The following is a 57,454-nucleotide window of genomic DNA, read 5'->3' as shown; positions in this document are numbered from 1 at the left end:
GGATGTTATTGTGACCAACCCTACGCACTATTCGGTTGCCTTGCAGTACGACGAAAACAAAATGAGCGCGCCAAAAGTTGTGGCTAAAGGGGCCGGACTGGTGGCATTGCGTATTCGAGAGATTGGCGCGGAGCACCGTGTCCCAACGTTAGAAGCTCCGCCGCTGGCGCGTGCGTTATATCGCCATGCTGAGATCGGTCAGCAAATACCTGGCCAATTGTATGCCGCCGTTGCCGAAGTGTTGGCATGGGTATGGCAGCTAAAACGCTGGCGTCTGGCTGGCGGCACGCCGCCACCACAACCTGGAAACCTTCCGGTGCCTGAAGCACTGGATTTTATGAACGAGAAGAATACTGATGGCTAATCTGGTCGCGATGCTGCGTCTGCCCGGCAACCTGAAATCCACGCAATGGCAAATTCTTGCCGGGCCGATCCTCATTCTGCTGATCCTGTCGATGATGGTGCTGCCGCTTCCGGCCTTCATCCTCGATTTACTGTTCACCTTTAACATTGCGCTGTCGATCATGGTGCTGTTGGTGGCGATGTTCACCCAGCGCACGCTTGAATTCGCCGCATTCCCAACGATTCTGCTGTTCACCACCTTGTTGCGCCTGGCACTGAACGTCGCGTCAACGCGTATCATATTGATGGAAGGACATACCGGCGCCGCGGCGGCAGGTAAAGTGGTGGAAGCCTTTGGTCACTTCCTGGTTGGCGGTAACTTTGCCATCGGTATCGTGGTCTTCGTCATTCTCGTCATCATCAACTTTATGGTTATCACCAAAGGTGCGGGACGTATCGCGGAAGTGGGTGCGCGCTTCGTGCTGGACGGGATGCCGGGTAAACAGATGGCGATTGACGCCGATCTGAATGCGGGATTGATTGGTGAAGATGAGGCCAAAAAACGCCGTTCTGAAGTGACACAGGAAGCCGATTTTTACGGCTCCATGGACGGTGCGAGTAAATTTGTTCGTGGGGATGCCATCGCCGGTATTCTGATCATGGTCATCAACGTGGTGGGCGGCTTGCTGGTTGGGGTGTTGCAGCACGGTATGAGTATGGGCAGCGCGGCAGAAAGCTATACCCTGCTGACCATTGGTGACGGGCTGGTAGCACAGATCCCTGCGCTGGTAATCTCAACGGCGGCGGGGGTTATCGTAACCCGCGTGAGTACCGATCAGGACGTGGGTGAACAGATGGTCACCCAGTTGTTCAGCAACCCAAGAGTCATGCTGCTTAGTGCGGCGGTCCTCGGTTTACTGGGGCTGGTACCGGGAATGCCAAACCTGGTATTTCTGATGTTTACCGCGGCATTGCTGGGGCTGGCCTGGTGGATGCGCGGACGCGAGCAAAAAGCACCTGAAGAAGCTCAGCCGGTGAAAATGCCGGAAAATAACTCGGTGGTAGAAGCTACGTGGAGTGATGTACAGCTGGAAGACACGCTGGGAATGGAGGTTGGGTATCGCCTGATTCCGATGGTGGATTTCCAACAGGACGGCGAATTGCTGGGGCGTATTCGCAGCATTCGTAAGAAATTTGCCCAGGATATGGGGTTTCTGCCGCCAGTGGTACACATTCGCGACAATATGGATCTGCAACCTGCCCGCTATCGTATTCTGATGAAAGGCGTCGAGATTGGGAGTGGTGATGCTTACCCTGGGCGCTGGCTGGCTATCAACCCGGGTACCGCGGCCGGATCGCTACCAGGGGAGAAAACGGTTGATCCTGCTTTTGGCCTGGATGCTATCTGGATTGAAAGCGCACTAAAAGAGCAGGCGCAAATTCAGGGCTTCACCGTTGTTGAAGCCAGTACGGTGGTTGCCACACATCTGAACCATCTGATTGGCCAGTTTGCCGCAGAGCTGTTTGGTCGCCAGGAGGCGCAACAGCTGTTGGATCGTGTTTCACAAGAGATGCCAAAACTGACAGAAGATCTGGTGCCGGGTGTGGTCACGCTGACCACACTGCACAAAGTGCTGCAGAACCTGCTGGATGAAAAAGTCCCTATTCGTGATATGCGCACCATTCTTGAAACGTTGGCGGAACATGCCCCGTTACAGAATGATCCGCATGAACTTACTGCAGTGGTGCGTGTGGCGCTTGGACGGGCGATTACTCAGCAGTGGTTCCCGGGTAACGAGGAAGTTCAGGTTATCGGACTCGACACGCCGCTTGAGCGCCTGTTGTTACAGGCGTTACAGGGCGGTGGGGGCCTTGAGCCTGGTCTGGCAGACCGGTTGCTGGCGCAGACGCAGGAAGCACTGTCGCGTCAGGAAATGTTGGGTGCGCCGCCCGTATTGCTGGTGAATCATGCGCTGCGACCTCTCCTGGCGCGTTTTTTACGCCGCAGTATTCCGCAGTTGGTGGTGTTGTCGAATATGGAGCTTTCCGATAACCGCCATATCCGTATGACTGCGACCATTGGAGGTAAATAATGCGTAAATTTCTTTGGCTGTTGCTTTTTCCACTGGCGGTACAGGCCGCCGGGGAAGGGACATGGCAGGCAAGCGGTATGGGGATTACCTTAAATTATCGTGGGGAGTCGGCTTCATCTTCGCCTTTGGTTCCCAGCCAGCCTGTTTCCGGCTTGATGACGCTGGTCGCCTGGCGCTATGAATTAAATGGGCCTACGCCTGCGGGGTTACGTGTGCGCTTATGCTCTCAATCCCGTTGTGTCGAACTGGATGGACAAAGCGGTACCACCAATGGCTTCAATAGTGTCCCTGCGATTGAACCCATGCATTTCGTTTGGGAAGTGCCTGGTGGCGGTCGCCTGATCCCTGCCTTGCAGGTTCAGAGCAATCAGGTGATTGTGAACTACCGTTAATTCCCTTCTTTACGTCGGCCAGCAGGCGAAACTGCTGGCTACCTCGCAGTTCTGTTCGACCACCCCAATTAAAAAGAAACGCTGTTTTATAAAATCAGTGACCTGTGTTATCGGACTCTTTGTGCTATTGCCATTTCGCAAAAACCCCTGGCAGAAACAAAAAGGTTTCCCCTGCGGTTAGCTTTTACTGTGACCCGGTAATGATGCCCCATGTTTACGCATCACTTTAGGGTAACAACACAGGGTTATCCGAATCGTAATAAACCTGCCGCGCCGAAACTGGAACAGGGCGCAGCATTGAATTCGACACTGACAGAGGTTAAGGAAATGATTGTTTACCCGGTTAAACACAGTCCATTGTTGCGTCAACCAGAACATTTTATTGCCAGGGATGAATTAAAAACGCTCATTAAAAAGGTGACGCATAACCTGGTCAATATTCATGATGAAACGGGCGAGTTCTTGCTGCGACTGGATGACGGACGTGTTATTGATACCAAAGGCTGGGCCGGATGGGAGTGGACTCACGGCGTCGGCCTGTATGGAATGTATCAGTATTATCAGCAAACCGGTGATGAGACGATGCGCGACATTATCGATAGCTGGTTTGCCGAACGCTTTGCCGAGGGGGCGACGACCAAAAACGTCAACACGATGGCCCCGTTTTTAACGCTGGCATATCGCTATGAAGAAACGCGTAATCCGGCGTATCTGCCCTGGCTTGATGCCTGGGCTGAGTGGGCCATGCATCAGATGCCCCGCACCGAGTTTGGCGGTATGCAGCACATCACGCTGGCAGAAGAAAATCATCAACAGATGTGGGATGACACGCTGATGATGACGGTGCTGCCTCTGGCGAAAATTGGCACGTTGCTCAATCGTCCTGAGTATATCGAAGAGGCCACGTATCAGTTTCTGCTGCATGTACAAAATCTGATGGATAAGGAAACGGGGCTGTGGTTCCACGGCTGGAGCTATGTGGGGCGGCATAACTTCGCGAACGCACGCTGGGCACGAGGTAATAGTTGGCTTACGATGGTTATCCCGGACTTCCTTGAACTTATCGATTTGCCGGCAAACAGCGCCGTGCATCGTTATCTGGTGCAGGTTCTCAATGCGCAAATTGCAGCCCTGGCGGAATGTCAGGATGAGAGCGGATTGTGGCACACCTTACTGGACGATCCTCAGTCATATCTGGAAGCCTCCGCAACGGCTGGATTCGCTTACGGTATTCTCAAAGCGGTGCGTAAACGCTATGTCGGTCAGGAATATGCGGGGGTGGCGGAGAAAGCTATCAGAGGTATTGTGCAACACATTTCCCCGGAAGGGGAGTTGCTACAAACCTCGTTTGGCACCGGCATGGGGCACAATCTCGATTTCTACCACAACATCCCACTCACCTCTATGCCTTACGGACAGGCCATGGCCATGCTGTGCCTCACCGAATACTTGCGTAAGTACTATTAATCGTGTTGTTCACTGATGCGGTGCTGACCGGGCCAGATTGTTCTGCGGCATCGGGTTGCCCGGTGTTGTCCTGCGGCGCAAACAGATGATCCATGATTTGGCGCATGACCGGCGCGGCGGTAACCCCGTCGCTGCCGCCGTTTTCCAGAATCAATGCGATGGCGACTTTTGGATTCTTGTACGGCGCAAATGCGGTATAGAACACGTGGTCGCGCAGTCGGATGGGGATCATCTTCGCATTGTAAGTCTGGTTTTCTTTCAGGCTAAAGACTTGTGATGTTCCGCTTTTGGCCGCGATGCCATAAGGTGCTGTATGGAAAAATTTATACCCGGTACCGTTAGGTGCATTCGCCATGCCGAACATGGCCTGGCGTACCAGGCTCCAGTACGGTGATGAGGCTGAGGCTATTTGCGCGGGTGCCTCCGGTGCCTGATAGGGTGTGATTGATTTGCCGCTTTCTTCATCCTGTAGCAGATGAGGGGCAATAACTTTCCCGTTGTTAATCAGTGCGACCATCGCTTTTACCATCTGAATTGGCGTGGCAATCCAGTAACCCTGGCCGATGCCGACCGAAATGGTGTCACCCTGGTACCAGGCTTTTTTATGCACCCGTTGTTTCCAGTCGCGGCTTGGCAGCAGACCGTTGTACTCTTCATCAAGATCGATACCGGTAGGTTTGCCGTAGCCAAACTGGCTAAGCATGCTGTTAATACGGTCGATCCCCATCATGTACGCCACCTGATAGAAGAACGTATCCGCGGATTCTTCAATCGCTTTGGTCACATCCAGCATGCCGTGTCCTGTTTTTTTCCAGTCGCGGTAATGCCGTTCGGTGCCGGGGAGTGTCCATGTCGGGGCACCAAAGAAGCTGGTTTGTGGTGTGATCACCCCGTTTAATAAGGCTGACATCGCCATGTACGGTTTTACCGTTGAGGCAGGAGGATATAACCCCTGGGTGACGCGGTTAATTAATGGCAGGTCTTTATCCTGCAACAGCGTGTTGTAATCCTGGTAGCTGATGCCTTTTACAAACGGGTTCGGATCGTAGCTGGGGTTTGAGACCATTGCCAGCACGGAGCCATCGTGGGGATCTTCCACCAGCACCGCGGCGCGTTGTCCCACCAGCAGGCTTTCAATGTATTCCTGTAAGTGTAAATCCAGCGTCAGATGGATATCTTTGCCGGCAACAGGGGGGACGTCTTTAATCAAACGTACAATACGCCCGTGATTATCAACTTCCACTTCCTGATAACCCGTTTTACCGTGCAGGTCATTCTCGTAGTAGTGCTCAATACCCTGTTTACCGATGTTGTGATCGGCGGCGTAGTTCTCTGCCAGCCCTTTTTTATCCAGTGCTTTCAGATCGCTATCGTTGATTTTTGATACGTAACCAAGTACATGTGCCAGCTCCGCCCCATAAGGATACTGGCGATCTTCGTAGCTATTGATGGTCACGCCGCTGAAATGGAACTGGTTCACAGAGAAACGGGCAATTTCTACATCGGTCAGCGCATTTTTAAGTACTACCGGGCGATAGCGGCTGCTGGCCTTCAGTTCATGGCGAAACTGGTCAATATCATCTGGCGTGAGGTCAACAATCGGCGTGAGTTGCTTCAGCAGGGCGTCCATATCGCTGATTTTATACGGCGTAACAGAAATGTCGTACCAGGTGACATTTTGTACCAGTGGAATGCCGTTGCGATCGTAAATGATACCGCGCGTTGGGGCGACGGGCAGCATTTTGATGTCGTTTGCATCCGATCGGGTGGTGTAATACTGGTGTTGACGGATTTGTAAGTTGTAGAGGTTATAAATCAGGATGCCAAAACAGATGACGACCAGGCCAAAGGCCACCATTACACGCCGCTGGAAAAGTTTTTCTTCCGCCTCAAAATCTCTGAATGTCATTGACCCGTACCCGATTAATTCGCCGCCTCATGATACGGAGGCGTAAACGGGATGACAGGCAAAAAATGTACCATCCCTCAACGGAAATGTGTCATTCCTTGTGAGTTGTTACAAATTGATGCTATCAGTAGGCCGGATAAGGCGTTTACGCCGCCATCCGGCAAGGTGCGTCTGACCGCCAGATGGTGCTTCGCTTATCAGGCCTGTGAGGTTAGGTAAGGCCATAATAAAAAGCCCGCGACAGGCGCGGGCTTAAGTATCAATCTGGACGATTACATACGTTCTACGGTTTCGATACCCAGCGTATCCAGACCCAGTTTCAGCGTTTTCGCCGTCAGTTGCGCCAGCTTCAGACGGCTGTTACGAATCTCTTCGTTTTCAGCGCTGAGGATCGGGCAGTGTTCGTAGAAGCCAGAGAACAGGCCGGCAACGTCGTACAGATAAGCGCACATCACGTGCGGCGTACCTTCACGTGCTACAACGGTCAGCGTTTCTTCGAACTGCAGCAGGCGGGCGGCCAGCTGAGCTTCGCGATCTTCGCTGATAATAACCTGTGCGCTGGCCAGCGCGTTTTCGTCGATATCCGCTTTACGGAACACGGACAGTACGCGGGTGTAGGCATACTGCATATACGGTGCCGTATTGCCTTCGAACGCCAGCATGTTGTCCCAGTCGAAGATATAGTCGGTGGTACGGTTTTTCGACAGATCCGCATATTTCACCGCACCGATACCAACGGCATTCGCCAGTTTTTCCAGCTCATCAGCAGGCATGTCCGGGTTCTTCTCGGCCACCAGACGACGCGCTCGTTCCAGTGCTTCATCCAGCAGGTCGGCCAGTTTTACGGTACCGCCAGCGCGAGTTTTGAACGGCTTACCGTCTTTACCCAGCATCATACCGAACATATGGTGTTCCAGCGGCACGGAGTCCGGCACATAACCGGCTTTACGCACGATAGTCCATGCCTGCATTAAATGCTGATGCTGACGGGAGTCGATGTAATAGAGGACGCGGTCGGCGTGCAGCGTTTCGTAACGATACTTCGCACAGGCTATATCGGTCGTGGTGTAGAGATAGCCGCCATCTTTCTTCTGAATGATGACGCCCATTGGTTCACCTTCCTTGTTTTTATACTCATCAAGGAATACAACGGTAGCGCCTTCGCTCTCAACAGCCAGACCTTTGGCTTTCAGATCAGCAACAATGCCCGGTAGCATCGGGTTGTACAGGCTTTCGCCCATCACGTCGTCACGGGTCAGCGTCACGTTCAGACGGTCATAGGTTAACTGGTTCTGCGACATCGTGATGTCGACGAGCTTGCGCCACATCTCGCGGAAATATTCGTCGCCGCCCTGCAGTTTCACCACATAGCTACGGGCGCGCTCGGCGAAGGCTTCATCTTCGTCGTAGTGTTTTTTCGCATCGCGGTAGAAACCTTCCAGGTCTGCCAGCGCCATTTCTCCGGCATTTTCCTGCTGCTGTTTTTCCAGCCATGCGATCAGCATACCGAACTGAGTACCCCAGTCGCCGACGTGGTTGGCGCGGATCACCTTATGGCCGAGAAACTCCAGCGTACGTACCGCGGCGTCACCGATGATGGTGGAACGCAGGTGACCCACGTGCATCTCTTTCGCCACGTTAGGTGCGGAGTAGTCAACAACAACCGTTTGTTTAGCCGGTTGAGTAACGCCCAGACGATCGGAGGTCAGCGCCTGCTGAACGTGCTGCGCGAGGAATGCCGGATCGAGAAAAATGTTGATAAAGCCTGGGCCTGCAATTTCAACTTTGCTGGCAATCCCGTTGAGATCCAGATGAGTCAGCACCTGCTCTGCCAGTTGTCGCGGCGCCATACCCAGTTTTTTAGCAACTGCCATCATGCCGTTGGCCTGATAGTCGCCGAACTGTACTTTTGCTGACTGACGAACCTGCGGTTCGCAATCTGCAGGTGCGCCTGCAGCAATCATGGCCTGACTAACTTTTTCTGAGAGAAGAGCCTGAATATTCACCGGAATACCTTACATTTATGAAGCGGGACAAAATTCACCGCGCCAGTTTAAGAATTTAGGGCGGGAGTATACTGCAAATGCCCGTTGCCGTCAGCATTGCGAGTACGGCGCACAGCCTAAAATACAGACACTGTTATTACGTATAATTATTCATACCCGTTCGAAAAAATCAGCAGTTGGATGGGACTACGCAACAGAGTAAATTAGCGGCTTTGAACATCGATATGAGCTTTCATTATGGCGAACTGGCAAACAGTTACAGAACTGCATGATATTTCCGCAGATTTACCACATTTCATTCAAGCGTTAACGGAACTTTCCACCCGTCTGGGTCTGGATATTTCATCGCTGGATGCCGATCATATCTCTTTGCGCTGCCATCAAAATACCACCGCAGAGCGCTGGCGTCGGGGATTTGAACAGTGTGGCGAGCTGCTATCGGAAAATATCATTAATGGCAGACCGATTTGCCTGTTCAAACTGGATGAGCCGGTTTGTGTCGCGCACTGGCAGTTTTCGGTAGTTGAGTTGCCATGGCCGGGTGAAAAGCGTTACCCGCACGAGGGGTGGGAGCATATCGAAATCGTTCTGCCCGGTGCGCCGGAAACACTGAACGCGCGTGCGCTGGCGCTGCTTTCTGATGAAGGATTGAGTCAGCCGGGGATTTTCGTAAAAACCAGCTCGCCGAAAGGAGAGCGTGAGCGTTTACCGAATCCGACACTGGCGGTCAGTGATGGCAACGTCACTCTCAAATTTCATCCGTGGTCAATTGAAGCGATTGTCGCAAGCGAGCAACAGGAGTGAGTGATGGCATTACTGGAAATCTGCTGTTACAGCATGGAGTGCGCACGCACCGCGCAGCGTCAGGGGGCTGATCGTATTGAATTGTGCTCGGCACCCAAAGAAGGGGGATTAACGCCGTCGCTGGGGGTTTTGCGCTCAGTACGCCAGCATGTCTCTATTCCGGTTAATCCCATTATCCGCCCGCGTGGGGGCGACTTTTGTTACACCGACGGTGAATTTGCCGCGATGCTTGATGATATCGCGATGGTCAGAGATTTAGGTTTTTCAGGACTGGTGACCGGGATTCTCGATGTGGACGGGAATGTCGATATGCCACGTATGGAGAAAATAATGGTTGCTGCGGGCCCACTAAATGTCACGTTTCATCGGGCCTTCGATATGTGCGCCAACCCATTAAATGTGCTGAATAAATTATCCGATTTGGGCGTCGCCAGAGTGCTGACTTCCGGGCAAAAATCAGATGCAGCGCAAGGTTTAACAAAAATAATGGAACTTATTGAGCAAGTGAATGCTCCAATCATTATGGCCGGAGCGGGGGTTCGCGCCGCGAATTTATCCCTGTTCCTCAACGCTGGAGTGCAGGAAGTCCACAGTTCTGCCGGAGTATGGCTGGCTTCACCCATGCGGTATCGCAATTCGGGGTTGTCGATGTCTTCGGATACGCAGGCGGATGAATATTCCCGCTATGCGGTAGACGGGGCGGCGGTTGCTGAAATGAAGGCAATCATTGCGCACCACCAGGCCAGCTGATTTTTACCGTTGCATCATGTCGCCCAATATGATGCTTGCTCGTACCAGGCCCCTGCAATTTCAACAGGGGCCTTTTTTTATCCTTCTCCTGCATATTTCGGTCTGCTACTGCGTTGGCTTTCCTCGCGCACCCCGGTCACGTAGTTATCTACGCTCCCGAGGATTTGCTGCGTCGCCGCCTTGTCGCAAACCGAACTATTTTGGAGAAAATGTGCCACCAGTCAAAAATGACTAGGGCTTACGCGCAATCAATACCGCGCGTAATGGAGCGGGGTAACCTTCTACCGTTTTGCTGTGGTCGTTCGGATCGAGGAAGTCGGCCAGCGACTCGGTTACCATCCATTCGGTGCGACGCTGCTCTTCTGTGGTAGTGACACAGACGTCGGCGATACGGACATCCACAAATCCACATTTTTCCAGCCAGTTTTTCAGCGCCAGCGCGGATGGAATAAAGTAGACGTTACGCATTTGCGCGTAGCGGTCGCCTGGTACCAGAACGGTATTTTCATCACCTTCGACCACCAGCGTTTCCAGCACCAGCTCTCCGTCTTTTACCAGTTGATCTTTCAACTGCCAGAGATGTTCCAGTGGAGAGCGGCGGTGGTAGAGCACACCCATAGAGAATACGGTATCAAACGCGTTCAGTGCCGGAAGCTGTTCGATACCCAGCGGCAGCAGGTGAGCACGCTGATCGTTACCCAGCAGTTTGCGCACGGCTTCAAACTGACACAGGAACAACTGCGTAGGATCGATACCGACGGCCAGGTGCGCGCCCGCGCCAATCATGCGCCACATGTGATAGCCACTACCGCAGCCCACGTCGAGAATGGTACGCCCGGTCAGATCGGATAAATGCGGCAGAACGCGATCCCACTTCCAGTCGGAACGCCATTCGGTATCGATATTGACGCCGTACAGCGAATATGGACCTTTGCGCCACGGCATGAGATGACGCATCAGCGTATCAATCCGTTTGATCTGCCCTTCGCTGAGCGGCTCCTCGCTTTCGGCAGTCACACTATGCAGTAAATCCAGACGATGCGGCGTCAGTTCCGGCAGAAACTCCACGGCATTCGACCACTGCTTAAACAACCCATGTTGATCGCGCTGCCAGGCGGCGATTTGCGCCGGGAGCGTTTCCAGCCAATGGGAAAGATGGTTTTTGGCAATCAGCTGATAAAAGTTACCAAAGTCTGTCATGCCGCAACCTCAGATTTCAACGCGACCAGTGACCCAAAGTTGAAGCACTGGAACCACAGTTCGCTGTGCTCAAAACCCGCCTGACGCAGACGTGCTTTGTGCGTTTCAACAGAGTCAGTTAGCATCACGTTTTCCAGCATGCTGCGCTTCTGGCTGATTTCCAGTTCGCTGTAGCCATTGGCGCGTTTGAAGTCGTGGTGCATGTTGAACAGCAGTTCGCCAACGTTGGCATCTTCGAAGCTGAACTTCTCGGACAGCACCAGCGCACCGCCGGGGTTCAACCCCTGATAAATCTTATCCAACAATGCCTGGCGCTCAGGTGGTTCAAGGAATTGCAGGGTAAAATTCAGCACCACCATCGAAGCGTTTTCGATAGTGATGTTGCGAATATCGCCTTCGACCACGTCAACAGGCGTGGGGGCTTTATAGGCATCGATATGACGACGGCAGCGTTCAACCATAGCCGGCGAGTTATCAACGGCGATAATTTTGCAATTCTCATGATGGATATTGCGACGCACCGAGAGCGTCGCTGCGCCCAAAGAGCAGCCCAGATCGTAGACCTGCGTGTTGGGTTGCACGAAACGTTCGGCCAGCATGCCAATCATGGAGATGATATTGGAATAGCCGGGAACGGAACGCTGGATCATATCCGGGAAGACTTCAGCTACCCGTTCATCAAAGGTCCAGTCACCCAGACTGGCGATAGGCGCAGAAAAAAGCGTGTCGCGGTGAGACATAACGTAAAAATCCGGGAAAAATAAAGTGGCGTATTGTGCGCTAATGCAGGGAGAAAACCAACTCCCAGGGCATATACCAAAGATTCGCCAGCACCATTAGCAACAGTGAACACCAGGTGGCGCTCATGCCGGAACGACGCCAGCGGAAAAGACGGTGATGGAATCCGTAATAATGCATCAGTCGTCCGGCTATCAACATCAGCCCGCAAATATGCACCATCCACGTTTCAGCGCCGTTCATTTCCATAAAAAGCAGCAGCACTAATGCAACGGGAATATATTCCACTGCATTACCGTGAATGCGGATAGCGCTTTGCAGCTCACTAAAACCGCCATCACCATAGGCAACGCGGTACTGCATGCGCAGGCGAACGACGTCAAAGGAGAACTTTATTAACAATAACGCACCCAGGACGGCATATAGCGCGCTTACCATACAAACTTCCTTTTAAAATGGCTGCTGGCATTGACTATGATAGGTGGCATTTTCAGAAAAGAGAAGATTGCTGTGGAATTGAGGGGGCTGATCCGATCTCTGGCAGGGCACTACGTAAATCCGTCCATAGCGTGTCTACCAGCTCTGGCGCCTGTGCGATATCCGGCGTGTGCAAAAACAGATATGGCGTGGTGGTCTGTTGCCAGAGTGACAACTTTGCCAGCCAGGCGGCAAAGAACTGCCGATTTTGTGTCATGTTATCGCTACCGATAAAACGGACCATCGGGTGGTTTGCCGTGACTACCGCATGGACCGGGACCTTCGGTTTCTTACGTTGAGCATCGCGTATCGCTTCCGTGTGTGGGATCGCGGCATGGACCGGACGACTGTCTAAAATGACCCGATTAACCCCGCGTTCATGCAGACCCCGATTGAGCTGAATCTCTGATTCACCCTTCGCAAAGAAATCCGGATGACGAACCTCGACACCGTAGGTAAACGCTTTAGGGAGGGCATCGAGGAATTGCCACAGGGCAGGGAGGTCACGTGGGCCGAACGTGGCAGGTAGCTGCAACCAGTATTGTCCGATACGGGCATCCAGTGGTGACATGCGCGTAAAAAATTCCCGTACCAGGTCATCGCAATTACGCAGTGCGGCCTGATGCGAAATGGTGGCCGGGAATTTGAAACAGAAGCGAAAATCGTCGCGGGTTTGTGCAAACCAGCGGTCAACAATCTCGGCTTTCGGCAAGGCGTACAGCGTGGTATTACCCTCCACACAGTTGAAGTGGCGGGCATACTCTTCAAGGCTGGTGATCCCCAGACGCAGCCATTTCGGGTGTGACCACTGGGGTAAGCCGATATAGATCATAACGCTTGCAGGATCTCGTCAACGCGACGTATACGGGCAATGCGTGGGAAAATATGCGTCATGCTGCCCTGATGCTGGTCGGCGCTGGCGGCACTGCAGGCGTCTTCGGCAACGATCAGGCTAAAACCCAGCTCCCAGGCGTTACGCGCGGTGGATTCGACACCGATATTGGTGGAGATCCCGCAAAGGACGATGGTGTCGATACCACGACGGCGCAGCTGTAGTTCCAGGTCAGTACCGTAGAATGCTCCCCACTGGCGCTTGGTAACCTCCAGGTCTGTTGCACATTTTCCCAGCGCTTGCGGGTATTCCCACCAGTTGTCGGGTAATGCTTTGGCTGGCGCGGGGGCATCAACCGGTTGTTTTAGCGCTTCGGCATAATCCGCAGACCAGCCGACGCGAACCATCACCACTGGTGAACCGTGAGTACGGAATTTTTCCGCCAATTGTGCCGTACGGGCGACCACGTCGTTTGCCGAATGAGGCCCACCTGCGAAAGGCAGGATACCTTCCTGTAGATCGATGACGACAAGCGCGGTTGTTTTTGCGTTCAGTTCCAGCATGGTGACTCCAGTAAAAAAGATTTCCGTTACACCTTAATCGCGAATCTGTGTGAAAGGGGCGACAATTTTTGTTATTTTTTGTGAGATTACGCAATACCCGCTTAGGAAACACGCGTACAGTCAGTACCGGACTGAGAGTCTACCCCAGTAGGCTCTTATCGTGCGGCAGAATTTCCAGTATAATAGCCGCCTTTTTTCATTCAGTAGTGACATTCAGCTAAAGCTGCGACTTCGTCATCTGCCGGGCAGGTGACAATCCGCCTGCGGCAAAGTTAAGGGATATCTCATGCGTACAGAATATTGCGGACAGCTACGTCTGTCCCACGAGGGGCAGCAGGTGACTCTGTGTGGTTGGGTCAACCGTCGTCGTGATCTTGGTAGCCTGATCTTTATCGATATGCGCGACCGCGAAGGTATCGTGCAGGTATTTTTCGATCCGGACCGTGCGGACGCGTTAAAGCTGGCCTCCGAACTGCGTAATGAGTTCTGCATTCAGGTAACGGGCACCGTGCGTGCGCGTGATGCGAAAAACGTCAACGCCGATATGGCGACGGGCGAAATTGAAGTGCTGGCATCCGATCTGGTCATTATCAACCGTTCAGATTCACTGCCGCTCGACTCTAACCATGTCAATACTGAAGAAGCTCGTCTGAAGTATCGCTACCTCGATCTGCGTCGTCCTGAAATGGCGCAGCGTCTGAAAACACGTGCCAAAATTACCAGCCTGGTGCGTCGTTTCATGGACGACCACGGCTTCCTCGACATCGAAACGCCGATGCTGACGAAAGCGACGCCAGAAGGTGCGCGTGACTACCTGGTACCGTCTCGCGTACATAAAGGTAAATTCTACGCGCTGCCTCAGTCTCCTCAGTTGTTCAAACAGCTGCTGATGATGTCTGGCTTCGACCGTTACTACCAGATCGTAAAATGCTTCCGTGACGAAGACTTACGTGCTGATCGCCAGCCTGAATTTACGCAGATCGATGTTGAGACCTCCTTCATGACCGCACCGCAGGTGCGTGAAGTGATGGAAGCGCTGGTGCGTAATCTGTGGCTGGAAGTAAAAGGTGTGGACTTGGGCGATTTCCCGATCATGACCTTTGCCGAAGCAGAGCGTCGTTACGGTTCCGATAAGCCGGATCTTCGTAACCCGATGGAGCTGGTAGACGTCGCTGATCTGCTGAAATCTGTTGAATTCGCCGTATTCTCTGGTCCGGCTAACGATCCGAAAGGGCGTGTAGCGGCTCTGCGCGTCCCTGGCGGCGCTGCACTTAGCCGTAAGCAGATCGACGATTACGGTAACTTCATTAAGATCTACGGCGCGAAAGGTTTGGCTTACATCAAAGTCACCGAGCGTGCGAAAGGCCTGGAAGGTATCACCAGCCCGGTTGCCAAGTTCCTGAATGCTGAAATCATTGAAGCCATTCTGGAACGTACTGGCGCACAAGACGGCGATATGATCTTCTTCGGTGCCGACAACAAGAAAGTGGTTGCCGATGCGATGGGCGCGCTGCGTCTGAAACTGGGTAAAGACCTGAGCATTACCGACGAAGCCAAATGGGCGCCGCTGTGGGTTATCGACTTCCCGATGTTTGAAGACGACGGTGAAGGCGGTCTGACCGCGATGCACCACCCGTTCACCTCGCCGAAAGACATGACGGCGGCTGAGCTGAAAGCTGCGCCGGAAGATGCGGTTGCCAATGCGTACGATATGGTTATCAACGGCTACGAAGTTGGCGGTGGTTCTGTACGTATCCATAACAGTGATATGCAGCAGACCGTGTTCGGTATTCTGGGTATCAACGAACAAGAGCAGCGCGAGAAATTCGGCTTCCTGCTGGATGCGCTAAAATACGGTACACCGCCGCACGCGGGCCTGGCGTTTGGTCTGGATCGTCTGACCATGCTGCTGACCGGTACGGATAACATCCGTGACGTTATTGCTTTCCCGAAAACGACGGCTGCCGCATGTCTGATGACCGAAGCGCCGAGCTTTGCCAATGAAGCTGCGCTGGCGGAACTGAGCATTCAGGTTGTTAAGAAGGCCGAGAATAACTGATATGGCATATAAGCAGCCTGTCTCGGTGTTAGTCGTGATTTATGCAAAGGACACCGGGAGAGTGCTGATGTTACAGCGACGCGACGATCCTGATTTTTGGCAGTCGGTCACCGGCAGCCTTGAAGAAGGTGAAACCGCGTCGCAAGCTGCCCTGCGCGAAGTAAAGGAAGAGGTCGCCATTGATGTTGCGCGTGAGCAACTGACCTTAATTGACTGCCAGCGCACGGTGGAGTTTGAGATTTTTAGTCATTTACGTCATCGCTATGCGCCAGGAATTATACGTAATACGGAGTCCTGGTTTTGCCTGGCACTGCCCACTGAACGAGAGATCGTGTTCACCGAACATTTGACCTACCGTTGGGTTAATGCGCACGAGGCTGCACAGTTAACCAAGTCGTGGAGTAACCGGCAGGCGATTGAAGAGTTTGTAATTAACGTCGCCTGAGAAGGCGCGCTTTTTGGAGAGATTATTTATGGCAGGTCATAGTAAATGGGCCAACACCAGACATCGTAAAGCAGCGCAGGATGCTAAGCGCGGTAAGATCTTCACCAAAATCATTCGTGAGCTGGTAACGGCGGCTAAATTGGGTGGTGGCGATCCGGATGCTAACCCGCGTCTGCGTGCAGCGGTTGATAAAGCGCTGGCAAACAACATGACACGTGACACTCTGAACCGTGCGATTGCGCGCGGTGTGGGTGGTGATGAAGATTCCAACATGGAAACCATCATCTATGAAGGTTACGGTCCTGGCGGTACAGCCGTGATGATTGAATGTCTGTCTGATAACCGTAACCGTACCGTTGCGGAAGTGCGCCACGCATTCACTAAAACGGGCGGCAACCTCGGTACCGACGGTTCCGTCGCATACCTGTTCAGCAAGAAAGGTGTTATCTCCTTTGAGCAAGGCGACGAAGACGCCATCATGGAAGCGGCACTGGAAGCCGGTGCTGAAGACGTTGTAACCTTCGACGACGGCGCGATTGACGTTTACACCGCGTGGGAAGAGATGGGGAAAGTTCGTGATGCGCTGGAAGCGGCAGGTCTGAAAGCGGACGCGGCTGAAGTTTCTATGATCCCATCCACCAAAGCGGATATGGATGCAGAAACAGCGCCGAAACTGATGCGTCTGATCGATATGCTGGAAGATTGCGATGACGTGCAGGAAGTTTACCACAACGGCGAAATCTCCGATGAGGTTGCAGCTACGTTAGAATGATGTGGTTAAGCCATAAAATAACAGGAGATGCGTGATGTCTATCATTCTCGGCATTGATCCGGGGTCGCGCATTACCGGTTATGGCGTAATCCGTCAGGTCGGCAGACAGTTGACCTACCTCGGCAGTGGTTGTATTCGCACCAAAGTTGACGATCTCCCGTCACGCCTGAAATTGATATACGCGGGGGTGACGGAAATCATCACCCAGTTCCAGCCGGATTATTTTGCCATCGAGCAGGTCTTTATGGCGAAAAATGCCGATTCGGCGCTGAAGCTGGGACAGGCGCGCGGCGTAGCGATTGTTGCTGCGACCAATCAGGATCTTCCGGTGTTTGAGTATGCTGCCCGACAGGTTAAACAGACCGTCGTCGGTATCGGCAGCGCGGAAAAAAGCCAGGTACAGCACATGGTGCGTACGCTGCTCAAACTCCCGGCTAACCCGCAGGCGGATGCTGCGGATGCGCTGGCGATTGCCATTACTCACTGCCATGTCAGCCAGAACGCCATGCAAATGAGTGAGTCGAGGTTGAATTTAGCACGCGGTAGGTTACGTTAGTGACAAATGAGGCTGGATATCTATCCAGCCTTTTTTTATGATAGCGCATTACCTTTTAGCCCTTAACGCAGGAGCGTCATGTGATAGGCAGACTCAGAGGCATCATTCTTGAAAAACAACCCCCACTGGTCCTTCTGGAAACGGGCGGGGTAGGCTATGAAGTGCATATGCCGATGACCTGTTTCTACGAGCTGCCGGAAGCCGGGCAGGAAGCGATCATTTTCACGCATTTTGTGGTGCGCGAAGACGCACAGCTGCTGTATGGCTTTAACAATAAGCAAGAACGCACGCTGTTTAAAGAGCTAATTAAAACCAACGGCGTGGGGCCGAAGCTGGCGCTGGCGATCCTCTCCGGCATGTCTGCGCAGCAGTTCGTGAATGCTGTTGAGCGCGAAGAGCTTGGTGCGTTAGTGAAATTACCGGGTATTGGTAAGAAAACTGCAGAACGCCTGATTGTTGAAATGAAAGACCGCTTTAAAGGTTTGCATGGCGATCTCTTTACACCAGCGGCAGATCTGGTCCTGACTTCTCCGGCAAGCCCGACAACGGACGACGCCGAGCAGGAAGCGGTTGCTGCGCTGGTGGCGTTGGGCTATAAACCACAGGAAGCCAGCCGCATGGTGAGCAAAATTGCCCGCCCTGATGCCAGCAGTGAAACCCTGATTCGTGAAGCGCTTCGCGCGGCATTGTGAGGTAAAGGATGATTGAAGCAGATCGCCTGATTTCGGCTGCCAGCACTACCCCTGAAGACCTGGTGGATCGTGCGATCCGCCCCAGGCTGCTGGAAGAGTATATTGGCCAGCCTCAGGTACGTTCGCAGATGGAAATTTTTATCCAGGCGGCGAAGCTGCGCGGTGATGCCCTCGATCACCTGCTGATTTTTGGTCCTCCGGGTCTGGGTAAAACCACGCTTGCCAATATTGTTGCCAATGAAATGGGCGTCAACCTGCGCACTACATCCGGCCCGGTACTGGAAAAAGCAGGCGATCTGGCGGCCATGCTCACCAATCTCGAACCCCATGATGTGCTGTTTATTGATGAAATCCATCGCTTGTCACCGGTAGTGGAAGAGGTGTTGTATCCGGCAATGGAAGACTATCAGCTGGATATCATGATTGGCGAAGGCCCGGCAGCACGTTCAATTAAAATCGATCTGCCGCCGTTTACCCTGATTGGCGCTACAACGCGTGCGGGTTCGTTAACCTCTCCACTGCGTGATCGCTTTGGCATTGTGCAGCGCCTGGAGTTCTATCAGGTGGCTGATCTTCAGCACATTGTTGGACGCAGTGCCCGCTTTATGGGGCTGGAGATGAGTGACGAAGGGGCGCTGGAAGTAGCGCGCCGGGCACGCGGTACGCCGCGTATTGCCAACCGTTTACTGCGTCGTGTGCGTGATTTCGCCGAAGTGAAGCATGACGGCACCATCTCGGCGGATATTGCCGCCCAGGCGCTGGATATGCTCAATGTGGATGCGGAAGGATTCGATTATATGGACCGTAAGCTGCTGCTGGCGGTGATCGATAAATTCTTTGGTGGTCCGGTCGGGTTGGATAACCTGGCGGCGGCAATCGGCGAAGAACGTGAAACTATTGAGGACGTGCTGGAACCGTATTTGATTCAGCAAGGTTTTCTACAACGTACCCCGCGTGGACGTATGGCAACCGTGCGGGCATGGAACCATTTTGGCATTACGCCGCCACAGATGCCTTAGTGCCTGATGTCGCTACGCTCATCAGGCCTGGGCGATTTTGTAGGCCCGGTAAGCGCAGCGCCACCGGGCAACGCATGCTCAGCTCGCTTGCTTCTTCATCATACTGAAGATAAACAGCAGCGCAGCGCAAAGCACCACGGATGGCCCTGCCGGTGTGTCATAGAACGCTGAGAAGGTCAGTCCGCCTGTAACCGCTATCATTCCCACACCAACGGCAACCCCTGCCATCTGTTCCGGCGTACGGGCAAAGCGACGGGCGGTCGCCGCAGGGATGATAAGCAGTGAGGTGATAATCAGTGCCCCGACGAATTTCATCGCCACACCAATAGTGAGTGCTGTGACCAGCATCAGCAATAGCTTGACACGTTGCAGCTTCACGCCATCAACAAAGGCCAGATCCGGGCTGATAGTCATCGACAGCAGATTACGCCACTGCCAGAACAGAATAGCCAGCACAACCACGACACCAATGGCAATAGCCACCAGATCTTCAGGCGTTACGGCGAGCAAATCACCAAACAGGTAAGCCATCAGATCCACACGAATATTCGACATCAGGCTGACAACCACCAGGCCTAATGACAGCGCGCTGTGCGCCATAATACCGAGCAGGGTATCAATCGCGAGATGCGGGCGTTTCTCCAGCCATACCAGGCCTGCGGCCAGCATCAGGGTGACGACGATAACAGCATAGAAGGGATTTACATCCAGCAGCAGACCAAACGCAACGCCCAGCAGTGATGCGTGCGCCAGCGTATCGCCAAAATAAGACATCCGACGCCAGACCACAAACGAGCCAAGCGGGCCAGCAGCGCAGGCCAGCATGATCCCGGCTAACCAGCCGGGTAATAATAATTCAATCATGAGTGACCATTTCCCCGGCGTAAAACAATGCGACCCTGTAAATCGTGGCGATGATTATGGTTGTGACGGTAAATTCCGAGTTGTTCAGCGCCGCGTTGCCCGAACATAGAGATGAATTCAGGGTGCATTGAAACCACCTCCGGCGTGCCGGAGCAGCAAATGTGATGGTTCAGACACAGGACTTCGTCGGTTTTTGCCATGACCAGATGCAGGTCATGGGAGACCATCAGCACGGCGCAATCCAGTTCACGTCGCAACTGATCGATAAGATCGTACAGTGCAACCTGACCATTCACATCCACTCCCTGAGTCGGTTCATCGAGCACCAGGAGCTGTGGTTTATTTAGCAACGCACGGGCCAGCAAGACACGCTGCGTTTCCCCGCCGGACAGTTTTTGCATCGGAGCATCCATCAGATGCCCGGCCTGAACACGCTTCAGCGCAGGGAGAATGTCGGCTTTCTTTGTGCCAGGACGTAAGCGCAAAAAGCGGCTCACCGTCAGCGGAAGTGTTGTATCGAGGTACAGTTTCTGCGGTACATAGCCAATCCGCAACTGCCCGTTGCGCTTGATAACCCCTTCATCAGCCGCTACCAGTCCCAATACAACGCGCACCAGCGTAGACTTTCCGGCCCCATTCGGGCCAAGAAGCGTTAAAATTTTGCCGGGTCGAAGTTCAAGCGATACGTCAGAAAGGACGCGGCGTTGACCATAAGAGACCGAGACATTTTCCAGTGAAACCAAAGTCGTCATATCAATTTTAGTCTTGCAGAAGTTATAGAATGTTATAATATCACATTTCTCACATTCGTTACGATGATTGGTCGCATTATGTTACATAAAAATACGCTTCTTTTCGCAGCATTATCCGCTGCTCTTTGGGGTAGTGCAACTCAGGCTGCAAATGCCGCTGTAGTGGCGTCACTTAAGCCGCTGGGCTTTATTGCCTCAGCGATTGCAGATGGGGTTACAGACACCCAGGTTCTGCTGCCTGACGGGGCTTCCGAACACGATTATTCGCTGCGCCCTTCAGATGTAAAACGCTTACAGAACGCGGACTTAGTCGTTTGGATCGGTCCGGAAATGGAGGCGTTTATGGAAAAGTCAGTCAAGAATATTCCTAACGCAAAACAGGTAACGATTGCGCAGCTCAATGACGTGAAACCGTTACTCATGAAAGGCGCTGACGATGATGATGACGATCATGGGCATAACGACGCTCACGGCGAAAAAAGTGACGAGCATCACCATCATGGTGATTACAACATGCATCTTTGGCTTTCCCCAGAGATAGCGCGGGCCTCAGCGGTTGCAATCCATGATAAATTAGTGGAACTTATGCCGCAAAGTCGAGCCAAACTTGACGCCAACCTGAAGGATTTTGAGGCACAATTAGCCGCAACCGATAAGCAGGTAGGTAACGAGCTCGCACCGCTCAAGGGTAAAGGGTATTTCGTTTTTCATGACGCCTATGGCTACTACGAAAAACACTACGGGCTAACACCGCTTGGTCACTTTACCGTGAACCCTGAGATTCAACCTGGTGCGCAGCGTTTACATGAAATAAGAACACAGTTGGTTGAGCAAAAAGCAACCTGCGTTTTTGCTGAGCCACAGTTCAGGCCAGCGGTCGTTGAAGCCGTAGCGAGAGGGACATCCGTTCGAATGGGAACGTTGGATCCCCTCGGAACGAATATCAAACTGGGTAAAACAAGCTATTCAGCGTTTCTGAACCAATTAGCCAACCAGTATGCGAGCTGCCTGAAAGGAGATTAATGAGGAAGTGAATACGTGCAACAGATAGCCCGCTCTGTCGCTCTGGCATTTAATAATTTGCCGCGACCCCATCGTGTTATGTTGGGGTCGCTTACTGTTCTGACATTGGCCGTCGCAGTCTGGCGGCCTTATGTATACCATCCCGACTCTGCACCCATCGTTAAAACCATTGAGCTGGAAAAAAGCGAGATCCGTTCACTGTTGCCAGAGGCCAGCGAACCTATCGATCAAGCCGCTCAGGAAGATGAAGCTATCCCTCAGGACGAACTCGATGACAAGACCTCTGGCGAGGCCGGGGTTCACGAGTATGTTGTCTCTACCGGCGATACGCTGAGCAGTATCCTGAACCAGTACGGCATTGATATGGGCGATATCAGCCAGCTTGCCGCATCTGATAAAGATCTACGTAATCTGAAAATTGGCCAGCAACTTTCCTGGACGCTGTCTTCGGAAGGTGATTTGCAGCGCCTGACCTGGGAAGTTTCCCGCCGTGAAACCCGTACTTATGATCGTACGGCAACGGGTTTCAAAATGAGCAGCGAAATGCAGCAGGGCGACTGGGTTAACAGCCGAATCAACGGTACGGTGGGCGGTAGTTTCGTCGCCAGTGCAAGAGATGCTGGCCTGACCAGCTCTGAAATCAGCGCGGTGATTAAAGCGATGCAATGGCAGATGGACTTTCGCAAGCTGAAGAAAGGCGATGAGTTCTCCGTTTTGATGTCTCGTGAGATGCTGGACGGTAAACGCGAACAAAGCCAACTGCTGGGCGTTCGTTTGCGCTCTGAAGGCAAAGATTATTACGCGATCCGTGCTGAAGACGGTAAATTCTATGACCGTAACGGGACCGGGCTTGCTAAAGGGTTTATGCGTTTCCCTACGGCGAAGCAGTTCCGTATTTCGTCAAACTTCAATCCACGTCGCCTGAATCCGGTAACCGGACGCGTTGCACCGCACAAAGGTGTCGACTTTGCGATGCCGCAAGGTACGCCGGTGCTGTCAGTCGGTGATGGTGAAGTGGTGGTCGCGAAACGGAGTGGCGCGGCCGGATACTATGTTGCTGTTCGTCACGGTCGCACTTACACCACCCGTTACATGCACCTGCGTAAGCTGCTGGTTAAACCGGGACAAAAAGTGAAACGTGGCGATCGTATTGCGCTGTCAGGTAACACCGGGCGTTCTACCGGCCCGCACCTGCACTACGAAGTATGGGTCAACCAGCAGGCTGTGAACCCGTTGACGGCAAAACTACCGCGTACGGAAGGGCTGAGCGGTTCGGATCGTACCGAGTACCTGGCACAGGTGAAAGAGGTTCTGCCTCAGCTACGCTTCGATTAATAAATACACTGACAGAGCCGGTACGCTATGCGTGCCGGCTTTTTTTATTTTGTACGGGACACGGTGCGCCGCTACACTATCAGCAGATTTACTTTTTCGCGGCCCCCGATACTGGAAGAGCATGGAAACGAAAAAAAAGAGTATTGAGTATATCCCTGAGTTTCAAAAATCATTCCGTCACCCGCGCTACTGGGGCGCCTGGCTTGGCGTGGCAGCGATTGCAGGGATTGCATTAACACCCGCGTCATTTCGCGATCCCGTTCTGGCGAAACTGGGACGGCTTGCCGGACGGCTGGGGAAAAGTTCGCGTCGCAGAGCGCTTATCAATTTATCCCTCTGTTTTCCTGAGCGCAGCGAAGCTGAACGTGAGGCCATCGTTGATGAGATGTTTGCGACTGCGCCTCAGGCGATGGTTATGATGGCAGAATTAGCCATGCGTGGCCCGGAGAAAATTCAGCACCGCGTTGACTGGCAGGGCCTGGAAATTATCGATGAGATGCGACGTAATGAGGAAAAGGTGATTTTTCTCGTCCCTCACGGCTGGGGTGTTGATATTCCGGCAATGCTGATGGCATCCCAAGGCCAGAAAATGGCAGCGATGTTCCATAACCAGGGCAATCCGGTATTTGACTATGTCTGGAACACGGTACGTCGACGTTTCGGCGGTCGTTTACATGCACGTAACGACGGTATTAAACCTTTTATTCAGTCGGTACGGCAGGGATACTGGGGATATTACTTACCGGATCAGGACCACGGCCCGGAGCACAGCGAGTTTGTTGATTTCTTCGCGACCTATAAGGCAACGTTACCGGCAATTGGCCGCCTGATGAAGGTTTGTCATGCGCGCGTAATACCGCTGTTCCCGGTGTACGATGGCAAAACGCATCGTCTGACGATTCAGGTACGCCCACCCATGGATGACATTCTGACGGCCGATGACCATACCATTGCCAGACGGATGAATGAAGAAGTGGAGATTTTTGTCACCCCGCATCTCGAACAATACACCTGGATTCTGAAACTGCTAAAGACCCGCAAACCCGGTGAAATTGAACCGTATAAACGCAAAGATCTTTATCCTAAGAAATAGAAAAAGCCTCTCGTTCGAGAGGCTTTTTTGTATCAGCTGACCCGTCCTGAATAGCGAGTAATATCAGGCAGTAAGCAGAGTCGTTATTCTACAGTCAGAATACGTGTGGTGTTGGTGGAACCGATGGTGCTCATGACATCACCCTGGGTCACAATCACCAGATCGCCTGACACCAGGTAACCTTTGTCGCGCAGCAGATTGACCGCTTCGTTGGCAGCCACGACACCGTCAGTTTCGCTGTCAAAGTGAACCGGCGTAACGCCACGATACAGAGAGGTCAGGTTCAGCGTACGCTCATGACGAGACATCGCGAAAATCGGCAGGCCAGAACTGATGCGGGATGTCATCAGCGCAGTACGACCGGACTCGGTCATGGCGATGATAGCGGTAACGCCTTTCAGATGGTTCGCGGCATACATCGCTGACATGGCGATAGCTTCTTCGACATTATCAAACTGTACGTCCAGACGGTGTTTAGAAACGTTGATGCTCGGGATTTTCTCTGCACCCAGACAGACGCGAGCCATCGCTGCGACGGTTTCCGCCGGGTACTGGCCTGCGGCAGTTTCGGCAGACAGCATGACGGCATCAGTCCCATCCAGCACGGCGTTAGCCACGTCCATGACTTCCGCACGGGTCGGCATTGGGTTAGTGATCATCGACTCCATCATCTGCGTTGCGGTAATTACCGCACGGTTCAGCTGACGTGCGCGACGGATCAACGCTTTCTGAATACCGACCAGCTCCGGGTCACCGATTTCCACGCCCAGGTCACCACGCGCAACCATTACCACGTCAGAGGCAAGGATGATGTCATCCATCGCATTCTGGTCGCAGACGGCTTCAGCACGCTCTACCTTGGCAACGATTTTCGCATCGCAGCCAGCGTCGCGCGCCAGGCGGCGGGCATAATTCAGATCTTCGCCGCAGCGAGGGAAGGAGACCGCCAGATAGTCAACGCTGATTTGCGCTGCAGTAATGATGTCTGCTTTGTCTTTTTCCGTCAGCGCTTCAGCAGAAAGGCCGCCGCCAAGTTTGTTGATGCCTTTGTTGTTGGAGAGCGGGCCACCGACAGTGACTTCGGTGAAGACTTTCATACCCTGAACTTCCAGCACTTTGAGCTGTACGCGACCATCATCCAGCAGCAGGATATCGCCCGGCACGACGTCAGCAGGCAGGCCTTTGTAATCGATGCCGACTTTTTCTTTGTCGCCTTCACCTTTACCGAGGTTGGCGTCTAACAGGAATTTGTCGCCAACATTGAGAAATACTTTGCCTTCTTTAAAGGTCGATACGCGGATTTTAGGTCCCTGCAGGTCACCCAAAATAGCTACATGACGTCCCAGTTTGGCGGCAATCTCACGGACTTTATCCGCCCGCATTTTGTGATCTTCTGGAGAGCCGTGCGAAAAGTTCATACGTACAACGTTCGCCCCAGCGGCGATAATTTTTTCAAGGTTGTTATCGCGGTCAGTTGCCGGGCCTAACGTGGTAACGATTTTGGTTCTGCGAAGCCTTCTGGACATGTAATACTCCGTTGACTGAAACAACTAGGTGTTGCGTGAACATTGATCCGGCCGTTCTCGAACATAAACGGTAAAATGAACGACCCGGATGATAAAAGGGTAGAACATTGTTATTGCTTTTAGCGGTCATCACTCTTGATGAGTAATTCTTTATCAAAACGCGATTCCTTGAGCGCTTCCTTGACACGCTTCAAGTTATCTCTAAATTTTGCCCCACGGCGCAAAGTAAATCCCGTAGCCAGCACATCTATCACGGTAAGTTGAGCAAGTCGAGAGACCATGGGCATATAAATGTCAGTATCTTCCGGTACATCGAGGGTAATTGCCAGCGTTGCTTCACGTGCCAGCGGAGTACCAGGAGATGTCAGGGCAATCACCATGGCATCGTTTTCTCTTGCCAGTTGTGCCAGTTCCACCAGACTTTTGGTTCTTCCGGTGTGTGAAATGAGCACAATGACATCATCATCACTACAATTCATACAGCTCATGCGTTGCAGAACGATGTCGTCGGAATAGATAACCGGAACGTTAAAACGGAAAAATTTATTCATGGCGTCATGCGCCACCGCGGCGGAGGAACCGAGCCCAAAAAAGGCAATTTTCTTCGCCTGAGTGAGTAAATCAACCGCACGATTTACCGCCACGTTATCCAGAGACTGACGAACATGGTCAAGGCTCGCCATTGCAGACTCGAAGATTTTCCCCGTGTAGGATTCAACGCTGTCATCCTCATCCACATTGCGATTAACATATGGGGTACCATTTGCCAGGCTTTGCGCCAGATGCAGTTTAAAATCAGGAAAGCCACGCGTATCCATGCTGCGGCAGAAACGGTTAACGGTCGGTTCGCTGACATTGGCTTCCAGCGCCAGCGCAGCAATGCTCGAATGGATCGCCTGATCTGGTGAGGTAAGAATAACGTCAGCAACCTTACGTTCTGACTTGCTCAAATGTTCCAGTTTTAACTGGATTTTTTCCAGCATATTCATGATGTAGGTAGACTCATGGGTCATGGGCAAAAGCGATTTCAGCAATATGGGGAAATCGGGGCATAATTTTGTTATACACGTCATACGTCGAGCCGCAGGGGGGCTACGTTAATTCACCTGAATCGCTTACTTGAGTAAGCCCATCGGGATGAAATGAGAGACATCCTTCGGTTGGAAAGATTCGTTCCTGGCGAATTTGTCACTCGCTTGCCGCTTTCCTGCAACGCGAATTATTTTGTGTGTAGATACTACCCCTGAGAGTGAAGGAACGGGGCAAAATGGAGAGAATAGTTGTTGTTTTTTTTCATTACATGATCGAAGTCCGGTTTTCATACTTCTTCATGGGTACGAAAAAAAGCGACTTTTTTATCCATTTTGAGCCTGACTGGCGTCTCTTTAGCCGCTGTTTTCGGTAACAGCACGGCTGGATAAGCGTTTACGGTTCACGGAATCACGTAAAAGCAGTACAGTGCATTGTAATAAAATTACAACCAGTGTCTGGCAAAAGCACCAGGCACTCAATTGAGGAGAATGACATGGCGGTAACGCAAACAGCCCAGGCATGTGACCTGGTCATTTTCGGCGCGAAGGGCGACCTGGCGCGACGGAAATTGCTGCCTTCCCTGTATCAACTGGAAAAGGCCGGTCAGATTAACCCGGATACCCGCATCATTGGGGTAGGGCGTGCTGATTGGGACAAAGCTGCCTATACCAAGGTTGTACGCGAAGCGCTCGAAACTTTCATGAAAGAAAAAATTGATGAGAGTTTATGGGAAACCCTCAGCGGCCGTCTGGATTTTTGTAACCTGGACGTCAATGACACCGCCGCATTTAGCCGTCTGGGCGAGATGCTGGATCAAAAATCACGTACCACGATTAACTATTTCGCTATGCCGCCAAGCACCTTTGGCGCGATCTGCAAAGGTTTGGGTGAAGCAAAACTTAACGCGAAGCCTGCGCGTGTCGTGATGGAAAAACCGCTGGGTACTTCGCTCGCGACATCCCGTGAAATCAACGACCAGGTGGGTGAATATTTCGAAGAATGCCAGGTTTACCGTATCGACCACTATCTTGGTAAAGAGACGGTTCTGAACCTGCTGGCGCTGCGTTTCGCTAACTCCCTGTTTGTAAATAACTGGGATAATCGCACTATCGACCACGTAGAAATTACGGTGGCGGAAGAAGTGGGTATTGAAGGGCGCTGGGGCTATTTTGACCAGGCAGGTCAAATGCGCGATATGATCCAGAACCACCTGCTGCAGATCCTATGCATGATCGCAATGTCCCCTCCGGCTGATCTGAGCGCCGACAGCATTCGCGATGAGAAAGTAAAGGTACTGAAATCTCTGCGTCGCATCGATCGCTCGAACGTGCGTGAAAAAACGGTGCGCGGTCAGTACACCACCGGTTTTGCCCAGGGTAAAAAGGTACCGGGTTACCTGGAAGAAGAGGGCGCGAATAAGAGCAGCAACACGGAAACGTTTGTGGCGATTCGCGTCGATATCGATAACTGGCGCTGGACGGGTGTACCGTTCTACCTGCGTACCGGTAAACGTTTACCAACCAAGTGCTCTGAAGTGGTGGTTTACTTCAAAACACCTGAGCTGAATCTGTTTAAAGAATCCTGGCAGGATCTGCCGCAGAACAAGTTGACTATTCGTTTGCAGCCTGATGAAGGGGTTGATATCCAGGTACTGAACAAAGTGCCGGGTCTGGACCACAAACATAATCTGCAAATCACTAAGCTGGATCTGAGCTACTCAGAAACCTTCAACCAAACGCACCTGGCCGACGCCTATGAGCGCCTGCTGTTGGAAACCATGCGCGGTATTCAGGCGCTGTTTGTGCGTCGCGATGAGGTCGAGGAAGCCTGGAAATGGGTGGATTCAATTACCGAAGCCTGGGCGATGGATAACGAGTCGCCGAAGCCTTATCAGGCAGGAACCTGGGGACCGGTTGCGTCTGTGGCCATGATCACCCGTGACGGTCGTTCCTGGAACGAATTCGAGTAAAAGATCATCTAGCCATTAGGTGTTATTTTACCGGTAACATGATCTAACACAGATTGTAGAATAATTTTTGCACTTTTAAACCTCGCGTGGATTCACCCGCGAGGTTTTTTTTATTACACTGCCTGAAACGATTTTGCCCCTGAGCTACGGCTAACAAGCGATTCAGCAATATTTAGTGATGCTGAGTAACACTGTTTACCCAACCGCTCTGACAGATAAATTTTAGGAGCCTCTATGAATCCGAATTTGTTACGCGTAACACAACGTATCGTCGAACGTTCCCGGGACACGCGTTCCGCCTACCTCGCTCGAATCGAACAGGCTAAAACGACTACCGTCCATCGTTCACAACTGGCGTGCGGTAATCTGGCGCATGGTTTTGCCGCCTGTCAGCCGGAGGATAAAGCCTCGCTAAAAAGCATGTTGCGTAACAATATCGCGATCATTACCTCCTATAACGACATGCTTTCCGCACACCAGCCGTATGAACACTATCCGGCCATTATTCGCAAAGCACTACATGAAGCCAATGCGGTGGGCCAGGTTGCTGGTGGCGTACCTGCGATGTGCGACGGAGTGACCCAGGGTCAGGACGGCATGGAGCTTTCTCTGCTCAGTCGTGAAGTCATTGCGATGTCGGCGGCCGTGGGGCTCTCACACAATATGTTCGATGGTGCGCTGTTCCTCGGCGTATGTGACAAGATTGTCCCGGGCCTGGTCATGGCGGCGCTTTCCTTCGGTCATCTGCCTTCAATCTTCATCCCTTCAGGCCCGATGGCGAGTGGTCTGGCGAACAAAGAGAAAGTGCGTATTCGTCAACTGTATGCCGAAGGCAAAGTGGATCGTATGGCACTGCTCGAATCCGAGGCTGCGTCTTATCATGCACCGGGTACTTGTACGTTCTACGGCACCGCTAACACCAACCAGATGGTCGTGGAGTTTATGGGCATGCAGTTGCCAGGCTCCTCTTTTGTGCACCCGGATGCACCACTGCGCGAAGCATTGACCGCCGCGGCGGCCCGTCAGGTAACACGTCTGACCGGTAACGGTAACGAGTGGATGCCGATCGGTAAAATGATCGATGAAAAAGTGGTAGTGAACGGTATTGTGGCACTACTGGCGACCGGCGGTTCAACCAACCATACGATGCACCTGGTAGCCATGGCGCGTGCAGCCGGTATTCTGATTAACTGGGATGACTTCTCCGACCTGTCAGATGTGGTCCCGCTGATGGCGCGTTTGTACCCGAATGGTCCGGCAGATATTAACCATTTCCAGGCAGCGGGCGGTGTGCCTGTATTAATGCGTGAACTGCTGAACGCGGGTCTGTTACATGAGGATGTGAATACCGTGGCCGGATTCGGTTTATCGCGTTATACCCTGGAGCCGTGGCTGAATAACGGTGAACTGGACTGGCGCGAAGGTGCGGAAAAATCGCTGGACAGCAATGTGATTGCCGCCTTTGACCAGCCATTCTCCCATCATGGCGGCACTAAAGTACTGAGTGGCAATCTGGGGCGTGCGGTGATGAAAACCTCAGCTGTTCCAGTTGAAAATCAGGTGATTGAAGCGCCTGCCGTGGTCTTCGAAAGTCAACATGATGTGTTACCGGCGTTTGATGCGGGTCTGCTTGACCGGGATTGTGTGGTTGTTGTGCGTCATCAGGGACCAAAAGCGAACGGAATGCCAGAATTACATAAACTCATGCCACCACTTGGTGTATTATTGGACCGTTGTTTCAAAATTGCGTTAGTTACTGATGGACGACTTTCAGGTGCTTCAGGTAAAGTGCCTTCAGCAATCCATGTAACCCCAGAAGCCTACGATGGCGGGCTGCTGGCAAAAGTGCGCGATGGCGACATCATTCGTGTGAATGGACAGACAGGTGAATTGACGCTGCTGGTTGATGAAGAGGAACTTGCCTCTCGTCAGCCTCACATTCCTGACCTTAGCGCTTCGCGCGTGGGTACCGGGCGTGAAATGTTCAGCGCGTTGCGTGAAAAGCTGTCCGGTGCGGAGCAGGGCGCAACCTGTATCACTTTTTAAGACTTAATTTGTAATCAGGCGAGAGAAAACTCTGATGAAAAACTGGAAGACAAGTGCAGAAGCAATCCTGACCACTGGCCCGGTTGTACCGGTTATTGTGGTTAACAAACTGGAACACGCTGTGCCGATGGCGAAAGCGTTAGTTGCAGGGGGCGTGCGCGTTCTGGAAGTGACATTACGTACCGCTTGTGCGATGGATGCTATTCGTGCAATCGCGAAAGAAGTACCGGATGCTATCGTCGGTGCGGGTACTGTGCTGAATCCACAGCAACTGGCTGAAGTTACTGCGGCTGGTGCTCAGTTTGCGATTAGCCCGGGTCTGACCGAGCCGCTGTTGAAAGCAGCAACCGAAGGGACGATTCCGCTGATCCCTGGCATCAGCACCGTTTCTGAACTGATGCTGGGTATGGACTACGGTTTGAAAGAGTTCAAATTCTTCCCGGCTGAAGCGAACGGCGGTACGAAAGCACTGCAGGCAATCGCGGGTCCGTTCTCTCAGGTTCGTTTCTGTCCGACTGGCGGCATCTCCCCGGCGAACTACCGTGATTACCTGGCCCTGAAAAGCGTGCTGTGTATTGGCGGTTCCTGGCTGGTTCCGGCGGATGCGCTGGAAGCGGGTGATTACGATCGTATCACCAAACTGGCTCGCGAAGCGGTTGAAGGGGCGAAGCAGTAAGCTATCAATGTGTAAACCGAAGGCCCGATAATAGGCGTTAGCGCCGATATCGGGCTTTGCCGGATGGGGGGTTACTGCCTCATCCGGTCTACGGGTCCGGTTTTAACCTGCCACTTTTACCTGTGCAGCCGCGTTTTTCGCACGATCAACCGCTTCTTCAACACTTTCTGCCGTTGCCAGCACGACACCTAAACGACGCGTACCGTCGATCTCGGGTTTACCAAACAGACGTATCTGCAAACCCGCGCCAACGGCAGCATCCACATTATCAAAGGTAACGTTTTGACTGTTTAGCTGCGGCAGGATCACCGCTGACGCTGACGGACCATACTGGCGGATTGCGCCAACGGGAAGACCAAGGAATGCACGCACGTGCAGGGCAAACTCAGACAGATCCTGAGAAGTCAGCGTCACCATACCCGTGTCGTGCGGGCGAGGGGAGACTTCGCTGAAAATGACGTCGTCACCGCAGACAAACAGCTCCACACCAAATAATCCGTGGCCGCCCAATGCCAGTACCACTTTCCGGGCAATCTCCTGCGCCCGGGCTAACGCCAGTTCGCTCATCTGCTGTGGCTGCCAGGATTCGCGATAGTCGCCGTCTTCCTGGCGATGACCTACCGGTGCGCAAAAATGTACGCCGTCAATGGCGCTGACGGTAAGCAGTGTGATTTCAAAATCGAAATTCACCACGCCTTCGACGATAACACGCCCGGCGCCCGCTCGCCCGCCCTGTTGGGCATAGTTCCAGGCTTCGGTTAGCTGTTCGGCGGAGCGGATAAAGCTCTGGCCTTTACCGGAAGAACTCATTACCGGTTTTACGATGCAGGGATAACCGATTTCGTCTACGGCCTCGCGAAAACGCATTTCACTGTCGGCGAAGCGAAAAGATGATGTCGGTAAAGATAACTCGTCGGCGGCGAGGCGACGGATGCCTTCCCGGTTCATGGTCAGTTGAGTCGCGCGTGCGCAAGGCACTACGTTCAGGCCTTCCTGCTCCAGTTTTACCAGCATATCTGTGGCGATGGCTTCAATTTCTGGCACGATAAAATGCGGTTTTTCATGCTCGACAACCTGGCGCAATGCATCGCCATCCAACATGTTGATGACGTAGGAGCGATGAGCAACGTGCATCGCTGGTGCGTCGGGGTAACGATCCACGGCAATGACTTCCACACCCAGGCGTTGGCATTCAATCGCCACTTCTTTACCCAGTTCACCTGAACCTAATAACATCACACGCGTTGCTGCAGGACGCAGCGCTGTGCCTAATAACGTCATAAATTAATCCCCTGTTTTAACTGGGCGCAGTATATACGAAAACGTTTGCGTCTGTCTTTATTACCAGGTTGATTTCAGGGATGAAAAAGAATATGCTGTATATAAATACAGGTAATTTAAGAGGCTGCAAAAATGGCGGTTGAAGTTAAATACGTAGTCATTCGGGAAGGTGAGGAAAAAATGTCGTTTACCAGCAAAAAGGAAGCCGATGCGTATGACAAGATGCTCGATACAGCCGATCTGCTCGACACATGGCTGGAACAATCACCGGTAACGCTGGAAGATGAGCAGCGTGAAGCGCTTTCTCTGTGGCTGGCTGAGCAAAAAGAGGTGCTGAGCGCCATCCTGAAAAACGGCAAGCTGCCTTCTCCACAGGTGGTCGACAACGACGCATCTGCTGAGGATGATACCCAGGCGGCCTGAAGCGACTTGCGCTCCTGATATTTTGTACCATGCTTTTCCCTGAATCATTGTGCAATCTCTGACAGCCTTCACACCGCGGGTCTGCGGCCTGAAGGACGAAAGGGAGATAAGGAGAAAAGAATGTATAAAAAAAGAGCGCTGTTGAGCCTGCTGTTGTTATCTGCCAGCGTATCAGTATTTGCGGCGAATACGGAAAGTAAGTCAGTTCAGTTTCCAAACTGTGAAGGTCTGGACGCTGATGGCATTGCAGCCAGCGTAAAACGTGATTACCTGCAGAATCGCATTGTGCGCTGGGCCGACGATCAAAAGAAACTCGGTCAGCTTGACCCGGTAGCGTGGGCCAATCCGCAGGATATTGTCGGTAAAGACGGGCAGTGGACAGTACCCCTGACTGTGCGCGGCAAAAGCAGCGACATTCACTATCAGGTAAAGCTTGATTGCAAAGCCGGCACAGCAGAGTACCAGGTGCGTCAGTAGCTGAATTTGCACATCTTTTGATGACCTGAACACTTCCTGACATCCCCTCGGGTACGCTTTGATGATTATTCGTCTGTACTTGAGGGGCAAAATGGCTAACTGGCTGAATCAACTACAATCTCTTCTTGGGCAAAAAGCATCATCTGCGTCATCTTCCGGTGAACAAGGACTCAGCAAACTGCTGGTGCCTGGCGCGCTAGGCGGTCTGGCAGGATTACTGGTTGCCAACAAATCCTCACGTAAATTACTCAGTAAATACGGCACCAGCGCGCTTTTGGTTGGCGGTGGGGCGGTTGCCGGTACGGTGTTATGGAACAAGTACAAAGATAAGGTCCGTGCGGCGCATCAGGGTGAACCACAATTTGGCGCGCAGAGTTCGCCGCTGGATGAGCGAACTGAGCGTCTGATCCTGGCGCTGGTCTTTGCGGCGAAAAGCGATGGGCATATCGATGCTAAAGAGCGTGCTGCCATTGAACATCAACTTCGTGAAGCGGGAGTTGAAGAGCAGGGGCGTGTTCTGATTGAGCGTGCGATTGAACAACCACTCGATCCTCAGCGTCTGGCTCAGGGGGTCCGTAATGAAGAAGAAGCACTGGAAATCTACTTCCTGAGCTGTGCGGCAATTGATATCGACCACTTTATGGAGCGCAGTTATCTGAATGCGTTGGGTGATGCGTTGAAGATCCCGCAGGATGTTCGCGAAGGGATTGAGCAGGATCTTAAGCAACAAAAACAGGCCCTGCCAGACTAAATAGTTACAGTGCCGGAGCATGTTTCGCTTGCATCATTGCTGACTTTTGCCACCCTTATAGAATGTTTAAGCAAAAGAACAATGACATGCTACCTAAAGCTCCTCGTATTCCCCACGCCATGACGCAGCATGGCGATACTCGTGTTGATAATTATTACTGGTTGCGAGATGACACCCGCTCGCAGCCAGAGGTGCTGAATTACCTGCAACAAGAAAATGCGTATGGCCGCCAGGTGATGGCTTCGCAGCAAGCTTTGCAGGATCGTGTTCTGAAAGAGATTATCGACCGTATTCCCCCTCAGGATGTGTCCGCACCGTATGTGAAAAATGGGTACCGCTATCGCCATCTCTATGAACCGGGGTGTGAATATGCCATTTATCAGCGCCAGTCTGCTCTCAGTGAAGAGTGGGATGAATGGGATACCTTGCTGGATGGAAACCAGCGCGCAGCCCATAGCGAATTCTATACGTTAGGTGGTCTGGCAATATCACCGGACAATACCATTATGGCGCTGGCGGAGGATTACCTTTCCCGTCGGCAATATGGTGTGCGCTTTCGCAACTTACAAACGGGCAACTGGTACCCGGAGGTACTTGAAAACGTCGAGCCGGAATTAGTCTGGGCCAACGACTCGCAGACTTTCTATTATGTCCGCAAGCATGAAACCACATTGCTGCCGTATCAGGTCTGGCGGCATACTGTCGGTTCACCATCCACTGATGATGAGCTGGTGTATGAAGAGGCTGATGATATGTTTTATGTCAGTCTGCATAAAACCACCTCACAGCACTATGTTGTTATTCATATTGCGAGTGCAACCACCAGTGAGATTTTGCTCATTGATGCAGAACTGGCTGATGCCGAGCCACTGGTCTTTTTGGCGCGTCGGAAAGACCATGAATACAGTCTCGATCACTATCAACACGCCTTTTATCTGCGTTCAAACCGTCAGGGTAAAAACTTCGGCCTGTACCGTACCCGTGTACGAGACGAACACGCCTGGGAGACGTTAATCCCAGCGCGTGACAGTGTCATGCTGGAGGGTTTTACGCTGTTCACCGACTGGCTGGTGGTGGAAGAACGACAACAGGGGTTAACCAGCCTGCGACAAATCAATCGCAAAACGCGTGAAGTAATCGGGATTGCCTTTGACGATCCCGCCTATGTGACGTGGCTGGCTTATAATCCTGAGCCGGAGACATCGCGCCTGCGCTATGGCTATTCCTCCATGACTACGCCGGACACGCTGTTCGAACTGGATATGGATACTGGCGTGCGCCGCGTACTTAAGCAGACTACCGTCCCCGGTTTCGACGCCGCAAATTACCGCAGTGAACACGTGTGGATAACCGCACGCGACGGGACAGAGGTGCCTGTCTCGCTGGTCTACCACAAGCAGCATTTCCGTAAAGGGAAAAATCCATTATTGGTGTATGGCTATGGTTCATATGGCGCAAGCATGGACGCTGATTTCAGCAGCAGCCGCTTAAGCTTATTGGATCGTGGCTTTGTGTACGCGATCGCCCACGTGCGTGGCGGTGGTGAATTGGGGCAGCAATGGTATGAAGAGGGTAAATTTCTGCGTAAGAAAAATACCTTCAATGACTATCTCGACGTCTGCGATGCACTGCTCAAACTCGGTTATGGCTCACCTTCATTGTGTTATGGGATGGGAGGAAGCGCCGGAGGGATGCTGATGGGTGTTGCCATCAACGAGCGTCCGACACTTTTTCACGGCGTTATTGCCCAGGTGCCGTTTGTCGATGTGGTGACCACCATGCTGGATGAGTCAATTCCGCTGACAACCGGTGAGTTTGAAGAGTGGGGCAATCCGCAGGACAAAGAGTATTACACCTACATGAAAAGCTACAGCCCATACGATAACGTCACCGCACAGGATTATCCGCATCTGTTGGTAACCACAGGGTTACACGATTCCCAGGTGCAATACTGGGAACCGGCGAAGTGGGTGGCGAAACTGCGTGAAATGAAAACAGACGATCATCTGCTGCTATTGTGTACGGATATGGACTCCGGACACGGCGGTAAATCCGGGCGCTATAAATCCTATGAAGGTGTGGCCCTCGAGTTCGCTTTTTTAATTGGTCTTGCGCAGGGAACACTGCCCGGTCAGGCGTTATCCAGATAGTGTTTCAGCGTCAGGCGCAATTCCGGGCTCATATTGTCAAGGTTATTAAATAGCCAGCGCAAATAGCCCGGATCGCGTTCAGCGACTTCAGATACCGGTTTCCCGCGGTATTTACCGAAGGTAAAGGTAGTTAGCAGCGCAGGACGGCCGGTGACATCGGCCATTTGCTCCGGGGTCCAGCCGGACGTCTGCATGATGTCTATCAGCAGTGCCGCCGTGATGTAGCAATCATAAAGCGCGCGGTGGTGGTGCAGACCAGACGGCGTCTGGACGCTCAGCTTGCGGGACTTATAGAGCGCCATATTGCTGTATTTGATCCCCGGCCACAGGCGGCGGGAAAGCTTCATGGTGCAAATCCATTCCCCCGGCATTTCGGGCAGCACACGCCGATCAAAACTGGCGTTATGCGCCACGTACCACTCGCTGCCGTAATAGTGCGGGATGACATCTTCAATCCACGGTTTATCCGCTACCATCGCTTCAGTGATGTGATGGATAGCCATGGCTTGTGGACTGATGGGACGGTCAGGACGCACCAGATGGCTCATGGGATTGACGATCGTTCCGTCAACGACATCGACCGATGCAATCTCAACAATGCCTCCCTGCAGACCACAGGTTTCTGTATCTATTATGCGCAACATGCCGGGCTCCGAGCCAAAAACGACTAGCGTAATGGAATGATATCACCTTGCCAACCCCGTGGCGTGCGTTGACCAGTTAACAGTAATGAACCGCTGTCGGCGCGGACAATTAACCGACCACGTTCATCCCACAATGCGCTGCTGCCACGGGCATTGGCCATCAGTACCGCAATGGCGAATTTATGCGAAAAACTTTGCAGACGCGAAGCGGAAGAGAGCAGTTCTGGTTCTTTGACGGACTGACAGGTTGTGAACAGCGAAAATGTCGGGTCGATATCAATACCTTCCGGCTGGCTGTCGACCACGCTGATGGCATTTCGTTGCCTGGCGATACAGGCGCCATGGCTTTGATGAAACATTAACGGCGAGGTCATCCAGGGAGAGAAAAGCGCTATTCCCTTCACAAAGCGATCGTGATGCTCTACCGACAACCCGGCAATGATGGTCATACGATACGTGACTGCGGCGTGGGCGAGGGGTTGCAGTAACTCTTCATCGGGCGGGGCCGGGAGGGCGTCGTCTTCGTCCACACAGCCCAACAGGGACAATGCTGGAAAAACCAACAATTCGCATTGGCATTTAGCCGCTGCCTGAATGAACTGCAAATGATGGGCGACGTGTTCGCTTAATGATCGTTGAAGTGGTTCGTACTGCGCTGCAGCAATTTTCCAGTGTGACATAATGATTTCCTTTTCATAGTGTCTACAACCATCCTTAAATAGTAGATTAAGAATGTGCTTATACTGTAGCAGGCATCATGTAAGGAACTGTAACTTAATATAAGGTTTATTTAACTTTAGGCTCGTAAGGTAAACGTGAGAGGGAAACGGAAGCTAAACGGTGTGCGATCAGGCGTTCACGGAACCAGTCGCGTAAATGTGCAGGCTGTTCACGCTCGACAACTTCAGCAACGACAGGCATGTTGTAGCGCTCTTTAAATGCGACGCCTGCCGCAGCCAGATCGACGTTAACCTTATCCATTTCTGCTTGCTCAAGTTTAGCCAGATTAATATTCATACGTTTTTCCTCATCTCTCCATTGGCGCGCAAAAGTTACTAAGAGTGCGCATTAATGGCAAGCCTGAAATGATGATTCTCGACTCGATCATTGTAGAAGGTTATTCTCTACAGATTAGACATAACAAAAAGGAATAGTTGATATGGCTTCATCTGCATCTTCACTTCGCTATGCTCTCATCGCTCTTGCCGGTATGCTGGCGACACCCGCTGCCCTGGCGCATGCGCATCTGACACAACAAAGCCCTGCGGCTAATGCGCAGGTCACAGCATCCCCCCAGGCATTGACGCTCAATTTTTCTGAAGGTGTCGAACCTGCATTCAGCGGGGCAACGCTGACAGGCCCGCAAAAAGAACAGATCAAAACGGGTAAGGCAACGCGTAATGAGCAGGATAAAACGCAACTGATTATTCCGCTCGTTCAGTCACTGAAAACAGGAAAATACACGGTCGATTGGCATGTTGTGTCAGTGGATGGGCACAAGACGAAAGGGCAATATAGCTTTAGCGTGAAATAACCGATGCTGGCGTTTACCTGGGTTGCACTGCGTTTTATCCATTTTACCACGCTGATGCTGGTGTTTGGCTGTGCGCTCTATGGCGCATGGCTGGCTCCTGTTTCGCTCCGTCATTTGATGATGCATCGTTTCTTGCATCTGCAACGCCACGCCGCGGCGTGGAGTTTTATCAGCGCGACGCTGATGCTGGCGGTTCAGGGGGGATTAATGGGCGCGGGTTGGCAGGATGTCCTCTCCATCACCGTTTGGAGAGCCGTCCTGCAAACACAATTCGGGGGCGTCTGGCTGTGGCAAATTATCCTTGCGCTGGTCACACTGGCGGTGACCATTATCGTACCGCGCAGTATGCCGCGACGACTGCTAATGCTGACGATTGCGCAGTTTATTCTGCTGGCGGGCGTTGGGCATGCGACACTGCACGATGGCGTAACCGGCACACTTCATCAGATTAACCATGCGCTGCATCTGATATGCGCAGCTGCCTGGTTTGGCGGCTTGTTGCCGGTGCTCTACTGTATGAAAATGGCGCAAGGACGCTGGCGCGATCAAGCCATCAGTACCATGATGCGCTTCTCCCGCTATGGACATCTTTTTGTGATTGGCGTGTTGCTTACCGGCATCATGAATGCGCTGTTTATTGTCGGTTTCGCTGTTCCCTGGCATGTGGCTTATGGGAAACTGCTGTTGTTAAAATGTGCCCTGGTCATGCTAATGGTGGCGATTGCGCTGGTGAATCGGTATGTTCTTGTTCCACGTATGCAGCAGGATAATCGCTGCATGACCCTCTATTTTATTTGGATGACGAAGCTGGAATGGGGTATAGGCGCTGTTGTGCTGGCAATTGTCAGCCTGTTTGCAACCCTCGAACCGTTCTGATGGACTGGCAAAACGTATGAAAAAAATCATTATCTCTTTATTGCTACTGGCAAGTTCAGGAGCGGCACTGGCTGCGCCGCAGGTTATTACCGTCAGTCGTTTTGAGGTTGGCAAAGATAAATGGGCGTTTAATCGTGAAGAGGTGATGTTGACCTGCCGTCCGGGCAACGCGCTGTATGTCATCAACCCCAGCACGCTGGTGCAATACCCGCTGAATGATGTTGCCAGACAGCAGGTTGAGAGCGGTAAAACCACGGCAAAACCGATCGACATTATCCAGATTGACGATCCGGCTAAATCTGGCGAAAAAATGAGCCTTGCTCCGTTTATCGAGCGTGCAGAAAAGCTCTGTTAATTGTCAGATGTAGTGCTCTGATTTCCAATAAAAAACCGCAAGGATCTCACAGGAGAACTTGCGGTTTTTACATTGTAGCGTGTGGCAATCCCCCTTTTTTTCAGACCACTTTAGTCGCGGACTGGAAAACCTGGCGCTGTCATCTATTCTTAAATGGCAGGGTAACTTAGCCTGCATTAATGCCAACTTTTAGCGCACGGCTCTCTCCCAAGAGCCATTTCCCTGGACCGAATACAGGAATCGTATTCGGTCTCTTTTTATATCTTTGTTTTCTTATGGTGTTTTTCGATGTGGCCACGAAACACCACGAAAATTGCTCGAAATTTCCATATCCTGTCCAAACCATAACATATTCTGCACCGTGTGCGTCCAGCTATTTTTGGTTATTGTTAAATTTTTATACCCCAGCAATCTCTGAGCAAAATCCTCTGCGTGTTCTCTCTTCTAACGCGAAGACGTGAGACCATGCTTTCCTGCTGACGGTCACCTGCAGCATGAAATAACAGTCCACTGTACCGTATTTATACGTTAAGTTTTCTCGCGGGATTGTCGATATTACTCTTTATTGGCTCTTCAAAAGGAATAAAAGATGAAATATTTCTATGCTTATCATGGACCCAAAAATACAAAAGATTTTGACTACAGTAATGGGTATGGGGTTGGGCAGGAATGGAAAACCCGTCAAGTGACCCCTGGTGACCGCCTTTTTGTGATTCAAAAACTCTCTGGAAAGCGAGACTTCCAGTTGTGTGGCGTGTTCGAAATTATTGATACTTTTGTGGACCCAAACAACGTTTATCCATATCGAGTTCAACTGAAAGACCTATCCACTCTTGATACTTTCCTTCCGTTGGATGAATTGCTCGTTGGTGAACAACTCCCTCCCAGCAAGCGAAAAGAGGAGTGGACTAATTTTAAACGACATTTTTGTCATCAGGGAGCTTCATTTGAAGCACCTTTGTGCGAAGAAATTGTGTCGGTTCTCAGTTTATTGATTGCAATACCTGATTATCAAATAGGAACGCCTGCTCGCAGGGAAGACGGTCTACGCATGGTTAAAATTCGCCGGGAGCAGGCAAAATTTCGTAAAGCGGTGATGTCGAATTGGGGCAATAAATGCGCAATTACCGGCAGTATTTTGGCAGTTGAAGCTTGCCACATAATTAGCCATGCCAATAAAGGCTTACCGAGTGTAGAAAATGGCATCGCGCTTGCTGCTGATTTTCATAAGTTATTTGATAGTGACCATCTGAGCTTTCGGGATAATAGAGTTATTCTTTCAGAATCTGCCCGTCTCGAACCACGATATAAAGATTTTCATGGTACTGAATTGAGGAAGCCACTGAAACCCGTTGATCTATCAGTGAAATAACGGATGAACCAGGCAGAATAATAGTAACATTATTAAAAAGTGAAGAAGCCCTATCGCAAAGGCGACTTGTGGGCAGCATCAACAGCATAGTTATTCTGGGCGGCATGACATCGACGGCAGAGAGTTTGTCGTGATGTCAAATCGCACCCTGCGCAAATCATCGCGTGTCGTATGCGGTTTTCTCCTCGTCTCATACCACTATTGCTAAAGTTATAGGCAGGGAATATCCGAGTGCAGAAGGTCATATGGGGCAGCCTGATAACGTCTACCAGAGGGTAGAAGGAACAAACTGGCGTCACATCTGGGTCGTGGGGGATCTTCACGGCTGTTTTTCTATGCTGATGGATAAACTGCGCCAGTGTCGGTTTGATCCGTGGCGCGATCTGCTGGTTTCTGTCGGTGATGTTACCGATCGTGGGCCTGATAGTCTGCGCTGTCTACAGTTGCTGCGCCGGAACTGGATTGTGGCGGTCAGGGGGAATCACGAGCAGATGGCGCTGGATGCGCTGGTGACGGGGGATCTGCAGTTGTGGTTTATGAATGGGGGTTCGTGGTTTGCACAGGCAGTACAACCCGCGGCAAGATTTGCTCTTGAAGCCTGTCAGCAATTACCGTGGATTCTGGAACTGCATTGTCAGAATGGCATACACGTGATTGCTCACGCCGATTACCCGGATGATGATTATCTGTGGCGAAAAGAGGTCGATTTGCAACGGGTGTTGTGGGATCGTGCGCGATTAATGAACAAAGGCAGTGGAATTCATGGCGCAGATCACTTTTGGTTTGGCCATACGCCCCTGCGCCATCGGCTTGATCGCGATAATCTGCACTATATTGATACCGGTGCGGTATTTGGCGGTGAGCTAACGTTGGTGCAATTACAATAATTAGAAATCACTATATTCCTGAGCAGGACGCCAGAAGCTGTCGATATAGTCTTCAGCCGGCAAGCATCCGCCGTTGCGAATGCGCTGATCGTCCATCGAAATTAGGCACTGCTGTTCCGTATTGTAGACATCAACCACGATATCTTCACAACCGCCATCCAGGTAGCAAACAAAAAGAATCAGCGTGAACATTCCATCCTCAAATTGTGTTGCCGTATCAATAGTGTAGAAGAAATTGCAGTTAATGGGGCGGGGAGAAAGACGTTAACGCGTCACAGTGTGCTCACGAGTGAAGGGCTGAGGCGTTTCAGTGGGCAGTTCAAAAGATTGCAACCAGTGGGTAAATTTTCTTACGGCCTCATCTTGTCTGTCGTTCCACAGCAGAGAATAGGTTCCGCTATCGATAGTCAAATCGCCAAATGGCGCAACCAGCCTTCCTGTTTTCAGGTGTTTTTCACAGAATAAATAGGGCATCACGGCCAAGCCTAAACCATCTTCAGCCGCCTGCATTGCCGCAAACGTATGATCCAGCGTGATAATCTGGTTACTTTCATGATGATCATTTGGGAAATGGCTATGCCAGCGTTTCCAGAGATCGTTACGCGCACGAATTTGAATTTTTATATGATCGTCCAGTTGATCTGGCGAGATCAGCGGTCGGCTGTGCAGGTACTGCTGGCTGCAAACCAGCAGGCTTGATTCGTGAAGAAATGGCACAGGTTTAAGTCCGGAAAAATGCGCCGGATCCCGGCGAATAGCGATATCAAAGGGAGAGGCAAAGCTAACGGGACCGATGCTGGTGGTGACATCGACGGTGAGTTCAGGGTGGATTTCATTCAGCTCAGCCAGTCTTGGCATTAGCCAGTGCATGGCGAATGTGGGTAAGCACTGGATGGTTAATCTTCCCGAAAAAACGTTAGCGTTGACCTCTTTTTCTGCCTGGGCAAGTTCATCGAGTAACCGTGTTGCGACGCGGGAAAAGGTCTCTCCGGCACTCGTCAACCTGACAGATTTGTGTGCACGATAAAACAGTTGTACGCCCAGTTGTTCTTCCAGTGTGCGGATGTGTCGGCTGACTGCTCCTGTGGTGATAAACAGTTCATCAGCAGCCGCACTGAAGCTGCTTCTGCGTGCAGCAGCTTCGAATGCCGGCAAATGGGGGAGCGAGAGTAATCGTGTCATTGGTTGAGTCTAACTCAACCAATGGACGCAATAAAGATCGTTTGTCAGCGTCTTCCCCTTGCTCATAACATGGCCCGCAACGTTCTGATTCACTATTGATATCCACTTTTCTGCAGGCAATTTTAGTGAAAGCATTCAATTTGTTTTGCCTTGGCCGGGCGGGGACATGCCTGGGGACAATGGCTTTTGCTGGTGCACTTCCGGTAATACGCGATGAGTGGCATATCGACGCCGCCGCTGCGGGAACAGTACAGACGGTATTTAGTATTGCAAACGCCTGTGCCTTATTTGCTGCCTCCTGGCTGTGTGACTATCTGGGGGCGCGCAAGGTGTATCTCATTTTCTCGTGGTTAGGTGTGTGCGCTTTATTGCTTTTTGCCTGTGTTGCCCGCTCTTACTCTTCCGCTCTGGTCATGATGGCCTTTGTTGGATTGACCCAGGGTGGGGCCTACACGCCAGCGATGATGTTGGCGATGGGTATGAACAGCGTGTCCAAACGTGGACTTGCCGTTGGGATGATCCTGGCCGCAGGTTCGTTTGGCTACCTGCTGTCAGTATTTATCTCCGCTTGGGGAGCATTGCGCTGGGGAGCGTCCTTTGCGTTCTATTTATGTGCCGCAGGCGCATTGGTTGGCGCGGTATCCGGTTCAGTGGCGCTATCCAGCTATCAGGAAGACAAGCACAGGATGCAGAACCCGGGAGGATCGGCAAAGAGCCATGCTCTGTCGGTCGGCGCAATACTGCTGATGGTGGGTTATATTGCGCATTGCTGGGAGTTACTGGGGAGCTGGGCATGGACCCCCAGCCTGGTGGCGAATGCGCTGCAAGTCTGGCAGATGGAGCCGATGACTACCGGGTTGATCGTCGCCTGTGCTGTACATTTATCGGGGATGTTCTCGACGCTGATTGTAGGGGCAATCTCCGATTATTTTAATCGCGCATCGGTGTTGATTTTTATGGGCGCTGCCGGCGCGTTGAGTTCACTCCTGATGGGATTATCGGTTTCCTGGGGGGCGGGGTGGACGTTGCTGTTTGCGTTTATGGGGAGTTTTTTCATTCTTGGCGATTCAGGCGTTTTATCTGCCGCGATTGCCGATAATGTGCCTCAGGCAAAGCTGGGAAGTGTGATGGGATTGCGGTCGCTGCTTGGATTTGGCGTAGGGTCTCTTGCGCCGTTATCATTTGGTGTGGTGATGGATTCAACGCAAAGTTGGGAACTCGCTTATAGTGTGCTGGCTGCGGGGGGAACCATCGCTTTCTTCTGTGCCTGCGTACTTAGAGTCAATTGTTTTAACGCTAATAAATAACCCGTCTGGCGACGGGTTCTTTTTGAATCAGGCAAAACGCATGACCCAGGCATCTGACTTACGGTCGTAGTGCTCGCGGAATAGAACGGAATGTTCTCCATTGAGAAGGGCCGGGACGCTGGTATCGGCATCCCAGGCGTCCAGTTGCATGCATAAATCCGGATCGGATTTACAAGGAATGGTTAACGTTCGGTCCCCCGGCGATTCGCCATGTAACTCGGCGTCGTCGATTTCAAAAGCGCCAATGCGCACACTGGTTTTCATCATCGTGCTCTCCGTTGATTTGCGGGTTGTGGTACGACCAGTTAAGCCGTCCATTTTTCAGCGTAGTCAACGTGAGCAAAAGCGCCAGTAAAAACGTGCGTTATCCTGTAAAGAGTTTACCATCCCGGACAAGATCGCGTGGATAACTGTTCTTCAACCGTGATCCAATGCGTTTTGCCAGTCCAAGCGGCTGACGCTGGAACGTGACCAGTACATCGTCGGCTGTTGGTGAGGTTTGTGGGTAGACATCTCTGCCGCGATACCACTCTTCCGCTTCTTCAGGCGTCAGTTCAAACGCATTGTGATGTCCTGGGTTAGCAAGGGCGATAACCGCCTCATGCTGCCAGCGGTAACCCTTATTGTGGGTTTCAGCGAGTTTAATCCCGAGGCGGGAAAAACGAACTTTACCAATCAGCGGTTCAATATCTGTCGGGAATAACCAAATTTCTTTATCACGCTGCCAAAGGCGCAGATTGTCTTGCCACTGCAATCCACTGGCGGTAGCGGCCTGGGTGATTTGTGCGGCTTCCCGGCTTTTCAGCGGGCTGAAGGGGAAATTTCCCACCTTATATTTCGGCGCGGGCAGTGCAGGGATAGGGGCAGTTTTTCGCAAACGTGCGACAAAGAATCCTTCACAGTCATAAATTTGCGGGAAGACGTGCAGGAACCCCTCTGGTGTCAGGGCGCGTCCGGCCTCCGGAAATAAATCACCCAGTGGCAGAAATTCGACGGCGTCTGGGTAAGTCTCTATCAGCCACTGCATGATGGATTCATTTTCATCACGGTTAAGTGTGCAGGTGGAATAGACCAATGTGCCGCCGGGACGCAGGGCGTGGAAGGCGCTGTCGAGCAGTTCGCGCTGGGTGGCGGCAATGTCCAGATTACTTTCTGGCGACCAGTTTTTCAGCGCATCGGGATCTTTACGCACGACGCCTTCACCGGAACATGGTGCGTCCAGCAAAATGGCATCAAAGGCTTCTGGCAACGCGGCGCCAAACACGCGGCCATCAAAATGAGTGAGTGCGACGTTCGCAATCCCGCAACGACTGATATTGGCATGCAGAACTTTGACGCGGCTGGCAGAAAATTCATTCGCCAGAATTGCACCCTGATTATTCATTTTGGCAGCAATTTGCGTGGTTTTAGAGCCTGGCGCGGCGGCAACATCCATCACCCGCTCCGGGATATTGCCATCGGCAAATAACGCAGCAACAGGCAACATCGAACTGGCTTCCTGAATATAAAACAGTCCGCTTAAATGCTCAGCAGTACTGCCGAGAGGTACAGACTCTTCATCGTTGCGCTCAATCCAAAAGCCTTCAGCACACCAGGGAACCGGAGTGAGTGACCAGCCATAAGGCGCGGTTAAGTCGATAAAATCAGCAACGGAGATTTTCAGCGTATTGATGCGGATACTGCGGCGTAATGGACGCTGGCAGGCTGCGAGAAAATCGTCAAAAGAGAGCGTGGAAGGCATTGCTTCACGCATTTGTGTCAGAAAGGCGTCAGGAAAATAAGCCACTTGGTACCACCGGCAAAAAAACAAGTGCGCAGTGTAGCATATACCCTCAATAATTCGAGTTACAGGGCAACAACGCACCTACGTGAAGTATGACGAGGCTAACCGCTCCAGCGCGAGTACGCCGGAGCGGGGGAAAGATTAGCGTGGCAGGGCGGTTCCCCATTGACGCCATTCTTTCGGTTCACTCTCCAGCAGCAGGAAGTGTTTACCCGCCTGCGCTTTCGGTGCCAGTGGCGTACCAGGTGGGGTGGCAAACGCGATACCACCGCGAATGAACTGATTGAAGGTCCCGGTTTTCACCACGCCGCCGGTGAGGCCGAAGTCGAGATTGTAGCCAGATGCCAGCCAGAACACAGAGTTGTTACGCACCAGGTGCTGGTAGCGCTGACTGATGCGCATGGCCACCATCACGCGATCGGACAGTGAACCCAGCGTCAGACCCGTGACGGTACCCACCTCAATACCTCTGAACAGAACCGGAGTACCGATATTCAGCGAACCAGCTTCTGGCGCTTCTACCACGATACTCAAACCATCAAGGTAACGTGAATCAGTAATCGTCGCTTCCTGCAGTTCAAAATCACGGCGCGGATTACCGCGTCCTGGTTCGACGTTAATATAGGGCTGTAAGATGGTATCCAGATGCTCTACACCTGCCGCTGAAATTTGCGGGGTAATGACCGAGAAACGTGTACCGCTACGCGCAAACGTCTGGACATACTCCGGATACAACACCGCTTTGGCCTGAACTTCGTTACGGCTGGTGAGCAGTTCAAGGGTCTGGATCTGACCTATATCGATGCCAAGGTAGCGAATGGGCATGCCCGCGGCGAGTTTCCCGGCATCAAAGGCGTGCAGCGTAATCTGTCCACCTACCGCGCGTGCAGCGGTTTCTGAGGCGTACAAGATCCGCTTGTCCCCTTTGCGCTGGCTGGCGCTGGCACCGCTCAGGTTATCGAAGCTAATCGCCCCTTTTAGCGCCCGCGACAGGGGAGAGGCCTGTACGGTCAGGCCGCTGCCGTTAAGCTGAACTTTTGCGCCACCTTCAGCCCAGAACACGCTGTTGCTGGTTAGCAGATTGCGGTATTCCGGTTTGATATGCAGATCGATATCAAACGCATCGGCACGAGGGCGTACGCTAATGACTTCACCGACGTCGAATTTACGGTACAGCACCACCGACCCGGCCTGCACATCGGGTAGCGTCTCGGCACTCAGGCTGACGGTGGTGGTGGGCAGATCGCTCAGGCTGTTCTCAATGGCTTTTTCGAGGTTTGCATACAGCGGATAGCTTTTTTTCATTTCACCTTTGGTACCCGGCAAAATGCGAATACCGCCGCTTATCCATTCGCTGGCGCTGGCGCCAAGGAACTCAACGCCATCAATGCCCACTTTGACATCCACTCGACTATTAACCACGAATTTGCTGTCACCTTGCACCAGTGCACGATGCTGCGGTTCGATAGCCACGATAAATGAAACGCCATCGCTTGATAGCTTCCGCTCGATAACCTGACCGACCTGCACGCCATGAAGGATCAGCGGCTGGCCGGCATCGATACCGTAACTTTCCGGAGCGGTCAGCGTAAGCGTCATAACGCTGGGATCATGAAGCAGGGACTGTTCACCGGGGATCACCACAAACTGGCTACGTGGTTCGCCTTCGCCGGGCACCAGTTCAAACGTTTTTCCTGTTAACAGCGAGCTCAGGCTCATATCGTTTAATGATAATTTGGGGCTTTGTAACTCAATGCGCGTGCCGTCGCGCAGTAGCGTGACAACGCTGGGGTCGACGGTCATTTCACCGGTGACTTTACCGCCTGGATTCAAATCCAGCCTGGTCAGTTGACCAACCTCCAGGCCCTGATACATCAGCGGGGTTGAACCAGCCTTCAGGCCATCGCCGCTGGGCAGCTCCAGTTTGACGATCACGCCACGTTGGCTGTGGGCGAGATCCTGATATAACCCAAACGTGTCATCGGCGGCGGCAGGTTGTGAATCCTCTGGGGAGTCAAAGGCGATGGCGCCATTGACCAGCGCGGCCAGACTTTCCAGTTTTACCTTTGCGCCGCTCAGGCTGACATCCGCATTCACCCCGGACACATTCCAGAAACGACTGCCTTTTTTCACCAGATTGGTAAAGCGACGCTCAATCAGGACATCGATGGTTACCCCCTGATGATTGGGGTTGATGGTATAGTCATAGACCCGGCCTACCGGGATCTTGCGGAAATAAACCAGTGAACCGCTGTTGAGAGAACCGAGGTCGGATGCTTGAAGATGCAACATCAAATCGCCATTATTCAGCCGATATTTTGGCTGCGTGTCGAGCGCGACGAAATGATCTTCCGGCTCGCCGGTGCCCGGCATCATGCCGATATAGTTCCCGCCAACCAGCGCATCGAGGCCAGAAACCCCCGCCAGTGATGCCTTCGGCGTCACCAGCCAGAATTGCGTGTCTTTGCGCAGGGCATCTTTCATGGTGGACTTGATGCTGACGCGAACTTCAATTTTGCGCAGATCTTTACTCAGGCTGATATCCTGCACGGTGCCAACTTCGACACCCTGATAGCGCACGGGAGTGCGGCCTGGGACAATACCGTCCGCGGACATAAAGTCGATGGTCACGGTATTGCCACGATCTTCATAGCTGCCCCAGATGAGCCATCCTGCAATCATTAGCGCGATGAACGGCAGCAGCCAGAACGGAGAGATACGGCGTTTTGTTTTAATTTGCGCTTCAATCTGCGAAGCGGGCGTTTCCTGACTCATGTGCATCCCAAAGTAAGCGGCTGTCCAGCCATTCCACTGCAAGAATAGTCAATATTACCGCTGCACCGAAATAAAACGCAGCCGGTCCCATAGTAAAAGCAAGTATCTGATCGCGATTTATCAGCGACATGGTTAAGGCGATAACAAACAGGTCCAGCATCGACCAGCGACCAATCCAGGTCACCATACGGAGTAGCAGGATGCGGGTGCGTAACCCTTGTTCACATTTAAACTGGATGCTGAACAACAACGTAAACATCACAATCACTTTAGTGAATGGCACCAGGATACTGGCGATAAAAACAATGGCCGCTACGCCAACGTTGCTGTTCGCCAGGGACATGATGCCGGTCAGAATTGTGTCTTCCTGACGGGCACCGTTAACGTAAATTACCGAGATAGGCAGCAGATTAGCAGGCAGCAACAGGACAATCGAGGCCAGCAGAGCTGCCCAGCACTTTTGGATGCTCTGATTTCTGCGCCAGCGTAATGGAATATGGCAACGGGGACAGCGGCCTCGGGCATCAGGATAACCTGTAAAGTGACAGCCGAGGCAAACACGAAGCTGTCCGTCGGGGCGACGTGCGGGCCTTTGTGGGTAAAAGCGTTCCCACAATTGCTCAACATTGAGGTGCGACAGCGTCAAAATGCTCAGGATCACCAGTGCGATAAAGGCATAGAGTCCCACTCCAGGCAGCAGAAAAGCGTAGTCCTGCACTTTGATCGAGGCGACGCCGATACCAACAAGATAGATATCAAGCATGACCCACTCTTTAAGCCTTTCCAGCATCAATAATACCGGGCGCAGGTTCATACCGAGAATATTGCCAAACCACAGATAAGCGATTGATGACACGAGTATCACGGGAGCGCCAATGACGCAAAACATCACAAAGGATGCTGTCAGCGGATCGCCTTGCCGGGTCATCTGCCAGATGCCCTGTACTACATTCGCGTCAATGCGTATGCCTAATAAATAGATGTGCAGCAGCGGCTCTCCCCACGCAAAGGGCATCAGTAACAGCATGGTGAAAGCCATTGCCGCCAGTCGCGTTAACGACCAGTCACGGCCGTCACGAATTTTGGCCTGACAGCGTGGGCAGAATGCACTTTGGTGCGAACGCATTTTCGGCAAGCTAAACAGCAGGTCACATTCAGGGCATCGTTGGTAATGCGCACGGGGTAGCGCTTCACCAATGGACCTGATCGCTATTTTTTTAGTCGGCGTGATGCGTGGATGAGTAAGGGCCATGTATCGCGAATCAAAGTGTTGAAGTAATGTTATCTTAACCCATGATGGGAATGATCTTGAGCATTTACGCATTTAATGTTTATTTTAGTAGGCTGCAGTTTTAAGTAAGACAACTAAGTGATTACATAATGAACAAAATAGAGCTATACACGGATCTGAACCGTGATTTTCAGGCATTAATGGCAGGTGAAACCAGTTTTCTGGCAACGTTGGCGAATACCAGCGCGTTATTGTACGAACGTCTTGCAGAAGTGAACTGGGCGGGTTTTTACCTGCTTGAGAACACTACGCTGGTGCTCGGTCCCTTCCAGGGGAAAATTGCCTGCGTTCGCATCCCGGTAGGGCGCGGCGTGTGCGGTACTGCAGTGGCGCAGAACCAGGTTCAGCGTATAGAAGACGTGCATGCCTTTGATGGCCATATCGCTTGCGATGCCGCCAGCAATGCGGAAATCGTTCTGCCGATTACGGTTGAGAATCGAATTATCGGCGTGCTGGACATTGATAGCACGGCGTTTGGACGCTTTACTGAAGAAGATGAACAGGGTCTGCGGACGCTTGTGGCACAGCTTGAAACCGTGCTTGCAACGACGGATTACAAAAAATTCTTTGCGACCGTCGCAGGATAATCAACGGATAACGTAGCAATTACTGATGACGTCATTATAATGACGCCTGTTCATGCCTGCGCTTGTTGGCTACGTCCGTTGTAATCAGGAAATTTCATGGAAAATCAACCTAAGTTGAATAGCAGTAAAGAAGTCATCGCGTTTCTGGCCGAACGCTTCCCGCAGTGTTTTAGTGCGGAAGGCGAAGCGCGCCCGCTGAAAATTGGCATTTTTCAGGATTTGGTAGAGCGTGTTGAGGGCGAAATGAACCTCAGTAAAACACAGCTCCGTTCGGCCTTACGTCTCTATACTTCAAGCTGGCGTTATCTGTACGGCGTTAAGCTGGGCGCAACGCGTGTCGACCTCGACGGCAACCCATGTGGTGAGCTGGATGAGCAACACGTTGAACATGCGCGTAAACAGCTTGAAGAAGCTAAAGCCCGCGTTCAGGCGCAACGTGCAGAGCAACAGGCGAAAAAACGCGAAGCGGCGGCGGCGGCTGGTGAAAAAGAAGACGCACCGCGTCGTGAGCGCAAGCCGCGTCCTGCACCGCGTCGTAAAGAAAGTGCTGAGCGTAAACCTCGCGCTGAAAAACCAGTGGCAAAAGCACCGCGTGCTCCTCGTGAAGAACAGCATACCCCAGTATCTGATATTTCAGTGCTGACGGTAGGGCAGTCTCTGAAGGTGAAAGCAGGTAATAATGCGATGGATGCCACCGTATTAGAAATCACCAAAGATGGTGTCCGTGTACAGCTGAATTCGGGTATGTCTTTGATTGTACGCGCAGAACACCTGGTGTTCTGAAACGGAGGCCAGGCCTGGCATGAACACTTTTTTTAGGCTTACTGCGTTAGCTGGTCTGCTTGCATTTGCAGGCCAGGCACTCGCTGTGGAAGACATCACGCGTGCCGATCAAATCCCCGTTTTAAAGGAAGAAACCCAGCATGCGACGGTGAGTGAACGTGTGACATCACGCTTTACGCGTTCACATTATCGCCAGTTCGATCTGGATCAGGCGTTTTCGGCAAAAATTTTTGACCGCTATCTGAATCTGCTCGACTACAGCCATAACGTGCTGTTGGCGAGCGATATCGAGCAGTTTGCCAAAAAGAAAACCGTCCTCGGTGATGAACTGCGTTCGGGCAAGCTCGATGTCTTTTACGATCTCTATAATCTGGCGCAAAAGCGCCGGTTTGAACGCTACCAGTACGCATTAAGCGTACTGGCACGTCCAATGGATTTCACCGGTAACGACAACTTTAACCTCGATCGGAGTAAAGCGCCGTGGCCGAAAAGCGAAGCAGAGCTGAATGCGCTGTGGGACGGCAAGGTTAAATTTGACGAACTCAGCCTGAAGTTGGCTGGTAAAACCGACGCTGAAATCCGTGAAACGCTGACACGTCGTTACAAATTCGCCATCCGCCGTCTGGCGCAGACAAACAGTGAAGATGTGTTCTCACTGGCGATGACCGCGTTTGCACGTGAAATCGATCCACATACTAACTATCTGTCTCCACGTAATACTGAGCAGTTCAATACTGAAATGAGCCTGTCTCTGGAAGGTATTGGCGCGGTTCTGCAAATGGATGATGACTACACCGTCATTAATTCCATGGTTGCAGGTGGCCCGGCAGCGAAGAGCAAAGCGATAAGCGTAGGCGATCGTATTGTTGGCGTCGGTCAGACCGGTAAAGGCATGGTCGATGTGATTGGCTGGCGTCTGGATGATGTTGTCGCGCTGATCAAAGGACCAAAAGGCAGCAAAGTTCGCCTTGAGATCCTGCCTGCGGGTAAGGGCACCAAGACACGTACCGTTACGCTGACGCGTGAGCGTATTCGTCTGGAAGACCGTGCCGTTAAAATGTCGGTGAAAACCGTTGGCAAAGAAAAAGTCGGCGTACTGGATATTCCTGGTTTCTATGTTGGCCTGACGGATGACGTCAAAGTTCAGCTGCAGAAACTGGAAAAACAGAATGTCAGCAGTGTGATTATCGACCTGCGTACCAACGGTGGTGGCGCACTGACCGAAGCGGTCTCGCTTTCCGGTCTGTTTATCCCTTCTGGTCCGGTGGTTCAGGTTCGTGACAACAACGGCAAGGTGCGCGAAGACAGCGATACCGATGGCGTTGTTTACTACAAAGGCCCGCTGGTGGTGCTGGTTGACCGTTTCAGTGCCTCGGCATCAGAGATTTTTGCCGCGGCGATGCAGGATTACGGTCGTGCACTGATTGTCGGTGAACCGACGTTTGGTAAGGGCACCGTACAACAGTATCGCTCCCTGAACCGTATTTACGATCAGATGCTGCGCCCGGAATGGCCGGCACTGGGTTCTGTTCAGTACACCATTCAGAAGTTCTACCGCGTTAATGGTGGCAGTACGCAGCGTAAGGGCGTAACGCCGGACATCATCATGCCGACAGGTAATGAAGAAACCGAAACCGGTGAGAAGTTCGAAGATAACGCGCTGCCGTGGGACAGCATTGATGCTGCAACCTACACCAGGTCCGATAACCTGGCGCCGTTTGGGCCGGAATTGCTGAAAGAGCACAATGCACGTATTGCCAACGATCCTGAGTTCCAGTACATCATGAAGGACATTGCGCGTTTCAACGCAATGAAGGATAAACGCAACATCGCTTCTCTCAATTACGCCCAGCGTGAGAAAGAGAATAACGAAGATGACGCAATGCGTCTGGCGCGTATCAACGATCGGTTTAAGCGAGAAGGTAAACTGCCGCTGAAGAAACTGGACGATCTGCCGAAGGATTATCAGGAACCCGATCCGTACCTGGATGAAACGGTGAAAATCGCGCTCGACCTGGCGCATCTTGAAAAAGAAAAGCCAGCGGAACAGCCCGCGACCAGTCAATAACGTCAAACAGGCACAAGAAATTGTGCCTGTTTTTTTAACAAACGCATGAAGACGTCAGTCTGATACGATAAAATGTAAAGTTGTGTCTTTCTGGTGACTTAGCACCTATGGATGCTTGAAAATAGCCGTAAGACCCATACGATATGGGTAATCGCATAGTGCGTTTTGTTAAATTGAGGTTAAAAGAAAATTATGATGCGAATCGCGCTCTTCCTGCTGACGAACCTGGCTGTGATGGTCGTTTTCGGGCTGGTATTGAGCCTGACAGGGATTCAGTCAAGCAGCGTTCAAGGCTTGTTGATCATGGCACTGCTGCTTGGTTTTGGTGGTTCCTTCATTTCGCTGCTGATGTCCAAATGGATGGCATTAAAGTCCGTTGGCGGAGAAGTTATTGAGCAGCCGCGTAATGAGAGAGAACGCTGGCTGATGAATACGGTAGCGACTCAGGCCCGTCAGGCCGGTATCGCTATGCCGCAGGTTGCCATCTACCATGCGCCAGATATTAACGCGTTTGCTACCGGAGCACGCCGGGATGCTTCGCTGGTGGCTGTGAGTACTGGCCTGCTGCAAAACATGAGCCCGGATGAAGCTGAAGCTGTTATTGCGCATGAAATTAGCCACATTGCCAATGGCGATATGGTGACCATGACGCTGATTCAGGGGGTAGTGAACACCTTTGTTATCTTCATTTCGCGTATTCTTGCGCAAATTGCCGCTGGTTTTATGGGCGGGAACCGCGATGAAGGAGAGGAAAGTAACGGTAACCCATTAATCTATTTTGCGGTGGCGACGGTGCTGGAGCTGGTATTTGGTATTCTGGCGAGCATTATTACCATGTGGTTCTCACGTCATCGTGAATTCCATGCGGATGCCGGTTCTGCAAAACTGGTGGGGCGTGAGAAAATGATTGCCGCATTGCAGCGTCTGAAAACCAGCTATGAGCCGCAGGAGGCGACCAGCATGATGGCGTTCTGCATCAACGGTAAATCCAAATCATTGAGTGAGCTGTTTATGACTCACCCGCCGTTGGATAAGCGTATTGAAGCGCTGCGCAGCGGTGAATACCTGAAGTAAGCTGCCTGAACTGATAAAGAGCCGCGATGCGGCTCTTTAGATTGTTGTTACGGTGTGGCGACCGTGAAGTCACTGAACCTCTTTACTTACTGGTCGGTGCTAAAACTGTCCATTAAAGCTTGGCCCAACGTCCCCTGTAGTCTGCTTTCAGATCTTTAATATTGAGTATTGCAGAAGAATGTTTTTTAGTTACCTAACATTTTATATTCTATAAATGCCTCTTTTACTGATTCAGGATCGTTCGGATATTGAAGTCTAAATCCGTCGATCATTAACTTATCCTGGGAGTTAATCAGCTCTGTTTGTTGAGTAGCTATAATATTTCTGCTATTCATCAATGAATCGGTTAATTTTTTCTGAAGTTTTTTTGAGAAATCTATATCTATAGTATTAAATTCGGTTCTAGCCCTAGACAGATTTAGCCGTTCCTCGATGACCCTATCCCCTAAAACTTCTAGATTTGTCTGTTCATCGTTTAACCACCCCGTTATAGCTATTCGTTTAGCATCAGTATCATAGTTAGCAGAGCTAGCAAAAAAATCATCGCATTCTGAAATAAATTGGTGAGACGCATCAGCATCTACCAATAAAGTAATCAGCGACTCACGGATGTTATTGAATTGAGAATTTAGATTAGCAAACGCTTTGCCATCGTGATGGGCGTTGCGAACAGCGCTAAGGACAGAACTAAAACCATTGTGTCCTTTGGCTTTTTGTACGTCGAATCTATTTTCAAAACCAATTTTCATGTTGTGCAAACCGACTTTCATATTCATATATCTCCGGTTATGGAATAAGTAAGACAACTCTTCATCACTATGATGGCATCATGGTTGGTGGATTTCTTTCAAAAAGTGCTTCGATTTCTTTATTTGCCAATCTGAGTACCAATCTTCTAAATATTTATTTCAACAATGAATGCGGTGATAATTATAGGATGACAATCATCTGCTATTTTGTATGGACCTGGATTTATTATGGACAATGAAAATGATGTGTTGATGGAGGATCTTCTCAGCAAGATCTCTGAAGAAGATCGTGAACAGTTTTTTTAAATTGAGGTTAAAAGAAAATTATGATGCGAATCGCGCACTTCCTGCTGACGAACCTGGCTGTGATGGTCGTTTTCGGGCTGGTATTGAGCCTGACAGGGATTCAGTCAAGCAGCGTTCAAGGCTTGTTGATCATGGCAATGTTGTTTGGTTTTGGTGGTTCCTTCATTTCGCTGCTGATGTCCAAATGGATGGCATTAAAGTCCGTTGGTGGAGAAGTTATTGAGCAGCCGCGTAATAAGCTGGTTGGTCGTGAGAAGATGATTGCCGCATTGCAGCGTCTGAAAACCAGTTATGAGCCGCAGGAAGCGACCAGCATGATGGCGTTCTGCATCAACGGTAAATCCAAATCGTTGAGTGAGCTGTTTATGACTCACCCACCGTTGGATAAACGTATTGAAGCGCTGCGCAGTGGTGAATACCTGAAGTAAGTTGCCTGGATTGTTAAAGAGCCGCGATGCGGCTCTTTAGATTGTTGTTACGGTGTGGCGACCGTGAAGTCACTGAACCGCTTTACTCACTGGTTGGTGCGAAACTGTCCATTAAAGCTTCGCCTAATGCACCCTGTATTACAACCATTGGATTCACCGGCTTTATAGTATTCTTATCTACTAGTGTTTTCTCAGGGTGAGTGGTTCTGTAAAGCATTAAACTCTCCCCTGAGTTTTGCTGAAGCATACTACCAAACTGGAAGCCGAATGTGCTGAATGAGCTAACTTCATTCTTTATAATTTCTGTTGCTTTGAATAAAGCACATAGTTTTCCAATAACTAATGATTGGCTTTTATTAAGAGTACTTTTCCATTGTTCAATAGATGGTTTAAGTTTATCAACCAGTTCTTTCCTATTAATCTGATCTACATCAGTCACATCAGATGTTACTACCGAGTCCACTATCCCTATCATATCTTGAGCAGATATTTTGGGGCCGATAGATTTCAAATAATTTAACGCGCCGATGCCGAATTCGTTAAACTGGTCATCGCTGAGAGCATTATTAGAGTTGATAAGACGTTCAATATCCCCGAGAGCATCATCAGTCTTGATGACACTCCCAATATCCTTTGCAAGGTAAAAATTAGAATTGCGAAGGAACTCTCTGCGGATTTGTGGAGAGTTTTCCATGTGAACATTCATTTTACCGAATAGATTATTTGTATTCTGTTCACTATTAGCTCCATCTATAAAAGATTTAGTGAAATTTATAACTGATTCGTTGCGACCGATTTCCCCCTTTTTGAGTCCAATGGATTCTTCAAAGTATTGCTGTATTTGGCTAGATGCTTTTGTTTGAGGGTGATGCTGCCAACTTACTGATTTAGTGTATGATGGTGTTTTTGAGGTGCTCCAGTGGCTTCTGTTTCTATCAG

Annotated in this window: 56 protein-coding genes (1 of these 56 cut by a window edge); 33 read left to right on the top strand and 23 right to left on the bottom strand. The window is 51.6% G+C overall.

All coding sequences use genetic code 11. From position 1 onward, the window contains the following. The 4 genes from flhB to RYZ59_RS19795 all read left to right on the top strand — a co-directional run. Window positions 1-364, top strand: the 3' portion of a protein-coding gene (gene flhB, locus RYZ59_RS19810) for a flagellar biosynthesis protein FlhB (protein ID WP_271441778.1). The gene continues 788 nt to the left of window position 1, outside the view; 364 of the gene's 1,152 nt are visible here — the last part of the coding sequence; the start codon falls outside the window, past its left edge; the stop codon is at window positions 362-364. Beyond that, window positions 357-2,435: a flagellar biosynthesis protein FlhA gene (gene flhA, locus RYZ59_RS19805; protein ID WP_202038384.1), complete on the top strand. Its 2,079-nt coding sequence runs from the start codon at window positions 357-359 to the stop codon at window positions 2,433-2,435. The genes flhB and flhA overlap by 8 nt, the downstream gene beginning before the upstream one ends. Then, window positions 2,435-2,827, top strand: coding sequence for a flagellar protein FlhE (flhe, locus tag RYZ59_RS19800; RefSeq protein WP_137381557.1), 393 nt, complete (start codon window positions 2,435-2,437; stop codon window positions 2,825-2,827). Before flhA ends, flhe begins: the two co-directional genes overlap by 1 nt. A gap of 327 nt (window positions 2,828-3,154) precedes the next feature. Further along, the gene (locus RYZ59_RS19795; protein WP_202039690.1) at window positions 3,155-4,294 is read left to right on the top strand and encodes a glycoside hydrolase family 105 protein; all 1,140 of its coding nucleotides are present in this window, start codon (window positions 3,155-3,157) and stop codon (window positions 4,292-4,294) included. Here the strand turns inward: RYZ59_RS19795 and mrdA are convergent. Next, window positions 4,266-6,203, bottom strand: coding sequence for a penicillin-binding protein 2 (gene mrdA, locus RYZ59_RS19790; protein WP_318050272.1), 1,938 nt, complete (start codon window positions 6,201-6,203; stop codon window positions 4,266-4,268). The two genes, RYZ59_RS19795 and mrdA, sit on opposite strands and share 29 nt — an antisense overlap. Window positions 6,204-6,475: 272 nt before the next feature. After that, window positions 6,476-8,209, bottom strand: coding sequence for an arginine--tRNA ligase (gene argS / locus RYZ59_RS19785; protein WP_318050273.1), 1,734 nt, complete (start codon window positions 8,207-8,209; stop codon window positions 6,476-6,478). 237 nt (window positions 8,210-8,446) lie between these two features. On the opposite strand from argS, the gene RYZ59_RS19780 reads away from it, so the two are divergent. Together RYZ59_RS19780 and cutC are read left to right on the top strand one after the other, a co-directional pair. After that, window positions 8,447-9,013 carry a VOC family protein gene (locus RYZ59_RS19780; protein WP_318050274.1) on the top strand — a complete coding sequence of 189 codons (567 nt, stop codon included), beginning with the start codon at window positions 8,447-8,449 and terminating at the stop codon, window positions 9,011-9,013. 3 nt (window positions 9,014-9,016) lie between these two features. After that, window positions 9,017-9,763 (top strand): copper homeostasis protein CutC, encoded by a 747-nt coding sequence (gene cutC, locus RYZ59_RS19775; RefSeq protein WP_318050275.1) that lies wholly within the window; start codon window positions 9,017-9,019, stop codon window positions 9,761-9,763. Window positions 9,764-9,994: 231 nt separating this feature from the next. On the opposite strand, the gene cmoB is transcribed toward cutC, so the two are convergent. The 5 genes from cmoB to RYZ59_RS19750 are packed head-to-tail and all read right to left on the bottom strand — an operon-like array spanning window position 9,995 to window position 13,573. Then, window positions 9,995-10,963: a tRNA 5-methoxyuridine(34)/uridine 5-oxyacetic acid(34) synthase CmoB gene (gene cmoB, locus RYZ59_RS19770; RefSeq protein WP_318050276.1), complete on the bottom strand. Its 969-nt coding sequence runs from the start codon at window positions 10,961-10,963 to the stop codon at window positions 9,995-9,997. Continuing rightward, the gene (gene cmoA / locus RYZ59_RS19765; protein ID WP_318050277.1) at window positions 10,960-11,703 is read right to left on the bottom strand and encodes a carboxy-S-adenosyl-L-methionine synthase CmoA; all 744 of its coding nucleotides are present in this window, start codon (window positions 11,701-11,703) and stop codon (window positions 10,960-10,962) included. The genes cmoB and cmoA overlap by 4 nt, the downstream gene beginning before the upstream one ends. Before the next feature lie 40 nt (window positions 11,704-11,743). Continuing rightward, the gene (locus RYZ59_RS19760) at window positions 11,744-12,139 is read right to left on the bottom strand and encodes an MAPEG family protein (protein ID WP_003833847.1); all 396 of its coding nucleotides are present in this window, start codon (window positions 12,137-12,139) and stop codon (window positions 11,744-11,746) included. A 52-nt stretch (window positions 12,140-12,191) separates the two neighbouring features. Next, window positions 12,192-13,010: a DUF72 domain-containing protein gene (locus RYZ59_RS19755; RefSeq protein WP_318050278.1), complete on the bottom strand. Its 819-nt coding sequence runs from the start codon at window positions 13,008-13,010 to the stop codon at window positions 12,192-12,194. Further along, window positions 13,007-13,573: a hydrolase gene (locus RYZ59_RS19750; RefSeq protein ID WP_318050279.1), complete on the bottom strand. Its 567-nt coding sequence runs from the start codon at window positions 13,571-13,573 to the stop codon at window positions 13,007-13,009. Before RYZ59_RS19750 ends, RYZ59_RS19755 begins: the two co-directional genes overlap by 4 nt. 286 nt (window positions 13,574-13,859) lie before the next feature. Between RYZ59_RS19750 and aspS the strand changes: the two genes are divergently transcribed. The 6 genes from aspS to ruvB all read left to right on the top strand — a co-directional run bounded on the left by aspS (window position 13,860) and on the right by ruvB (window position 19,116). Beyond that, window positions 13,860-15,632 carry an aspartate--tRNA ligase gene (gene aspS / locus RYZ59_RS19745; RefSeq protein WP_318050280.1) on the top strand — a complete coding sequence of 591 codons (1,773 nt, stop codon included), beginning with the start codon at window positions 13,860-13,862 and terminating at the stop codon, window positions 15,630-15,632. 1 nt (window position 15,633) lies between these two features. Then, window positions 15,634-16,077, top strand: a complete 444-nt coding sequence (gene nudB / locus RYZ59_RS19740; protein WP_137381568.1) for a dihydroneopterin triphosphate diphosphatase — start codon at window positions 15,634-15,636, stop codon at window positions 16,075-16,077. A 28-nt stretch (window positions 16,078-16,105) separates the two neighbouring features. Then, window positions 16,106-16,849: a YebC/PmpR family DNA-binding transcriptional regulator gene (locus RYZ59_RS19735; RefSeq protein WP_003833836.1), complete on the top strand. Its 744-nt coding sequence runs from the start codon at window positions 16,106-16,108 to the stop codon at window positions 16,847-16,849. Window positions 16,850-16,883: 34 nt separating this feature from the next. Then, window positions 16,884-17,405, top strand: coding sequence for a crossover junction endodeoxyribonuclease RuvC (gene ruvC, locus RYZ59_RS19730; RefSeq protein ID WP_003034867.1), 522 nt, complete (start codon window positions 16,884-16,886; stop codon window positions 17,403-17,405). A gap of 80 nt (window positions 17,406-17,485) precedes the next feature. Then, complete coding sequence (gene ruvA, locus RYZ59_RS19725; RefSeq protein WP_043016727.1) at window positions 17,486-18,097, top strand: Holliday junction branch migration protein RuvA; 612 nt, start codon at window positions 17,486-17,488, stop codon at window positions 18,095-18,097. Window positions 18,098-18,105: 8 nt separating this feature from the next. After that, a complete protein-coding gene (gene ruvB / locus RYZ59_RS19720) occupies window positions 18,106-19,116 on the top strand; it encodes a Holliday junction branch migration DNA helicase RuvB (protein ID WP_137381570.1) in 1,011 nt (336 codons plus the stop codon). Between the two features lie 78 nt (window positions 19,117-19,194). On the opposite strand, the gene znuB is transcribed toward ruvB, so the two are convergent. Further along, window positions 19,195-19,980 carry a zinc ABC transporter permease subunit ZnuB gene (gene znuB / locus RYZ59_RS19715; protein ID WP_202038411.1) on the bottom strand — a complete coding sequence of 262 codons (786 nt, stop codon included), beginning with the start codon at window positions 19,978-19,980 and terminating at the stop codon, window positions 19,195-19,197. Further along, window positions 19,977-20,732 carry a zinc ABC transporter ATP-binding protein ZnuC gene (gene znuC, locus RYZ59_RS19710; protein WP_137381572.1) on the bottom strand — a complete coding sequence of 252 codons (756 nt, stop codon included), beginning with the start codon at window positions 20,730-20,732 and terminating at the stop codon, window positions 19,977-19,979. The genes znuB and znuC overlap by 4 nt, the downstream gene beginning before the upstream one ends. Before the next feature lie 78 nt (window positions 20,733-20,810). Between znuC and znuA the strand changes: the two genes are divergently transcribed. From znuA to lpxM, 3 genes are all read left to right on the top strand, one after another. After that, on the top strand, window positions 20,811-21,755 hold the full coding sequence (gene znuA, locus RYZ59_RS19705; RefSeq protein ID WP_005120703.1) for a zinc ABC transporter substrate-binding protein ZnuA: 945 nt from the start codon (window positions 20,811-20,813) through the stop codon (window positions 21,753-21,755). 15 nt (window positions 21,756-21,770) lie between these two features. Further along, complete coding sequence (gene mepM / locus RYZ59_RS19700; RefSeq protein ID WP_071887356.1) at window positions 21,771-23,090, top strand: murein DD-endopeptidase MepM; 1,320 nt, start codon at window positions 21,771-21,773, stop codon at window positions 23,088-23,090. A gap of 121 nt (window positions 23,091-23,211) precedes the next feature. Continuing rightward, entirely contained in the window at window positions 23,212-24,183 is a 972-nt protein-coding gene (gene lpxM, locus RYZ59_RS19695) for a lauroyl-Kdo(2)-lipid IV(A) myristoyltransferase (protein ID WP_115643269.1), read from the top strand. Between the two features lie 83 nt (window positions 24,184-24,266). Here the strand turns inward: lpxM and pyk are convergent, their stop codons facing one another. Beyond that, window positions 24,267-25,709, bottom strand: coding sequence for a pyruvate kinase (gene pyk, locus RYZ59_RS19690; RefSeq protein WP_137381575.1), 1,443 nt, complete (start codon window positions 25,707-25,709; stop codon window positions 24,267-24,269). Between the two features lie 119 nt (window positions 25,710-25,828). Then, window positions 25,829-26,698 carry a MurR/RpiR family transcriptional regulator gene (locus RYZ59_RS19685; protein ID WP_137381864.1) on the bottom strand — a complete coding sequence of 290 codons (870 nt, stop codon included), beginning with the start codon at window positions 26,696-26,698 and terminating at the stop codon, window positions 25,829-25,831. Window positions 26,699-27,234: 536 nt separating this feature from the next. Here RYZ59_RS19685 and zwf point away from each other — a divergent pair. From zwf to kdgA, 3 genes are all read left to right on the top strand, one after another. Next, window positions 27,235-28,710, top strand: coding sequence for a glucose-6-phosphate dehydrogenase (gene zwf / locus RYZ59_RS19680; RefSeq protein WP_137381576.1), 1,476 nt, complete (start codon window positions 27,235-27,237; stop codon window positions 28,708-28,710). A gap of 234 nt (window positions 28,711-28,944) precedes the next feature. After that, entirely contained in the window at window positions 28,945-30,756 is a 1,812-nt protein-coding gene (gene edd, locus RYZ59_RS19675) for a phosphogluconate dehydratase (RefSeq protein WP_202038413.1), read from the top strand. 34 nt (window positions 30,757-30,790) lie between these two features. Beyond that, a complete protein-coding gene (gene kdgA / locus RYZ59_RS19670) occupies window positions 30,791-31,432 on the top strand; it encodes a bifunctional 4-hydroxy-2-oxoglutarate aldolase/2-dehydro-3-deoxy-phosphogluconate aldolase (RefSeq protein WP_005120716.1) in 642 nt (213 codons plus the stop codon). 102 nt (window positions 31,433-31,534) lie between these two features. Here kdgA and purT read toward each other — a convergent pair whose 3' ends face one another. Further along, on the bottom strand, window positions 31,535-32,713 hold the full coding sequence (gene purT, locus RYZ59_RS19665) for a formate-dependent phosphoribosylglycinamide formyltransferase (protein WP_318050281.1): 1,179 nt from the start codon (window positions 32,711-32,713) through the stop codon (window positions 31,535-31,537). A 132-nt stretch (window positions 32,714-32,845) separates the two neighbouring features. Between purT and yebG the strand changes: the two genes are divergently transcribed. The 4 genes from yebG (at window position 32,846) to ptrB (ending at window position 36,514) form a co-directional block, all read left to right on the top strand. Next, window positions 32,846-33,136 (top strand): DNA damage-inducible protein YebG, encoded by a 291-nt coding sequence (yebG, locus tag RYZ59_RS19660; protein ID WP_318050282.1) that lies wholly within the window; start codon window positions 32,846-32,848, stop codon window positions 33,134-33,136. Between the two features lie 120 nt (window positions 33,137-33,256). Further along, window positions 33,257-33,613 (top strand): protein YebF, encoded by a 357-nt coding sequence (yebF, locus tag RYZ59_RS19655; protein ID WP_202038415.1) that lies wholly within the window; start codon window positions 33,257-33,259, stop codon window positions 33,611-33,613. Between the two features lie 91 nt (window positions 33,614-33,704). Then, window positions 33,705-34,364 carry a tellurite resistance TerB family protein gene (locus tag RYZ59_RS19650; RefSeq protein ID WP_318050283.1) on the top strand — a complete coding sequence of 220 codons (660 nt, stop codon included), beginning with the start codon at window positions 33,705-33,707 and terminating at the stop codon, window positions 34,362-34,364. 86 nt (window positions 34,365-34,450) lie between these two features. Next, window positions 34,451-36,514: an oligopeptidase B gene (gene ptrB, locus RYZ59_RS19645; protein ID WP_318050284.1), complete on the top strand. Its 2,064-nt coding sequence runs from the start codon at window positions 34,451-34,453 to the stop codon at window positions 36,512-36,514. Here ptrB and exoX read toward each other — a convergent pair. The 3 genes from exoX to RYZ59_RS19630 form a co-directional block, all read right to left on the bottom strand. Next, on the bottom strand, window positions 36,496-37,158 hold the full coding sequence (gene exoX / locus RYZ59_RS19640; RefSeq protein ID WP_271441797.1) for an exodeoxyribonuclease X: 663 nt from the start codon (window positions 37,156-37,158) through the stop codon (window positions 36,496-36,498). The genes ptrB and exoX overlap by 19 nt on opposite strands. Window positions 37,159-37,181: 23 nt before the next feature. Next, the gene (locus tag RYZ59_RS19635; RefSeq protein WP_318050285.1) at window positions 37,182-37,838 is read right to left on the bottom strand and encodes a carbon-nitrogen hydrolase family protein; all 657 of its coding nucleotides are present in this window, start codon (window positions 37,836-37,838) and stop codon (window positions 37,182-37,184) included. A 106-nt stretch (window positions 37,839-37,944) separates the two neighbouring features. Then, on the bottom strand, window positions 37,945-38,175 hold the full coding sequence (locus tag RYZ59_RS19630) for a DNA polymerase III subunit theta (RefSeq protein WP_005120732.1): 231 nt from the start codon (window positions 38,173-38,175) through the stop codon (window positions 37,945-37,947). 142 nt (window positions 38,176-38,317) lie between these two features. Here RYZ59_RS19630 and yobA point away from each other — a divergent pair, with 142 nt between their 5' ends. The 5 genes from yobA (at window position 38,318) to pphA (ending at window position 42,182) form a co-directional block, all read left to right on the top strand. Further along, on the top strand, window positions 38,318-38,692 hold the full coding sequence (gene yobA / locus RYZ59_RS19625) for a CopC domain-containing protein YobA (RefSeq protein ID WP_318050286.1): 375 nt from the start codon (window positions 38,318-38,320) through the stop codon (window positions 38,690-38,692). A gap of 3 nt (window positions 38,693-38,695) precedes the next feature. After that, entirely contained in the window at window positions 38,696-39,568 is an 873-nt protein-coding gene (gene copD, locus RYZ59_RS19620; protein WP_318050287.1) for a copper homeostasis membrane protein CopD, read from the top strand. A gap of 16 nt (window positions 39,569-39,584) precedes the next feature. Then, a complete protein-coding gene (locus RYZ59_RS19615) occupies window positions 39,585-39,923 on the top strand; it encodes a YebY family protein (RefSeq protein WP_318050288.1) in 339 nt (112 codons plus the stop codon). A gap of 589 nt (window positions 39,924-40,512) precedes the next feature. After that, window positions 40,513-41,295, top strand: coding sequence for an HNH endonuclease (locus RYZ59_RS19610; protein ID WP_318050289.1), 783 nt, complete (start codon window positions 40,513-40,515; stop codon window positions 41,293-41,295). A gap of 245 nt (window positions 41,296-41,540) precedes the next feature. Continuing rightward, window positions 41,541-42,182, top strand: a complete 642-nt coding sequence (gene pphA, locus RYZ59_RS19605) for a protein-serine/threonine phosphatase (RefSeq protein ID WP_318050290.1) — start codon at window positions 41,541-41,543, stop codon at window positions 42,180-42,182. Here the strand turns inward: pphA and RYZ59_RS19600 are convergent, their stop codons facing one another. Beyond that, entirely contained in the window at window positions 42,183-42,374 is a 192-nt protein-coding gene (locus RYZ59_RS19600) for a YebW family protein (protein WP_005120744.1), read from the bottom strand. A gap of 72 nt (window positions 42,375-42,446) precedes the next feature. Further along, entirely contained in the window at window positions 42,447-43,364 is a 918-nt protein-coding gene (locus RYZ59_RS19595) for a LysR substrate-binding domain-containing protein (protein WP_318050291.1), read from the bottom strand. 125 nt (window positions 43,365-43,489) lie between these two features. On the opposite strand from RYZ59_RS19595, the gene RYZ59_RS19590 reads away from it, so the two are divergent. Further along, window positions 43,490-44,671, top strand: a complete 1,182-nt coding sequence (locus RYZ59_RS19590) for an MFS transporter (protein ID WP_318050292.1) — start codon at window positions 43,490-43,492, stop codon at window positions 44,669-44,671. Window positions 44,672-44,698: 27 nt separating this feature from the next. On the opposite strand, the gene RYZ59_RS19585 is transcribed toward RYZ59_RS19590, so the two are convergent. From RYZ59_RS19585 to yebS, 4 genes are all read right to left on the bottom strand, one after another. Next, entirely contained in the window at window positions 44,699-44,935 is a 237-nt protein-coding gene (locus tag RYZ59_RS19585; RefSeq protein ID WP_101742234.1) for a YebV family protein, read from the bottom strand. 100 nt (window positions 44,936-45,035) lie between these two features. Beyond that, entirely contained in the window at window positions 45,036-46,457 is a 1,422-nt protein-coding gene (rsmF, locus tag RYZ59_RS19580) for a 16S rRNA (cytosine(1407)-C(5))-methyltransferase RsmF (RefSeq protein ID WP_318050293.1), read from the bottom strand. A gap of 138 nt (window positions 46,458-46,595) precedes the next feature. Continuing rightward, on the bottom strand, window positions 46,596-49,229 hold the full coding sequence (locus RYZ59_RS19575; protein WP_318050294.1) for a PqiB family protein: 2,634 nt from the start codon (window positions 49,227-49,229) through the stop codon (window positions 46,596-46,598). Beyond that, window positions 49,198-50,481 (bottom strand): membrane integrity lipid transport subunit YebS, encoded by a 1,284-nt coding sequence (gene yebS / locus RYZ59_RS19570; protein ID WP_121584744.1) that lies wholly within the window; start codon window positions 50,479-50,481, stop codon window positions 49,198-49,200. The genes RYZ59_RS19575 and yebS overlap by 32 nt, the downstream gene beginning before the upstream one ends. Window positions 50,482-50,609: 128 nt before the next feature. On the opposite strand from yebS, the gene RYZ59_RS19565 reads away from it, so the two are divergent. The 4 genes from RYZ59_RS19565 (at window position 50,610) to htpX (ending at window position 55,032) form a co-directional block, all read left to right on the top strand. Next, entirely contained in the window at window positions 50,610-51,107 is a 498-nt protein-coding gene (locus RYZ59_RS19565) for a GAF domain-containing protein (protein WP_318050295.1), read from the top strand. 96 nt (window positions 51,108-51,203) lie between these two features. Next, on the top strand, window positions 51,204-51,890 hold the full coding sequence (gene proQ / locus RYZ59_RS19560; RefSeq protein ID WP_137381595.1) for an RNA chaperone ProQ: 687 nt from the start codon (window positions 51,204-51,206) through the stop codon (window positions 51,888-51,890). A gap of 19 nt (window positions 51,891-51,909) precedes the next feature. Beyond that, window positions 51,910-53,958: a carboxy terminal-processing peptidase gene (gene prc / locus RYZ59_RS19555; protein WP_318050296.1), complete on the top strand. Its 2,049-nt coding sequence runs from the start codon at window positions 51,910-51,912 to the stop codon at window positions 53,956-53,958. 192 nt (window positions 53,959-54,150) lie between these two features. Next, window positions 54,151-55,032 carry a protease HtpX gene (gene htpX / locus RYZ59_RS19550; RefSeq protein WP_318050297.1) on the top strand — a complete coding sequence of 294 codons (882 nt, stop codon included), beginning with the start codon at window positions 54,151-54,153 and terminating at the stop codon, window positions 55,030-55,032. A gap of 185 nt (window positions 55,033-55,217) precedes the next feature. On the opposite strand, the gene RYZ59_RS19545 is transcribed toward htpX, so the two are convergent. Then, window positions 55,218-55,808, bottom strand: coding sequence for a hypothetical protein (locus RYZ59_RS19545; RefSeq protein ID WP_318050298.1), 591 nt, complete (start codon window positions 55,806-55,808; stop codon window positions 55,218-55,220). A gap of 299 nt (window positions 55,809-56,107) precedes the next feature. On the opposite strand from RYZ59_RS19545, the gene RYZ59_RS19540 reads away from it, so the two are divergent. Further along, window positions 56,108-56,515, top strand: a complete 408-nt coding sequence (locus RYZ59_RS19540; RefSeq protein ID WP_318050299.1) for a hypothetical protein — start codon at window positions 56,108-56,110, stop codon at window positions 56,513-56,515. A gap of 82 nt (window positions 56,516-56,597) precedes the next feature. On the opposite strand, the gene RYZ59_RS19535 is transcribed toward RYZ59_RS19540, so the two are convergent. Further along, on the bottom strand, window positions 56,598-57,454 hold an 857-nt coding region (locus tag RYZ59_RS19535; RefSeq protein WP_318050300.1), incomplete at its 5' end, for a hypothetical protein.

The organism is Citrobacter sp. HN-141, assembly GCF_033341895.1.
Taxonomy (GTDB): domain Bacteria; phylum Pseudomonadota; class Gammaproteobacteria; order Enterobacterales; family Enterobacteriaceae; genus Citrobacter.
The sequence above is the reverse complement of the archived record's forward strand: the minus strand, read 5'-3'. Positions and strand labels throughout refer to the sequence as shown.

What these genes read in the sequence shown, in the direction of transcription:
- flhA (WP_202038384.1), top strand. Translation starts at nt 357, where the DNA reads ATGGCTAATCTGGTCGCGATGCTGCGTCTGCCCGGCAACCTGAAATCC.
- flhe (WP_137381557.1), top strand. Translation starts at nt 2,435, where the DNA reads ATGCGTAAATTTCTTTGGCTGTTGCTTTTTCCACTGGCGGTACAGGCC.
- RYZ59_RS19795 (WP_202039690.1), top strand. Translation starts at nt 3,155, where the DNA reads ATGATTGTTTACCCGGTTAAACACAGTCCATTGTTGCGTCAACCAGAA.
- mrdA (WP_318050272.1), bottom strand. Translation starts at nt 6,203, where the DNA reads ATGACATTCAGAGATTTTGAGGCGGAAGAAAAACTTTTCCAGCGGCGT.
- RYZ59_RS19780 (WP_318050274.1), top strand. Translation starts at nt 8,447, where the DNA reads ATGGCGAACTGGCAAACAGTTACAGAACTGCATGATATTTCCGCAGAT.
- cutC (WP_318050275.1), top strand. Translation starts at nt 9,017, where the DNA reads ATGGCATTACTGGAAATCTGCTGTTACAGCATGGAGTGCGCACGCACC.
- cmoB (WP_318050276.1), bottom strand. Translation starts at nt 10,963, where the DNA reads ATGACAGACTTTGGTAACTTTTATCAGCTGATTGCCAAAAACCATCTT.
- cmoA (WP_318050277.1), bottom strand. Translation starts at nt 11,703, where the DNA reads ATGTCTCACCGCGACACGCTTTTTTCTGCGCCTATCGCCAGTCTGGGT.
- RYZ59_RS19760 (WP_003833847.1), bottom strand. Translation starts at nt 12,139, where the DNA reads ATGGTAAGCGCGCTATATGCCGTCCTGGGTGCGTTATTGTTAATAAAG.
- RYZ59_RS19755 (WP_318050278.1), bottom strand. Translation starts at nt 13,010, where the DNA reads ATGATCTATATCGGCTTACCCCAGTGGTCACACCCGAAATGGCTGCGT.
- RYZ59_RS19750 (WP_318050279.1), bottom strand. Translation starts at nt 13,573, where the DNA reads ATGCTGGAACTGAACGCAAAAACAACCGCGCTTGTCGTCATCGATCTA.
- aspS (WP_318050280.1), top strand. Translation starts at nt 13,860, where the DNA reads ATGCGTACAGAATATTGCGGACAGCTACGTCTGTCCCACGAGGGGCAG.
- nudB (WP_137381568.1), top strand. Translation starts at nt 15,634, where the DNA reads ATGGCATATAAGCAGCCTGTCTCGGTGTTAGTCGTGATTTATGCAAAG.
- RYZ59_RS19735 (WP_003833836.1), top strand. Translation starts at nt 16,106, where the DNA reads ATGGCAGGTCATAGTAAATGGGCCAACACCAGACATCGTAAAGCAGCG.
- ruvC (WP_003034867.1), top strand. Translation starts at nt 16,884, where the DNA reads ATGTCTATCATTCTCGGCATTGATCCGGGGTCGCGCATTACCGGTTAT.
- ruvB (WP_137381570.1), top strand. Translation starts at nt 18,106, where the DNA reads ATGATTGAAGCAGATCGCCTGATTTCGGCTGCCAGCACTACCCCTGAA.
- znuB (WP_202038411.1), bottom strand. Translation starts at nt 19,980, where the DNA reads ATGATTGAATTATTATTACCCGGCTGGTTAGCCGGGATCATGCTGGCC.
- znuC (WP_137381572.1), bottom strand. Translation starts at nt 20,732, where the DNA reads ATGACGACTTTGGTTTCACTGGAAAATGTCTCGGTCTCTTATGGTCAA.
- znuA (WP_005120703.1), top strand. Translation starts at nt 20,811, where the DNA reads ATGTTACATAAAAATACGCTTCTTTTCGCAGCATTATCCGCTGCTCTT.
- lpxM (WP_115643269.1), top strand. Translation starts at nt 23,212, where the DNA reads ATGGAAACGAAAAAAAAGAGTATTGAGTATATCCCTGAGTTTCAAAAA.
- pyk (WP_137381575.1), bottom strand. Translation starts at nt 25,709, where the DNA reads ATGTCCAGAAGGCTTCGCAGAACCAAAATCGTTACCACGTTAGGCCCG.
- RYZ59_RS19685 (WP_137381864.1), bottom strand. Translation starts at nt 26,698, where the DNA reads ATGAATATGCTGGAAAAAATCCAGTTAAAACTGGAACATTTGAGCAAG.
- zwf (WP_137381576.1), top strand. Translation starts at nt 27,235, where the DNA reads ATGGCGGTAACGCAAACAGCCCAGGCATGTGACCTGGTCATTTTCGGC.
- edd (WP_202038413.1), top strand. Translation starts at nt 28,945, where the DNA reads ATGAATCCGAATTTGTTACGCGTAACACAACGTATCGTCGAACGTTCC.
- kdgA (WP_005120716.1), top strand. Translation starts at nt 30,791, where the DNA reads ATGAAAAACTGGAAGACAAGTGCAGAAGCAATCCTGACCACTGGCCCG.
- purT (WP_318050281.1), bottom strand. Translation starts at nt 32,713, where the DNA reads ATGACGTTATTAGGCACAGCGCTGCGTCCTGCAGCAACGCGTGTGATG.
- yebG (WP_318050282.1), top strand. Translation starts at nt 32,846, where the DNA reads ATGGCGGTTGAAGTTAAATACGTAGTCATTCGGGAAGGTGAGGAAAAA.
- yebF (WP_202038415.1), top strand. Translation starts at nt 33,257, where the DNA reads ATGTATAAAAAAAGAGCGCTGTTGAGCCTGCTGTTGTTATCTGCCAGC.
- RYZ59_RS19650 (WP_318050283.1), top strand. Translation starts at nt 33,705, where the DNA reads ATGGCTAACTGGCTGAATCAACTACAATCTCTTCTTGGGCAAAAAGCA.
- ptrB (WP_318050284.1), top strand. Translation starts at nt 34,451, where the DNA reads ATGCTACCTAAAGCTCCTCGTATTCCCCACGCCATGACGCAGCATGGC.
- exoX (WP_271441797.1), bottom strand. Translation starts at nt 37,158, where the DNA reads ATGTTGCGCATAATAGATACAGAAACCTGTGGTCTGCAGGGAGGCATT.
- RYZ59_RS19635 (WP_318050285.1), bottom strand. Translation starts at nt 37,838, where the DNA reads ATGTCACACTGGAAAATTGCTGCAGCGCAGTACGAACCACTTCAACGA.
- RYZ59_RS19630 (WP_005120732.1), bottom strand. Translation starts at nt 38,175, where the DNA reads ATGAATATTAATCTGGCTAAACTTGAGCAAGCAGAAATGGATAAGGTT.
- yobA (WP_318050286.1), top strand. Translation starts at nt 38,318, where the DNA reads ATGGCTTCATCTGCATCTTCACTTCGCTATGCTCTCATCGCTCTTGCC.
- copD (WP_318050287.1), top strand. Translation starts at nt 38,696, where the DNA reads ATGCTGGCGTTTACCTGGGTTGCACTGCGTTTTATCCATTTTACCACG.
- RYZ59_RS19615 (WP_318050288.1), top strand. Translation starts at nt 39,585, where the DNA reads ATGAAAAAAATCATTATCTCTTTATTGCTACTGGCAAGTTCAGGAGCG.
- RYZ59_RS19610 (WP_318050289.1), top strand. Translation starts at nt 40,513, where the DNA reads ATGAAATATTTCTATGCTTATCATGGACCCAAAAATACAAAAGATTTT.
- pphA (WP_318050290.1), top strand. Translation starts at nt 41,541, where the DNA reads ATGGGGCAGCCTGATAACGTCTACCAGAGGGTAGAAGGAACAAACTGG.
- RYZ59_RS19600 (WP_005120744.1), bottom strand. Translation starts at nt 42,374, where the DNA reads ATGTTCACGCTGATTCTTTTTGTTTGCTACCTGGATGGCGGTTGTGAA.
- RYZ59_RS19595 (WP_318050291.1), bottom strand. Translation starts at nt 43,364, where the DNA reads ATGACACGATTACTCTCGCTCCCCCATTTGCCGGCATTCGAAGCTGCT.
- RYZ59_RS19585 (WP_101742234.1), bottom strand. Translation starts at nt 44,935, where the DNA reads ATGAAAACCAGTGTGCGCATTGGCGCTTTTGAAATCGACGACGCCGAG.
- RYZ59_RS19575 (WP_318050294.1), bottom strand. Translation starts at nt 49,229, where the DNA reads ATGAGTCAGGAAACGCCCGCTTCGCAGATTGAAGCGCAAATTAAAACA.
- yebS (WP_121584744.1), bottom strand. Translation starts at nt 50,481, where the DNA reads ATGGCCCTTACTCATCCACGCATCACGCCGACTAAAAAAATAGCGATC.
- RYZ59_RS19565 (WP_318050295.1), top strand. Translation starts at nt 50,610, where the DNA reads ATGAACAAAATAGAGCTATACACGGATCTGAACCGTGATTTTCAGGCA.
- proQ (WP_137381595.1), top strand. Translation starts at nt 51,204, where the DNA reads ATGGAAAATCAACCTAAGTTGAATAGCAGTAAAGAAGTCATCGCGTTT.
- prc (WP_318050296.1), top strand. Translation starts at nt 51,910, where the DNA reads ATGAACACTTTTTTTAGGCTTACTGCGTTAGCTGGTCTGCTTGCATTT.
- htpX (WP_318050297.1), top strand. Translation starts at nt 54,151, where the DNA reads ATGATGCGAATCGCGCTCTTCCTGCTGACGAACCTGGCTGTGATGGTC.
- RYZ59_RS19545 (WP_318050298.1), bottom strand. Translation starts at nt 55,808, where the DNA reads ATGAATATGAAAGTCGGTTTGCACAACATGAAAATTGGTTTTGAAAAT.
- RYZ59_RS19540 (WP_318050299.1), top strand. Translation starts at nt 56,108, where the DNA reads ATGATGCGAATCGCGCACTTCCTGCTGACGAACCTGGCTGTGATGGTC.